The 42,429-nt window shown below is 63.3% G+C and carries 45 protein-coding genes, 1 tRNA gene and 1 pseudogene; 18 read left to right on the top strand and 29 right to left on the bottom strand.

From position 1 onward, the window contains the following. Nucleotides 1–265: 265 nt before the first annotated feature. On the bottom strand, nucleotides 266–607 hold the full coding sequence (cutA, locus tag ACR2J1_RS04370; RefSeq protein WP_434018122.1) for a divalent-cation tolerance protein CutA: 342 nt from the start codon (nucleotides 605–607) through the stop codon (nucleotides 266–268). A gap of 106 nt (nucleotides 608–713) precedes the next feature. Here cutA and ACR2J1_RS04375 point away from each other — a divergent pair, with 106 nt between their 5' ends. Next, on the top strand, nucleotides 714–1,484 hold the full coding sequence (locus ACR2J1_RS04375; protein WP_434018123.1) for an NAD kinase: 771 nt from the start codon (nucleotides 714–716) through the stop codon (nucleotides 1,482–1,484). 11 nt (nucleotides 1,485–1,495) lie between these two features. Here ACR2J1_RS04375 and ACR2J1_RS04380 read toward each other — a convergent pair whose 3' ends face one another. Further along, the gene (locus ACR2J1_RS04380; protein ID WP_434018124.1) at nucleotides 1,496–2,107 is read right to left on the bottom strand and encodes a flavin reductase family protein; all 612 of its coding nucleotides are present in this window, start codon (nucleotides 2,105–2,107) and stop codon (nucleotides 1,496–1,498) included. Between the two features lie 36 nt (nucleotides 2,108–2,143). Further along, entirely contained in the window at nucleotides 2,144–2,716 is a 573-nt protein-coding gene (locus ACR2J1_RS04385; RefSeq protein WP_434018125.1) for a nitroreductase family protein, read from the bottom strand. Nucleotides 2,717–2,911: 195 nt separating this feature from the next. On the opposite strand from ACR2J1_RS04385, the gene ACR2J1_RS04390 reads away from it, so the two are divergent. After that, the gene (locus ACR2J1_RS04390) at nucleotides 2,912–5,035 is read left to right on the top strand and encodes a VWA domain-containing protein (RefSeq protein ID WP_434018126.1); all 2,124 of its coding nucleotides are present in this window, start codon (nucleotides 2,912–2,914) and stop codon (nucleotides 5,033–5,035) included. Here ACR2J1_RS04390 and thrS read toward each other — a convergent pair. From thrS to ACR2J1_RS04405, 3 genes are all read right to left on the bottom strand, one after another. Further along, nucleotides 5,032–6,978, bottom strand: a complete 1,947-nt coding sequence (thrS, locus tag ACR2J1_RS04395) for a threonine--tRNA ligase (RefSeq protein WP_434018127.1) — start codon at nucleotides 6,976–6,978, stop codon at nucleotides 5,032–5,034. The two genes, ACR2J1_RS04390 and thrS, sit on opposite strands and share 4 nt — an antisense overlap. A gap of 77 nt (nucleotides 6,979–7,055) precedes the next feature. After that, a complete protein-coding gene (gene yidD / locus ACR2J1_RS04400) occupies nucleotides 7,056–7,391 on the bottom strand; it encodes a membrane protein insertion efficiency factor YidD (protein WP_434018128.1) in 336 nt (111 codons plus the stop codon). Further along, nucleotides 7,384–7,899 (bottom strand): iron-sulfur cluster assembly scaffold protein, encoded by a 516-nt coding sequence (locus ACR2J1_RS04405; RefSeq protein ID WP_434018129.1) that lies wholly within the window; start codon nucleotides 7,897–7,899, stop codon nucleotides 7,384–7,386. The genes yidD and ACR2J1_RS04405 overlap by 8 nt, the downstream gene beginning before the upstream one ends. Nucleotides 7,900–8,039: 140 nt before the next feature. Between ACR2J1_RS04405 and folE the strand changes: the two genes are divergently transcribed. The 3 genes from folE (at nucleotide 8,040) to ACR2J1_RS04420 (ending at nucleotide 10,243) form a co-directional block, all read left to right on the top strand. Continuing rightward, entirely contained in the window at nucleotides 8,040–8,678 is a 639-nt protein-coding gene (gene folE / locus ACR2J1_RS04410) for a GTP cyclohydrolase I FolE (protein ID WP_434018130.1), read from the top strand. A gap of 36 nt (nucleotides 8,679–8,714) precedes the next feature. Next, nucleotides 8,715–9,155 (top strand): phosphoribosyl-AMP cyclohydrolase, encoded by a 441-nt coding sequence (hisI, locus tag ACR2J1_RS04415; RefSeq protein ID WP_434018131.1) that lies wholly within the window; start codon nucleotides 8,715–8,717, stop codon nucleotides 9,153–9,155. Between the two features lie 167 nt (nucleotides 9,156–9,322). Next, nucleotides 9,323–10,243, top strand: a complete 921-nt coding sequence (locus ACR2J1_RS04420) for a patatin-like phospholipase family protein (protein ID WP_434018132.1) — start codon at nucleotides 9,323–9,325, stop codon at nucleotides 10,241–10,243. Between the two features lie 8 nt (nucleotides 10,244–10,251). On the opposite strand, the gene ACR2J1_RS04425 is transcribed toward ACR2J1_RS04420, so the two are convergent. Both ACR2J1_RS04425 and ACR2J1_RS04430 read right to left on the bottom strand, forming a co-directional pair. Beyond that, a complete protein-coding gene (locus tag ACR2J1_RS04425) occupies nucleotides 10,252–10,683 on the bottom strand; it encodes a CBS domain-containing protein (protein ID WP_434018133.1) in 432 nt (143 codons plus the stop codon). A gap of 91 nt (nucleotides 10,684–10,774) precedes the next feature. Then, nucleotides 10,775–11,479 carry a rhomboid family intramembrane serine protease gene (locus tag ACR2J1_RS04430; protein WP_434018134.1) on the bottom strand — a complete coding sequence of 235 codons (705 nt, stop codon included), beginning with the start codon at nucleotides 11,477–11,479 and terminating at the stop codon, nucleotides 10,775–10,777. Nucleotides 11,480–11,543: 64 nt separating this feature from the next. On the opposite strand from ACR2J1_RS04430, the gene ACR2J1_RS04435 reads away from it, so the two are divergent. From ACR2J1_RS04435 to ACR2J1_RS04445, 3 genes are all read left to right on the top strand, one after another. Then, entirely contained in the window at nucleotides 11,544–11,936 is a 393-nt protein-coding gene (locus ACR2J1_RS04435; protein WP_434018166.1) for a PAS domain-containing protein, read from the top strand. A 2-nt stretch (nucleotides 11,937–11,938) separates the two neighbouring features. Continuing rightward, on the top strand, nucleotides 11,939–12,298 hold the full coding sequence (locus tag ACR2J1_RS04440; protein WP_434018135.1) for a PilZ domain-containing protein: 360 nt from the start codon (nucleotides 11,939–11,941) through the stop codon (nucleotides 12,296–12,298). A 385-nt stretch (nucleotides 12,299–12,683) separates the two neighbouring features. After that, nucleotides 12,684–13,217 (top strand): transglutaminase-like cysteine peptidase, encoded by a 534-nt coding sequence (locus ACR2J1_RS04445; protein WP_434018136.1) that lies wholly within the window; start codon nucleotides 12,684–12,686, stop codon nucleotides 13,215–13,217. A gap of 218 nt (nucleotides 13,218–13,435) precedes the next feature. On the opposite strand, the gene ACR2J1_RS04450 is transcribed toward ACR2J1_RS04445, so the two are convergent. The 4 genes from ACR2J1_RS04450 to ACR2J1_RS04465 all read right to left on the bottom strand — a co-directional run bounded on the left by ACR2J1_RS04450 (nucleotide 13,436) and on the right by ACR2J1_RS04465 (nucleotide 15,670). After that, complete coding sequence (locus ACR2J1_RS04450) at nucleotides 13,436–13,663, bottom strand: DUF6949 family protein (protein ID WP_434018137.1); 228 nt, start codon at nucleotides 13,661–13,663, stop codon at nucleotides 13,436–13,438. A gap of 112 nt (nucleotides 13,664–13,775) precedes the next feature. Beyond that, on the bottom strand, nucleotides 13,776–13,988 hold the full coding sequence (locus ACR2J1_RS04455) for a DUF3126 family protein (protein ID WP_434018138.1): 213 nt from the start codon (nucleotides 13,986–13,988) through the stop codon (nucleotides 13,776–13,778). A 36-nt stretch (nucleotides 13,989–14,024) separates the two neighbouring features. Next, nucleotides 14,025–14,861, bottom strand: coding sequence for a serine O-acetyltransferase (cysE, locus tag ACR2J1_RS04460; protein ID WP_434018139.1), 837 nt, complete (start codon nucleotides 14,859–14,861; stop codon nucleotides 14,025–14,027). A gap of 56 nt (nucleotides 14,862–14,917) precedes the next feature. Then, a complete protein-coding gene (locus tag ACR2J1_RS04465) occupies nucleotides 14,918–15,670 on the bottom strand; it encodes an alpha/beta fold hydrolase (protein WP_434018140.1) in 753 nt (250 codons plus the stop codon). Between the two features lie 68 nt (nucleotides 15,671–15,738). Between ACR2J1_RS04465 and ACR2J1_RS04470 the strand changes: the two genes are divergently transcribed. After that, complete coding sequence (locus tag ACR2J1_RS04470; protein WP_434018141.1) at nucleotides 15,739–16,002, top strand: zinc-finger domain-containing protein; 264 nt, start codon at nucleotides 15,739–15,741, stop codon at nucleotides 16,000–16,002. Nucleotides 16,003–16,010: 8 nt separating this feature from the next. Then, nucleotides 16,011–17,198 carry an FAD-dependent monooxygenase gene (locus ACR2J1_RS04475; RefSeq protein WP_434018142.1) on the top strand — a complete coding sequence of 396 codons (1,188 nt, stop codon included), beginning with the start codon at nucleotides 16,011–16,013 and terminating at the stop codon, nucleotides 17,196–17,198. Between the two features lie 3 nt (nucleotides 17,199–17,201). On the opposite strand, the gene nhaA is transcribed toward ACR2J1_RS04475, so the two are convergent. The 3 genes and pseudogenes from nhaA to ACR2J1_RS04490 form a co-directional block, all read right to left on the bottom strand. Beyond that, nucleotides 17,202–18,377, bottom strand: coding sequence for a Na+/H+ antiporter NhaA (nhaA, locus tag ACR2J1_RS04480; protein ID WP_434018143.1), 1,176 nt, complete (start codon nucleotides 18,375–18,377; stop codon nucleotides 17,202–17,204). Nucleotides 18,378–18,508: 131 nt separating this feature from the next. Continuing rightward, nucleotides 18,509–19,009 (bottom strand): DUF4142 domain-containing protein, encoded by a 501-nt coding sequence (locus ACR2J1_RS04485; protein ID WP_434018144.1) that lies wholly within the window; start codon nucleotides 19,007–19,009, stop codon nucleotides 18,509–18,511. A 154-nt stretch (nucleotides 19,010–19,163) separates the two neighbouring features. Then, nucleotides 19,164–19,608: pseudogene (locus tag ACR2J1_RS04490) on the bottom strand (Dps family protein). A gap of 148 nt (nucleotides 19,609–19,756) precedes the next feature. Between ACR2J1_RS04490 and ACR2J1_RS04495 the strand changes: the two are divergent. Next, entirely contained in the window at nucleotides 19,757–20,095 is a 339-nt protein-coding gene (locus tag ACR2J1_RS04495; protein ID WP_434018145.1) for an antibiotic biosynthesis monooxygenase family protein, read from the top strand. A 101-nt stretch (nucleotides 20,096–20,196) separates the two neighbouring features. On the opposite strand, the gene ACR2J1_RS04500 is transcribed toward ACR2J1_RS04495, so the two are convergent. Then, the gene (locus ACR2J1_RS04500) at nucleotides 20,197–20,736 is read right to left on the bottom strand and encodes a low temperature requirement protein A (RefSeq protein ID WP_434018146.1); all 540 of its coding nucleotides are present in this window, start codon (nucleotides 20,734–20,736) and stop codon (nucleotides 20,197–20,199) included. A gap of 58 nt (nucleotides 20,737–20,794) precedes the next feature. Then, nucleotides 20,795–22,927 carry a molybdopterin-containing oxidoreductase family protein gene (locus ACR2J1_RS04505; protein WP_434018147.1) on the bottom strand — a complete coding sequence of 711 codons (2,133 nt, stop codon included), beginning with the start codon at nucleotides 22,925–22,927 and terminating at the stop codon, nucleotides 20,795–20,797. A gap of 203 nt (nucleotides 22,928–23,130) precedes the next feature. Here ACR2J1_RS04505 and ACR2J1_RS04510 point away from each other — a divergent pair, with 203 nt between their 5' ends. Beyond that, complete coding sequence (locus ACR2J1_RS04510; protein WP_434018148.1) at nucleotides 23,131–23,982, top strand: formate/nitrite transporter family protein; 852 nt, start codon at nucleotides 23,131–23,133, stop codon at nucleotides 23,980–23,982. Between the two features lie 344 nt (nucleotides 23,983–24,326). On the opposite strand, the gene ACR2J1_RS04515 is transcribed toward ACR2J1_RS04510, so the two are convergent. From ACR2J1_RS04515 to aspS, 4 genes are all read right to left on the bottom strand, one after another. Next, nucleotides 24,327–24,415, bottom strand: a tRNA-Leu gene (locus ACR2J1_RS04515). A 68-nt stretch (nucleotides 24,416–24,483) separates the two neighbouring features. Continuing rightward, a complete protein-coding gene (locus ACR2J1_RS04520; RefSeq protein WP_434018149.1) occupies nucleotides 24,484–25,665 on the bottom strand; it encodes a ceramidase domain-containing protein in 1,182 nt (393 codons plus the stop codon). Nucleotides 25,666–25,807: 142 nt separating this feature from the next. After that, nucleotides 25,808–26,263 carry a hypothetical protein gene (locus ACR2J1_RS04525; RefSeq protein ID WP_434018150.1) on the bottom strand — a complete coding sequence of 152 codons (456 nt, stop codon included), beginning with the start codon at nucleotides 26,261–26,263 and terminating at the stop codon, nucleotides 25,808–25,810. A 225-nt stretch (nucleotides 26,264–26,488) separates the two neighbouring features. Beyond that, nucleotides 26,489–28,276: an aspartate--tRNA ligase gene (aspS, locus tag ACR2J1_RS04530; protein WP_434018151.1), complete on the bottom strand. Its 1,788-nt coding sequence runs from the start codon at nucleotides 28,274–28,276 to the stop codon at nucleotides 26,489–26,491. Nucleotides 28,277–28,426: 150 nt separating this feature from the next. Here aspS and ACR2J1_RS04535 point away from each other — a divergent pair, with 150 nt between their 5' ends. Beyond that, nucleotides 28,427–28,741: a hypothetical protein gene (locus ACR2J1_RS04535; protein WP_434018152.1), complete on the top strand. Its 315-nt coding sequence runs from the start codon at nucleotides 28,427–28,429 to the stop codon at nucleotides 28,739–28,741. Between the two features lie 89 nt (nucleotides 28,742–28,830). Continuing rightward, complete coding sequence (gene rnd / locus ACR2J1_RS04540) at nucleotides 28,831–30,000, top strand: ribonuclease D (RefSeq protein ID WP_434018153.1); 1,170 nt, start codon at nucleotides 28,831–28,833, stop codon at nucleotides 29,998–30,000. 3 nt (nucleotides 30,001–30,003) lie between these two features. On the opposite strand, the gene ACR2J1_RS04545 is transcribed toward rnd, so the two are convergent. Beyond that, the gene (locus ACR2J1_RS04545) at nucleotides 30,004–30,339 is read right to left on the bottom strand and encodes a hypothetical protein (RefSeq protein WP_434018154.1); all 336 of its coding nucleotides are present in this window, start codon (nucleotides 30,337–30,339) and stop codon (nucleotides 30,004–30,006) included. Continuing rightward, nucleotides 30,339–31,280, bottom strand: coding sequence for a DnaJ C-terminal domain-containing protein (locus ACR2J1_RS04550; protein WP_434018155.1), 942 nt, complete (start codon nucleotides 31,278–31,280; stop codon nucleotides 30,339–30,341). The genes ACR2J1_RS04545 and ACR2J1_RS04550 overlap by 1 nt, the downstream gene beginning before the upstream one ends. Nucleotides 31,281–31,517: 237 nt before the next feature. Here ACR2J1_RS04550 and ACR2J1_RS04555 point away from each other — a divergent pair, with 237 nt between their 5' ends. Continuing rightward, a complete protein-coding gene (locus ACR2J1_RS04555) occupies nucleotides 31,518–31,889 on the top strand; it encodes a hypothetical protein (RefSeq protein WP_434018156.1) in 372 nt (123 codons plus the stop codon). A gap of 20 nt (nucleotides 31,890–31,909) precedes the next feature. Here the strand turns inward: ACR2J1_RS04555 and ppx are convergent, their stop codons facing one another. The 5 genes from ppx to ACR2J1_RS04580 all read right to left on the bottom strand — a co-directional run bounded on the left by ppx (nucleotide 31,910) and on the right by ACR2J1_RS04580 (nucleotide 38,296). Beyond that, nucleotides 31,910–33,427, bottom strand: a complete 1,518-nt coding sequence (gene ppx, locus ACR2J1_RS04560) for an exopolyphosphatase (protein ID WP_434018157.1) — start codon at nucleotides 33,425–33,427, stop codon at nucleotides 31,910–31,912. A 16-nt stretch (nucleotides 33,428–33,443) separates the two neighbouring features. Beyond that, nucleotides 33,444–35,621 carry an RNA degradosome polyphosphate kinase gene (locus tag ACR2J1_RS04565; protein ID WP_434018158.1) on the bottom strand — a complete coding sequence of 726 codons (2,178 nt, stop codon included), beginning with the start codon at nucleotides 35,619–35,621 and terminating at the stop codon, nucleotides 33,444–33,446. A gap of 114 nt (nucleotides 35,622–35,735) precedes the next feature. Then, a complete protein-coding gene (locus tag ACR2J1_RS04570; RefSeq protein ID WP_434018159.1) occupies nucleotides 35,736–36,419 on the bottom strand; it encodes a hypothetical protein in 684 nt (227 codons plus the stop codon). After that, nucleotides 36,416–37,030, bottom strand: coding sequence for a CDP-alcohol phosphatidyltransferase family protein (locus ACR2J1_RS04575; protein WP_434018160.1), 615 nt, complete (start codon nucleotides 37,028–37,030; stop codon nucleotides 36,416–36,418). The genes ACR2J1_RS04570 and ACR2J1_RS04575 overlap by 4 nt, the downstream gene beginning before the upstream one ends. Nucleotides 37,031–37,126: 96 nt before the next feature. Beyond that, on the bottom strand, nucleotides 37,127–38,296 hold the full coding sequence (locus ACR2J1_RS04580; protein ID WP_434018161.1) for a DUF2066 domain-containing protein: 1,170 nt from the start codon (nucleotides 38,294–38,296) through the stop codon (nucleotides 37,127–37,129). 173 nt (nucleotides 38,297–38,469) lie between these two features. Between ACR2J1_RS04580 and purM the strand changes: the two genes are divergently transcribed. The 3 genes from purM (at nucleotide 38,470) to ACR2J1_RS04595 (ending at nucleotide 41,794) form a co-directional block, all read left to right on the top strand. Then, entirely contained in the window at nucleotides 38,470–39,516 is a 1,047-nt protein-coding gene (gene purM / locus ACR2J1_RS04585) for a phosphoribosylformylglycinamidine cyclo-ligase (RefSeq protein WP_434018162.1), read from the top strand. Further along, on the top strand, nucleotides 39,513–40,166 hold the full coding sequence (purN, locus tag ACR2J1_RS04590) for a phosphoribosylglycinamide formyltransferase (protein ID WP_434018163.1): 654 nt from the start codon (nucleotides 39,513–39,515) through the stop codon (nucleotides 40,164–40,166). Before purM ends, purN begins: the two co-directional genes overlap by 4 nt. A gap of 263 nt (nucleotides 40,167–40,429) precedes the next feature. Then, entirely contained in the window at nucleotides 40,430–41,794 is a 1,365-nt protein-coding gene (locus ACR2J1_RS04595; protein ID WP_434018164.1) for a cytochrome P450, read from the top strand. Here the strand turns inward: ACR2J1_RS04595 and ACR2J1_RS04600 are convergent. Further along, nucleotides 41,791–42,429: NAD(P)/FAD-dependent oxidoreductase (locus ACR2J1_RS04600; RefSeq protein ID WP_434018165.1), on the bottom strand; the 639-nt coding region annotated here is incomplete at its 5' end. The two genes, ACR2J1_RS04595 and ACR2J1_RS04600, sit on opposite strands and share 4 nt — an antisense overlap.

Here is a 42,429-nt window from a genome sequence, read left to right on the forward strand (position 1 = left end):
ACGACGCGCTCGGTCCGCTCCCGCGTCGTTTCGCGAAACAAGGCCGTGCGCCTGTCGCTCGTGCCGCGCGGAGCGGTTTGCGCGCCTGCCCCGGCAGCCACGACCGCCGCGCCGGCGCCGTCCGTCAGGGGCTCATTTGAACGCAAGATCACCTCCAAAATGACAGAAACGGCGCAAGCGCCCTGCCCGGGAGTTCCGGCCGAAGGATGCGATAGAAAGGATTCGCAACGGGTTAACGCAGGCGCGTTAACCCTGGCTTTGACGGCTAGACCGGGGGCTTGGGGCCAGTCTGCGCCGCGATCCAGGCGCAATACCCAGCGCCGCCGCCCTCTGTCGGCAGCACCAGCAGCGCCGGCACTTCGTAAGGATGCAGCCGTTTTGCCTCGGCGAGGACCGCGTCGGTGAGGCTGCGTCTTGTCTTGATGATCATGGCGACCTCGCTCGCCTCCTCGCGCGCGCCCTGCCACTCAAAGATGGAGACCATACCGGGGAAGATGTTGACGCAGGCCGCAAGGCGCCCGGCAACCAGCGCGTCTCCCACGGCTCTCGCGTCCTCGATCGTTGCGAAGGTCGTGTAGATCAGAACCGGCAGATCCTTGTTCCGCATGGATTCACCATGACCTCTCGCTATGACAGCGCTTGCATTGCAGGGCGGTTCTCTCATTTATAGTGCCGCACTCTAAGGGTCGGCTCCAGGCGCATCCAACACCAGCATGTCACGCTTCAGCAAAATCGCCTTCGTCGCGAGCGACACCAAGGAAGCCGAAAGCGCGCGCGCGAAGCTGGTCGAGCGCTATGGCGACGCGCCGCCGGAGAGCGCCGACGCCATCGTGGCGCTGGGGGGCGACGGCCTCATGCTGCAAACCATGCACCGGCATTTGAACAGCGGCATTCCGATCTACGGCATGAATCGCGGCTCGGTGGGCTTTCTCCTGAACGACTATTACGAGGACGGCCTGGTCGACCGGCTCGAGCGCACCGAGATCACCGTCATCCATCCCCTGCACATGACGGCGCGCGGCATCAACGGCGAGGCCCACGAAGCGCTTGCGATCAACGAGGTGTCGCTGTTCCGCCAAAGATATCAGGCCGCGAAGCTCAGGATCGCGGTCGACGGCAAAGTCCGTCTCGATGAGCTCATCTGCGACGGCATCCTCATCTCGACGCCGGCCGGCAGCACGGCCTACAACCTTTCCGCCCACGGCCCGATCCTGCCCATCAATGCGCCGTTGCTGACGCTAACCCCGATCAGCCCGTTCCGGCCGCGGCGCTGGCGCGGCGCACTGCTGCCGAACGACGCGAAAGTCGAGATCGAGGTCCTGGAGCCGGAGAAGCGTCCGGCAAGCGCCGTCGCCGACCATACCGAGTTCCGCGACATCGCGCGCGTCGAGGTCAGGGAGGAAAGCGGCATCGACATCTTCATGATGTTCGATCCCGGCCATACGCTCGCAGAGCGCGTCCTCGCCGAGCAGTTCGGCTACTGAGGCGGGCACGCTCAGCCGCCGCGCGCGCCCGGCCGCGTGAGAGTGAAGACTTCATCGATCACCGCGTAGTCGCCATAGCCGAGACGCGCGAGCGGGCGCAGCTTCGTAACGTCGACCCGTCCCTCGCTGATGACCTCGTCGGCGACATGCACGCCGACGACCTGTCCGAGCACGATCGCGTGCGTGCCGGGCTGCCCCGCTTTGCCGGGAAGCTCGATGGTCTTCCAGTAACGGCACTCGAAAGCGACCGGCGATTCCTTCACCCGCGGCGGCTTGACGATCCGCGAGGCCTCCGGCGTCAATCCCGCGAGCTCCATCTCGTTCACGTCGGGGCCGACGGGGATCGAGGTGCGGTTCATCGCGTCGCGCAGATCGTAGGTCGCAAGCGAACAGACGAACTCGCCGGTCTCCTCGGCATTGCGCTGGCTGTCTTTGCGGCCGCCGGACGAGAACATCACGAAATGCGGATCTTCCGAGACCGCATTGAAGAAGCTGTAGGGCGCAAGATTGACGACGCCGCTTTTGCTCAAAGTTGAGATCCACCCGATCGGGCGCGGCGCGACCAGCGCCTTGAACGGATCGAAGGCGAGACCGTGCGTGTTGGCGACCGCGTCGTAAAACATCGCAGAACCTTTCGTCGCCTTATGCGCGCGACACGGTCACGGCCGCCACGACGTGACGATAGCGCCGAGATCGGGCCTCTCCCGCTCCTCCGGCGTCTCTTTCGCCGTGCCAATATAGACGAATCCCGCCACCCGCTCGCCGTCGCCGAGTCCGAGCGCCGCCCTCATATCGTCGTTATAGGCGTACCATTCGGTGATCCATTGCGCGCCGAAGCCGAGCGCGGTCGCCGCGGTCAGGAGATTCTGGCAGGACGCGCCTACGGACAGAATCTGCTCCCATTCCGGCGCAGCCGGGTTCTCCCGGACCCTGGAGATGACTGCAATGACGACAGGCGCCCGCAGGAAGCGCTTGGCCTCGTTCTCCAGGCGGAACTGGCCCGGATTGGCCTCCGCGCGCTGGCAGCTCTCCGCCAGGATCTTGCCGAATTGCGCCCGCGCCTCGCCCTGAAACAGCACAAATCGCCAGGGAACCAGCTTCTTGTGGTCCGGCACCCGTGCGGCGGCGGTGAGAATAAGGCGGAGCTGCGCCTCGTTCGGACCCGGCTCGCCAAGGCTGTTGGCCGAGACCGAACGGCGGGCAAGGAGATGATCGATGACGGGGTTGGACATGACCGGAGGATTTATGCGGGGGCTGGTTCCCTAACGCGAAATGGCGGGGCGAACAATGCCGCCGTGGAAGCCTAGCGGGGCTGTATCCAAGCCCACCGAACCAAAATTGGCCTCATTGGCGTCAGATTTTGCCTGCGTTGTCCCTATGCGAATGGGGCTATAACTGCTCGCGGCCAGCCTATCGGAGCGAACGCAATGCGGGGGAAACGCTGCGCGATGCTTCTGCTGTTGTCAGCAGCGCTTCTCTGCGCGCTGCCGGCAAGAGCAGAAGACCCCCCTGCGCCAAAAGATGCACCACAGCAGCCTGCGGACACGATGCTCGTCGTCGACGCATCCAAGAGCATGTGGACCAAGATGGGCCGCCTCAGCAAGAACGCCAATCTGCGCATCAAACTCGGCGAATTCATCGGCACTTACGACGACAAGCTCAAGTTCGGTCTCGCGACCTTCGGCGATCGCCAGTACTCGAACTGCGCCGACACGCGGACGGTGGCCAAGCTCGGCGAATTGAGCAAAGCAACGCAGAGAAAAATTCTCGACGGCGTCAAACCGAAAGGCCAGGCGCCGATTGCCGCGGCGCTCAGCGAAGCCGCGAAGGGAATGCCGCCAAGCGGCAGGCTCGACATCGTTCTCATCGCCGATGGCGGCGACACTTGCGATGCCGATGTTTGCTCCATCGCCGCGGGGCTGAAGGAAAAGTCCCCAGGCTTGCGCATTCACGTTCTCGGTTTCGACGCCAAGGCGGAGACCGAGACGAAACCCTTGGCGTGCATTGCATCCGCGACCGGCGGCCAGTTCGTGACGGCAAAAAACGCGGACGGCCTCAAGAAAGGTCTGACCGCGGTCTTCAATGCCGCCGCCACGCCTCCGCCGACGCCGGCCCCGGCGCCGGTTGCCGAAGCGACGCCCGCACCCTCTCCGGATGCAGTGCCGCGAAAGCCAGGGCTTGACGCTTCAGCGCCCGCAGCCGCGGCGCCGGAAGCAGCGACGCCCGCAACCGAACCACCCGCGCCGACACCACCCGCGGCGACACTACCCACGACAGCAGCGGCCGAACCACAAGTGCCGGCAACTCCGCCGCAGCAAGACGCCCCCGCAACCGGGCAGACCGCACCGGAGCCGCAAGCGCCTGCGACGACCACCGGGCAAGACAGAGGAGCGGACGCTCAGGCTCCGCCTCCGCAGCCGGACGCGACCGCAACGCAACCGGCGGGCGCGAGCAGCCCCTCGGGCGAGACCGCGGTGTCAAAGGGCGCCCCTGCTGAGCAGAGCCCGCCCGCGCAACAATCAAGCGAGGCACCGGCCGCGGCGTTGCCCCAAGATGCGCCGGGAAAGATGGCGGCCGTTCCCAAGCCCGCCGAACCTGCACTCCCGGTGCCCGTCACCTTCAAGGCTCTTGCCACCGAGTCGGGGCCGAAGCTTGAAACGGGGCTCACTTGGCGTGTCTTCGCATCCGGCGACGGCCCCAACAGCGCGCACAAACTTCTCAGCACTCACCGCGAAGCGACCCCAACCGCCGCACTTCTGCCCGGCGAATATCTCGTCAATGCCGCTTACGGCCTCTCCAACCTCACCAAGAAAATCAAGGTCGAAAGCGGGCGCTCCATCGTGGAGACCTTCATCCTCAATACCGGGGGCCTCAAGCTCGCTGCGGAGCTCTCCGACGGCGAGCAACTGGCGGAAGGGAGCGTGCGCTTCGACATTCTCTCCGACGAAGAAGATCAGCTGGGCAATCGCCGCAAGATCCTGGGCAATGCCAAGCCGGGTCTGGTGATCAGGCTGAATGCCGGCGCCTATAACATCGTCAGCCAATATGGCGACGCCAACGCGACGGTTCGCGCCGACGTGACGGTCGAGCCCGGCAAGATCACCGAGGCGACGGTCAAGCACGCGGCGGCGACGGTGACGTTCAAGCTGGTGCAAGGCCTCGGCGGCGAAGCGCTTGCCGACACGCAGTGGAACGTGCTGACGCCGACGGGCGATGTCGTGAAGAAGAATGCCGGCGCGCTGCCGTCGCATATCCTTGCCGCAGGCACCTATGCCGTGGTCGCCACGCATAGCGGCCTGACCTACACGCGGAAATTCAGCGTCGAACCCGGCGCATCGAAACAGGTCGAGGTCGTGGTCGAGGACGGCCCCACCTCGCCGGAAGCGCTGAAGGCTATTCTGGAGCCGGCCATGCCGCCCCCGGGGGCTGGCACTTTCGCCGGCGGCGACGCCGATGCGCCGGATGGCGGCGCAGCCTTGGGCTCCGCGCCGGAGCCGAGCGGGCCGCTGATCAATCCGGGCGTCTTGTTCCGGCCGCCGGTCCGGCCCTAGGCGGCCTTCGTGCCGGCGGCGGTCGCTTGCAGATCGGGCGGAACCGCCTCATCCACCAGCATGCGGACGGCGGCTTCGAGAGACATGACTTTCTGGTCCTGGCTTCCCATCCGCCGCACCGACACCGTGCCCTCCTCCGCCTCGCGCTTGCCGACCACGAGCATGACCGGCACCTTGGCCATCGAATGCTCGCGCACCTTGTAGTTGATCTTCTCGTTGCGGAGATCGATGTCGGCCCTGAGCCCTGCCGCGCGCAGGACTTCGAACACCGTCTCTGCGTAGGCGTCGGCATCGGAAACGATGGTCGTGACAACGGCTTGCCTCGGCGCAAGCCAGAGCGGCAGGTGCCCGGCATGATGCTCGATGAGAATCCCGGTGAAGCGCTCGAGCGAGCCGAACATGGCGCGGTGAATCATCACCGGCTCCTTCTTCTCGCCGTCCGGTCCGATATAGAACGCGCCGAGCCGCCCGGGCAGATTGAGATCGACCTGGATCGTGCCGCATTGCCAATCGCGGCCGATCGCGTCGCGCAGCACATATTCGAGCTTGGGACCGTAGAAGGCGCCCTCGCCCGGGTTGAACTCATAGTTTAGGCCCGCAGCCTCGACGGCGCGCTTGAGCGCCGCTTCCGCCTTGTCCCACACCGCATCGCCGCCGACTCTTTTCTCGGGCCGGTCGGAGAATTTGATGCGCACATTCTTAAAACCGAAATCGCGATAGATCGAGAGCATCTGCTGGTTCAGCGTCACGCATTCTTCCGTAATCTGATCCTCGGTGCAGAAGATATGCGCGTCGTCTTGCGTGAAATGGCGCACGCGCAAAAGTCCGTGCAGCGCGCCAGACGGCTCGTAGCGATGCACCTTGCCGAACTCCGCGATGCGCAAGGGAAGGTCGCGATAGCTTTTCAGCCCGTGCTTGAAGATCTGCACATGGCCCGGACAGTTCATCGGTTTGCACGCATAGATGCGCTCGTCCAGGGTCTCGGTGACGTACATATGATCGCCGAACTTCTCCCAATGGCCGGATTGCTCCCACAGCGAGCGCTCCATCATGTCGGGCGAGTTGACCTCGACATAACCCCACGCATCCTGCCGCCGGCGCATATAGGCGATCAGCGCCGTGAACAGCGCCCAGCCTTTCGGATGCCAGAACACCGCGCCCGGCGCCTCTTCCTGGAAATGGAACAGATCCATCTCGCGGCCGAGACGGCGATGGTCGCGCTTCTCCGCCTCTTCAAGCTGGTGCAGATAGGCCTTGAGATCGTCCTCGCTCGCCCACGCCGTGCCGTAGATGCGCTGGAGCATCGGCCGGTTTGAATCGCCGCGCCAATACGCGCCCGCGATCTTGAGCAGCTTGAAGCCTTTGCCGACCTTACCGGTCGAGGTCATGTGCGGACCGCGGCAGAGGTCGAGCCATTCGCCCTGGCTGTAAAGCTTGACGTCGTCGCCTTCGGGGATCGCGTCGATCAACTCGAGCTTGAAGTCCTCACCCTTGTCGCGGAACAGCCTCTTGGCAGCCTCGCGGTCAACGATCTCGCAGCCGAACGGCCGGTCGCGCGCGATGATCTCGCGCATTTTCTCCTCGATCTTCGGCAGCTCGTCCGGTGTGAAGGGCTCGTCGCGCGCGAAGTCGTAATAGAAGCCGTTCTCGATGACGGGCCCGATCGTGACCTGCGTGCCGGGATAGAGCTCCTGCACCGCCTCGGCCATGACATGGGCGGCGTCGTGACGAATGAGCTCCAGCGCCTCGGGGTCCGTGCGTGCGTGGAATTTGATCGCGGCATCAGCCTTGATGGGAGTCGCGAGATCGGCAAGCTTGCCGTCGAGGCTCATCGCCACCGTGCGCTTGGCGAGCGACGGCGAGATCGACTTGGCCACGCCGAGGCCCGTAGTGCCGGGCGGCACCTCGCGCTGCGCGCCATCGGGGAATGTCAGGGAAATCATCGTTTCGCTCCTCCTCTCACTCCTGCGTACCAGCGCAGGTAAGATGGGCTGCTAGATGCTGCCGAATGGAAGCCAAGTCAAGAGCGCGGGGTTAAACGGCGCAAGCGCCAGCGCCCATAGCGCCAAGGCGCGAATTTGTGTCGCTCGCCTGAAAGGTTGGGCACGGGATCGAGACCGTGGCTGCCCCAAGGCTGGCAGCGGCAAAGCCGGGCCAGCGTCAGCCAGCCGCCCTTCCACGCGCCGTTTAAGTCGATGGCTTCCCGCGCGTAGTCCGAGCAGGTCGGCAGATGCCGGCAATGCGCGCCGACAAGCGGCGAGAGCATCCAGCGATAGAGAAGGATCGGGGCGAGCATCATGGCCTTAGCCACTTGCGACGCGAGCGGCTTCGCGGTGGACCGCGCCGCCTTAGACATGCTCTTGGCTAGGAGAGGCATGGCGCGTCTTGGCCTCGATCTGCGCGATGGCCTCCTCGACGGCGTCGAACACGAGCAAGGTCGACGCATGCCGTGCCTTGTAGTCCCGCACCGGTTCGAGCACGGCGAGATCCGCCCATCTCCCCTCAGGCGCAGGCCCGCCCTCTTTCAGCATCTTGCGCATGGCGGCGCCGACCGCGCGAAGCTCCGACGCCGTGGAGCCGACGATCTCCCGCCCCATGACCGCGGCGGAAGACTGGCCGAGCAGGCAGGCCTTCACGTTCTGGCCGTAGTCGGTGACCACGCCGCCGTCCATCGCGAGATCGATGCTGACGGTGCTGCCGCAAAGCTTCGAGCGCGCGGTCGCCGTCGCGTGCGGGACCGGAAGCCGGCTTACACGTGGAATATTGGCGGCCAGCTCCAGAATGCGCTGGCTGTAGATGTCGTCCGGCAGGGTCATCGCTCGTTTTGTCTCCCGCGCCTCGCCTTGCGAGGCGGTCAATCGCATTATATATGCAGCCGGTTTGGGGGATTGGTAGCCCGGGCGTCAGGAAAGCTTCACGCCGCCTGTTGACGTGTCGCCTATACTATCCCCACTTTAAGGACTGAACGGGCCGCCATCTTGCGCGTTTGCCTAAGGAACCGGTCATGGATGCCACGGTAAAGAAGTTGCGGACCACAGCCCCACCCGCCGAAATCGGCCGCGGGCCCGATATTATTCGGCCCTCCCGCCAGGAGGCCGAAGAGGCTGTGCGCACTCTCATCGCCTATGCCGGCGACGACCCGAACCGAGAGGGTTTGCGCGATACGCCGAAGCGCGTGACGAGCGCCTATGACGAGTTCTTCAGCGGCTATGGCGAGTGCCCGATGGAGGTGCTGTCGCGCACCTTCGATGAGGTCGCGGGCTATGACGATATCGTCATGCTGCGCGATATCGAGCTGCACTCCCATTGCGAGCACCATATGATCCCGTTCATCGGCAAGGTGCATATCGCGTATTTCCCCACCGATCGCGTCGTCGGTCTTTCCAAGCTCGCGCGCGTCGTCGAGGTCTTCGCAAGGCGTTTGCAGACGCAGGAGACGATGACCGCGCAGATCGCCGAGACGATCGATACCGCGCTGAAGCCGAAAGGCGTGGCCGTGATGATCGAGGCCGTGCATCAATGCATGTCGATCCGCGGCGTGAAGAAGCCCGACGTCGCCACCATCACCACCCAGTTCACCGGCATCTTCAAGGAAGATCCGGCGCAGCAGGCACGCTTCATGGCGCTGGCGGCGAGCCGCTAGGCAAAAGGAGCGTCCGCGACAAAGGACGCGATCGCCGTGACCAAGGAAGCAACCTTCCCTCCCCCGGCCGACAAGGCCGGACTCGAAGACGGGACGATCTTCACGCCCAATTTCGACGCACATGGATTGCTGCCCGTCGTCGCCACCTCTGCTGAGACCGGCGAGGTGCTGATGCTCGCTTACATGAACGCGGAAGCGCTCGCCCGCACCATCGAGACCGGCGAGGCGCATTACTGGTCGCGGTCCCGCGGCGAACTCTGGCGCAAGGGCGAGACGAGCGGCAACGCGCAACGCGTAGTCGAGCTGCGCACCGACTGCGACCAGGACGCCATCTGGATGAAGGTTGAGATGGAAGGCGACGGCACGGCCTGCCATACGGGGCATACAAGCTGCTTCTACCGCGAGGTGCCGGTAGGATCTGCCGCGGGCGGGCTCCCCCTCACCGTCGTCGCGGGCGACAAAACCCAAGGTTCCTAAGCGGTCCGGTGTCACGCTACTGCCGCAAAGGGAACCTTAAAGAGTCTCAGGATACAATTCTGGCGGCTGGAAATGTCGCATTCGGAAACCGGCCACAGCCCTGTGGTAGCCCGAGTGCGGCGCCAATGTCAGACCTCCTCTGGCATGGGGACGCAACCGGGTAGAACATGGCGAGACCGACGATCGGTATTGCGCTGGGTGGCGGCGCAGCACGCGGCTGGGCCCATATCGGCGTCCTTAAGGCCCTGATCGAGGCGGGCCTGGAGCCGGATATTGTCGCCGGCACGTCCATCGGCGCTGTTGCCGGGGCCTGCTACGTCACCGACAAGCTCGCCACACTCGAAGACTTCGCCTGCGGCCTGACGCGCCGCCGCGTCTTCGGGTTTCTCGATTTCAATTTCGCCGGCTCCGGCCTCATCACCGGTCAGCGTTTGAGCTCGCGTCTGGAAAATCACCTCCAGGATTTTCACATCGAGCGCCTCGAGCGGCGCTTCGTCGCCGTCGCCACCGAGCTCGGCACCGGCCACGAGGTCTGGCTGAACAAGGGTAGCCTCGTCAACGCGCTGCGGGCCTCGTTTGCGCTGCCCGGAATCTTCCGTCCCGTCCAGATCAACGGGCGATGGCTCATCGACGGCGCCCTCGTCAATCCGATCCCGGTATCGGTATGCCGTGCGCTCGGCGCCCGCATCGTCATCGCCGTCAATCTCGGCGGCGATCTCTTCGGCAAGGGCAGCGTCATTCACGACCAGGAAGCCTTCGCCGAAATTCCGCAGCCGCCAGAGGACTCCGAGCTCGTCGGCAGCAACGGCCGCGCCGCCGTGCACCTCTTGCACCGGCAGATTTTCGGCAGGGGCAATGGGGCGCCCGGTATGTCGTCGGTGATGATGGACGCCATCAACATCACGCAGGACCGCATCGCACGCTCGCGCCTGGCCGGCGACCCGCCCGACATCACCATCACGCCGAAGACAGGCGGCATCGGCCTGTTCGACTTCCATCGCGCAGCCGAGGCAATCGAACTCGGCGCCGCCGCGACCGCGCGGCACATCGACGATCTGAAATTCGCGATCGAAGCTCTCGCGGCGTAATTAGCCGCTTAACCGGTGGCGATATATTCCCGCATCGCCGCGGATTCCATCTCTGCTTCCGCGATCCGCATCCGTACCACGTCGCCGATCGAGACGAGGCCGACAAGCTGACCCCTCTCGACGACCGGCATGTGGCGAAAACGGTGCGCTGTCATCTCGCCCATGAGCCTGTCGATGGTATCGGCTTCGCGGCAGGTGACGACGGTCTTCGTCATCGCGGTTTCGGCTTGATCCTTGAGCGCCTTGACCCCGGCACTCGCGATCTCGCGCACGATGTCACGCTCCGAGATAATGCCGGCAACCTTGCCGTCCTCGGCCGAGATGACGATGCAGCCAATACGATGGGTACGGAGCATCTTCGCGATTTCGAGCAATGTGGTATCGGGCGAGGCGGTCAGCACCTCCCGGCCCTTAAGCCTAAGGATGGCAGCGACATTCATACTCGTTTCCTCCAGCTCCAGGAACTTCGCCCCGTTATGCGACATTCTGTCTCGGACCGGAAACGCTGGCAAGCGATTGCGTGAAAACGGGCTAGCGAGGACTGAGAGGCTGTTGGGTCAGGACGCCCTGCTTGTCGAAGAAGCCAAAGAAGAACAGGCCAAACAGGAAGCCGCCAATATGGGCCTCCCAGGCGATGCCACCCTCGGCGCCCGCGATCGCCACGGAACTCAACCCGAAATAGGCGTTGAGCCCGATCCAAAGGGCCAAAAACATTAGGATGCGCCGATCGCTTAAGGTCTCAGGCAAGCTCTTGAGGGGCGCGTGCGCGAAGTCGGGCTCGCCCTGGCTGATCTCTCCCCGCGGCCTAAAGATGAATCTGAGCGCGCCGGCCATCTGCCCTGAAATCGCGGCGGATGCTCCGACCACCGGCGCCATCTCGCCAAAATGAAAGAGGAGATGCGTGAGCGCGCCAGCGATCCCGCAGAGAACGGAAAAGTAGAGAAAGCCCAAATTGCCAATGCGCCGCGCCACGGCGCTGCCAAAGGCCAACATCCAGAGCGTGTTCACCAACAGATGCACCCAGCTCGCATGCACAACCATGTAGGTCACGAAGGACGTAACGGCGGTGAGATAGCCGCCGGGAAGCTCAAGAGCGGCACCGCTATAGCGCGCCGGGATGAAGGCCAGGGCCAGAAGGAGCGTGAGGTCCAACTCGTCCGGCAGCGAGGTCCTGACCAAATGCACGGCGATCATCAGCGCCGCCGCGAGGAGGACGCTCCGCGGCACGTTGAACATGGGTTCGCTTGGACCGGTCATCGCTCGAACGGGACGTCGTCCTTCTCACCTGTCGGCAGACTTAATGCGCGAATGCAACGCGGCGATTGCGTGGCACCGGCCGCCGGCACGCTCCCTGCTTTATTTGCTCCATCAACAGCGCGGGCGAAGCCCACTGTCCCAAAGCGAGATTTTTACCTTGCCTTGGCCGAACATTGGGCGCCCCCGCAACCAAGGTGTAGCGTCGGAGCCGGGTGGGCAATGCAGCAGTCAACGAGTAAAGCAGCTTTACGCGTATTGGGATCGCGTGCGCAATGGGCGCCCCGCACCCCGCCGCTTCGAGATCGAGCCGGCCAAGATCGCGCCCCTGCTCCCTGAAACTTTTATCGCCCAGTGCTCGAGCTTATCGGGCTACCGCTTTCGCCTGGTGGGCACCCGGATCTGCGAGCATTTCGGGCGTGCGGCACGGACTTTTTGAGCTTGTGGGAGCCTGAGGACCGCGACGCGCTCGGCTCAGTTCTCAAGACGGTCGCCAATCTTCTCACCTGGCTCATCAACTACGACAAATTGGGAATGACCGAAGAACGGCGCCACGAGCGCGTTTTGCCCAGGGTCAGCGCGTCGAAGCTCATCCTGTCCAATGGCGAGGTGCATCCCTGCCGCGTGATCGACGTGTCGCTAAGCGGCGCCTCGGTGGCCAGCGTCGCAAAACCCCCGCTGGAGACGGTTTTCATCCTCGGCCGCATGCGCGGCCGCATCGTGCGCCACCACGAGCACGGCGTGGCCATCCAATTTTCCGAGCTGCAAGACCCCGACAGCATCGCCCGCTCCTTCAGTTAGGGCCGATTGGGCGCGCCGCCGCCCAAGCGATCTTCATCCTCTCCGCCTTCACGACTGCCGCCAGCCCTCATTTGCACTGAAGAAGCGTATTTGTACGCGCTTTGTTCTCATATTTCTCTAAAATTTTAGGCAATCGCGTAATGTTCGCTTTTGAGTAATTCTCACTAAAAATACCTTACCATTACTGCTCTAAAGTCCAGACCTGCTTTATCTGCTTCTCAAAATATCTCTGGCATAGTGCTCCTCAACAAAAAGGGGGGGTGCAATGAAACAGTTCCTAGTTGGCTCCGCGTTCTTGATGTTCATCTCTTCGATGCCAGCAGACGCGACCAATGATCATACGATTAGCTTGCGGCCGAGTATCGAACCTCAGAAAGTCTTGTTCATGCAAGCTTTCGGCGACACCTTGCCGCCGATCGGCTACGTCGCATTCTGCCGCGATCATAGCGACGAGTGCCGTCCGGCCCGCCGCTTCTCCGACCGTGTCCAGTTCAGCGCCGCCAAGTTCGGCGAGCTGCAGACCGTCAACGACTACGTCAACGCGTCCGTGAACCCGGTCACCGACCTGGACCTTTATGGCAAGGTCGAGGTTTGGACCTATCCCGCAGCCGGCAAAGGCGATTGTGAGGACTATGTGCTGCTCAAGCGCCGCATGCTGATCGAACGCGGTTGGCCGGCGAGCACGCTCCTTATCACGGTGGTGCGCGACGAGAATAACGAGGGCCACGCGGTCCTGACCGTGCGCACCGACTCCGGCGACTATGTGCTCGATAACAAGCGCAAGGACGTCTCCTCCTGGAGCGACACGCCCTACACCTTCGTGAAGCGGCAATCCGACCGCAATCCGCTGGTCTGGATCTCTCTGCTGCCGCCCGAGCTTACCCCGCAGCCGTCTATTTCAGCTTCGAACAGCCGCTAGCAGGAGTTTCGTCCAGGTCTTTTTCGACTGGAGATTGCTTTTTAAGGGCCCGGTGTCATCCCCCACCCCCCGACCCAACCGGGCCTTTCCTAGAGCCGGTCTCGCAAGAGGCCGGCTCCTTTTTTTGCAGCTGGCGGCTAGAGGCTGAGGATCACGCCGAGAAAGAAGGCGCCGGAGAAGAGGCTCCAGCCCGCGGCGATCACGGCCGAAAGGCCGAATCAGATGGGGGATTGGGTTAGCAACCTGGCCATCTGCCATGCATTGCGCATCACGATGATGGGGCCGGCAAAGAGGCGCAGCGCGACCCCTGCCCACGATGCGAGACCGGGGCTTAGCGTAAGCGTAAAGCCGAGCGGCTTGCCAGACACGAGCTGGGTCAAGCTCGTCAGGATCCCAGCCGTCACAAAGCCGACAGCCATCATATAGAGATATGCGAAGGATCCCACCGCGCGCCGCCACTCGCGTTTGTGCCTCGCTTGAAGTTTAGCTGGGCGCGCGGCGGCTTCACGGGGATTCTTAAGCGTTAGTTAACGCCCGTGCCAGAGCAGCACGTCGGGTCTATTCCTTGAGGTCGTAATCCAGGATCGCCATCTGGAATTGATAGGCAAGCTCGCCCTCATCGTCGTCGCGGAACATGACGCCGATGAACTCCTCGCCGACATACACCTCCGCGCTATCTTCCTTTTTCGGGCGCTGGCGCACCTGGATCTCGGGCAGGCGAAAGACCCTTTGCAGATACCGTTCGAGCTTCACGATCTCGTCGCGTGTCACGCGCCATCTCCTAGAATGTTTGCAGAAAAGCGAAAGCTAAGGGCCGGCCTTCTCATCCTCGTCGACGAAAAACTGGTCCATGCTGAGCGCGGGTTCCTCGCAGCCGGCGAACCCGATCTCGCGCGCCGGCACGCCCGCAACGGTGCGCCGCGACGGCACGTCGTTCAGGACCACGCTGCCCGCGGCGACGCGCGCGCAATTCCCGATAGTGATGTTGCCAAGGATCTTGGCGCCGGCGCCGATCATGACACCACATCCGATCTTGGGGTGACGATCGCCACGCTCGTTGCCGGTGCCGCCAAGAGTGACGCCGTGCAGGATCGAGCAATTGTCCCCGATCACCGCGGTCTCGCCCATGACGATACCGGTGGCGTGGTCGAACATGATGCCCCGCCCGATCTGGGTTGCGGGATGGATATCGACCTGAAGGAAGCGCGAGCAGAGACTTTGCAGATAGAGGGCGAAGTCCTTGCGCCCCTGCTGCCACAGCGCATGCGCGATCCGGTGGATCTCGAGCGCGTGAAAGCCCTTGAAGTAGAGCAGCGGCTCAATCAGGCGGCTGCACGCGGGATCGCGCTTGGCGACCGCCATGATGTCGGCGCGGAACGCATCGCCGAGCGCGGCCTCCGCCTCCAGCACCTCATGAAACATCTTGTGCAGCAACCCGGCATCGAGTGCCGCGTGCTGAAGCCGCCGCGCCAGGCGATGGCAGACGGCATCCTCGAGGCGATCGTGGCTCAGCACCGTCGCATAGACGAACCCGCCAAGCGCGGGCTCCGCGGCGCTGATCTCCTCGGCCTCGCGCCGCACCTGACTCCAAATCGGGTCGTAACTCGTGATCTGCGGCTTATGCGCAGATTGGGACTTTTGCATCGATACCTCGCTTCTCGCCAATGAGCGAGACGGCTTTTCGGTTCCCTAGCACGTGACTAAGGCACCTGGGTTAAAAACTTAAGCACACCTTGCTTGAAGTGTGAGTCCCCGACCGCCTTCATATGGTCGCGACCCACGATTTCAAGCGTTTGGGCCCCTGGAATGAGCGCTGCGAGCTGGGCTGCCGAGCCGCCGATCACGTCCTCCATCCCTACCGCAACGAGACAGGGGACGGCGATGGTTTGCAGCTGCTCCTTCGTGACCCTTTCGCGCGGGCCGCGCATGCAGGCCGCCATCGCCTTGAGGTCGCTCTTGGTGGATTCGGCGAAGAGCCGGAAGCTGCGCGCCGTGTCGTTGGTCACGTCCCCGATGCGCGGGGCCTCGAGCGCGTGCGCGAGCGGTCCGCTGCCTACCATGCCGCGCACCATATTGATGCCGAGCCCACCAAAGATGACGCTGCGCACCCGCTCGGGGTGATTGAAGACGAGAAAGGCGGCGATGCGGGCCCCCATCGAGTAGCCCATCACGTCGGCACGCGCGATGCCGAGATGATCGAGCAGGCGGCGCGCATCCTGGGCCATCGAGGGTGCGCCGTAGCACTCCGGGTCGTAGAGCTTCTCGCTTCTGCCGTGGCCGCGATTGTCATAAGCGATGACGCGGCAGCCGGCATCCCTCAGCGTCCTCACCCAGCCGGGGTCGACCCAGTTGGCCGCGACATTGGACGCAAAGCCATGGATGAGGAGGATGGGATCCCCGCTCCCCTCGTCGCTATAGGCGATCCTGACGCCATCGGAATCAAAGTCCGGCATTCCGCTCTACCGCTTGCCTGCTGCGCTGACTATGCTGCCCCTCGATTGGATAGGCATCGGGATAGACAATGGCTCAAACGCTCGTACCGCATTTGGTGAACGACCTCGGCGCCGAACAGATCAGGATCGGCGTCAAGGAGTTCCAGTGCATGGGGGCGACCCCGCCCCACGATCACCCGCATGTTTATCTCGACATGGGCGACGAGACGCAATTGGTCTGCCCCTATTGCTCCACCCTCTATGTCCATGATCCGGCGCTGGCGCAAAGCGAAAGCGAACCGCCCGGCGCGGTCTTCGCCGCAACCGCGCCTCCCGGGGCGCCGGAAGCCTAGACCTCGCGATGTCCGCCCAGGAACGCGGCGTTATCATCGCAGGGGGCGGCATCGGCGGACTTGCGACTTCCATCGCCCTTGGCGCGCACGACATCGCATCGACCGTTCTCGAACGCTCGCGCTTCGCCGACGAGACCGGCGCCGGCATTCAGCTCGGCCCCAACGCCACGCGTGCTCTGCGGGGGCTCGGGGTGCTGGACGAAGTTGCGGCGAACGCGGTCAGGCCGGACGCGATATGGCTCTACGATGCGCGTTCTGGACTGCGGCTGAATGTGCTGCCGCTCGGCCGCGCCATCGAGCAGCGTCACGGTGCACCCTATTTGACGCTGCATCGCGCCGATCTCCATGCGGCGCTGCTCGAAGCGGCCGAAAACCATGCGGGCGTCACGCTCAAACCGGGTTGTGCCGTCATCGAGATCGCTACCGCCACACGCGAGATTATCGCTCATACAAGCGACGGGGACGAGATGCGCGGCTCGTGCCTGATCGGCGCCGACGGCCTATGGTCGACCGTGCGCAAATTCGTCGCCCCGCAAGCGGATTTGCAGTTTGCCGGGGCGACGGCATGGCGCGCGCTCATGCCCACGCGCGAACTTCCCGCGCCCTTCGATGCGCCGGTGGTCGGCGTGTGGATGGGCAGCGGCGCGCATATGGTTCATTACCCCGTGCGCGGCGGGGACCAGCTCAACGTCATCGTCATCATCGAGCATGGCAACGAAGCCGAAGGATGGAACCAGACACTCGAAACGGGCGGCTTGCTATCGCACCTGACCGGCTGGGCCGAGCCTCTGAAACGGCTGCTGGAGCTGGCGGCGAGCTGGCGCGGCTGGTCGCTTCATCGCCTCGCCCCATTGCCGCGCTGGAGCAGCGGTCCGGTCGCGTTGCTCGGCGACGCCGCGCATCCTGTGCTCCCTTTTCTGGCGCAGGGTGCAGCCCTCGCGATCGAGGATGCCGTCACGCTGGCTGCGAGCTTGGCCGACTGCGGTGGCGCAACCGAGCGCGCCTTCCGAAGATATGAGGGATTGCGCAAAGACCGCGTTACCCGCTTGCAGCACACCTCGCTCACATTCGGGCGCAACTATCACGCCAAGGGGCCGTTGCGGGCAGCGCGCAACATCGTGCTGCGAGCAAGGCGCGGCGACAAGCTCCTTGCAACCCTCGATTGGCTCTACCGCGACGAGGCCCCTTCGGCGTAGCGTCTATCTGGCAACCGCTGCGCGCCGCGGCGATCGTGGCATCAGCAGCACGAACGTCCCCGCCACGGCCGACAGCAACGAGCCAATCAAGACGCCGAGCTTGATGAGGTGATCGCGTTCGGCGTCGGGAAAGGCGAGCAGGCCGATGAAAAGGCTCATGGTGAAGCCGATACCGCACAACAGCGAGACGCCGTAGATCTCCCGCCAATTCCCGCCCGCGGGCAATTGCGCGATGCCCAAGCGGGAGGCTAGAAAGACCGACCCCATGATCCCGATCTGCTTGCCGAGGAACAAGCCGCCGACAACGCCGAGCGGTAGCGGCGACAACAGCATGGCAAGGCCAATGCCTTCCAACGGCACGCCCGCATTGGCGAAGCCGAAGACGGGCACGACAAGAAAGGCCACCCACGGCACGAGAGCGTGCTCGAGCGTATGCAAGGGTGAGGCCTCTCCGGAACGCTTCGCGTCGATCGGGATGGCCATCGCCAGCACCACGCCCGCGAGCGTCGCGTGAACGCCCGAGAACAACATGCAAGCCCAAAGGACGACGCCCAAGGGAAGGTAGATCCAAAGCCGCGTGACACTTGACGCGTTCAGCGCAAACAGCAAGGCAGCCGTCGCACCCGCGCCCCCAAGCGCCATCCAGGAGAGGTCCGAAGCGTAGAAGATCGCGATGATGAGGATGGCGCCGAGATCGTCCATGATGGCGAGCGAGGTGAGGAACACCTTCAGCGAATTCGGAATGCGGGAACCGAAAAGGGAAAGCACGCCGAGCGCAAAGGCGATGTCGGTCGCGGTCGGGATGGCCCAGCCGCGCCAGTTCGAGGGCTCCTCCCAATTCGCCGCCAAGAAGATCAGGGCCGGCACAACCATGCCGCCGAGCGCCGCGATCATCGGCAACGCACGCCGCGGCCACGTATTGAGCTCGCCGCCGACCATCTCGCGCTTGATCTCGAGCCCCACGAGCAGGAAGAACAGCGCCATCAGCCCGTCATTGATCCAATGCAGGACGCTTAGCCCGCCGACCTTCATCTCCAGCGCGCTCAGATACTGCTCTGCGAACGCGCTGTTCGCGGTCAGCATGCCGAGAGCCGCCGCCCCCATCAGGACAAGACCGCCTGAGGCCTCCCATTGGAAAAAGCGCTTGAAGGTGGAGCGGGCGCGATGAATCAAAGCCATGCTCTGAAGTCTCCCCTGCGATGCGGCCCGTTCCTATACAGCCCTCAGGGGTCGCTTGCCAATGTGAGGAAACAAAAGTGCCGCCACCCCAAAGGATGACGGCACGAAAGACTCCACAATGCGAACGGGAACTATGAGGTCCTCTTGTCCATCTTCTCTGCCATTTCGAGATGGCCCTTGATCACCGGCAGCGTCTTGGCGGCAAACTGCTTCACCGCGCCATTGTCGCCGTCTTCGGAATAATCCTCCAACAGGTCGACGGCCTTCGCGTGCGCGCCTTTCTGCTGATCGATATAAGTCTTGTCGAAATCTTCCGCCTTCGCCGCGTTCAGATCGTCGATCATTTTCTGATGCTTGGCGTCGAGCTGCGCCGGAAGTTTTACGTTGATCTTTTCGGCTTCGACGATCGACTTGAGCTCCGCAGTGGTCTGCGAATGCGCCTCCGTCATCTGCTGACCGAACTGCTTAACAGCGTCCGACTGACCCTTTTGAGCGGCAATCTTGCCGGCCTCGATCTCATACATGTCGCTCGTCGCTGCCTTCTGCACGAAGTCCGGCGTGCTTGGGGCGCCACAGGCGGAAACGGCAACGGTCGCGAATACGGCCAACGCGGCCACTAGGTGGGTTCTCATTATTTTGCTCCGAAATAACGGGCGGGTCCGGCCCCGGGGGCCGGGCACTAACGAAGCAGAAACCCCGGAAACAGGCGCAAAGTTCCAGCCGCAGAAGGTTTTTTCGGGAGGCTTAGTGGTCGGATCGCCGCGGCGGCTCCGCTTCGAACAAGAACTAAACGCGCCGCTCGGCCTCATCGATCCAAACCTCGATCAGGCTTGCAGTCGCGACGTCCTTCTCGTCGTAGCACAGATCGTGCGTCTCCCGCATGCTCGCGATCAACGCCTGATTATCTGAACGTAGCTCCGCGAGCATATCGAGCGGATCGACATAGTCGGCGTCATTGTCGGGAATGCGCTGTAGCCGCGCGATCTGGCCGATCGAATGCAGTTGTCGTGCCGCCGACCTTGCGGACCCGCTCGGCGATGTCGTAGGTAATGGCGAAGATCTGGTCGGCTTGCTCGTCCAGCAGCAGGTGATTCTTGGTCTTGAGGTATAGCGCTAACACGTCGGCGAGCAGCGTGTTATGCGCGCCCGTGATATCGCGCGTGGCGTTGGAGCCGAGATCGGTCGGCGTTTGCAACGGCGCCTTGCGACGCTCCTTCACATCCTTGGTCATGGGGCCTCCTAGCAGGAATGACAGCGGCAGAGCGGTCAGTATATGACAGCGGCAGAGCGGTCAGTATATAGCGAGCGTTGACCTGCGCAGTTATCCGTTTGCTATCCTCATCGTCGCATCGCGGAATGCCATCAAAGAAGGAGTCGTCATGTTCATTGCGATGAACCGGTTCAAGGTAAACATGGGATCGGAGCATGACTTCGAGCAAGTCTGGCTCACGCGAAAGACGCATCTGGAGGACGTGCCTGGATTCATGGTCTTTCACTTGCTGAAAGGACCGGAACGCGACGATCATGTGCTCTATGCGTCGCACACGCTCTGGCGTTCCGAGGCCGACTTCAAGGCCTGGACGCAATCGGAAGCCTTCCGCGCGGCGCATGGCGGCACAGGCTCGACCAAGCCTCTCTATCTCGGCCATCCCGAGTTCGAGGGCTTCAACGTGCTGCAAGAGGTAACGGCCGGCGGCGCGAGCGCGGCCGCGGAATAGGCAGGAAGTGCTTCGAGAGCCCTCTGCCCCTGACTGGCCGGCCATCCGCGCCGCACGGCAAGTTACAATCTTCAGCGAGGGTCGCGAAGCCCCCTCGGACATCAACTGGAGCGCGCGGGCGCGCGACCCCGGTGCCTGAACCTGACCTCCAACACCGCCACGACGATCAGCACGGTCGTGGCGGCAAAGCCGAGCGCGAGCGGATTTGCGATGGGCGAGAGCACAGCCGCCACGGCGAGAAGCGCGAGCCCGACAACATGCGAGAGCGGCCAACGTCCTGTAGTCGTCTGTTTAAACAAGAGATTGCCGGCGAGATAAATGGCCGGTCCGCCGAGAACGGAAAGGGCCACGCTCGGCTCCACCCGCCCCGTCGGATGGGCAAGCAGAAACTCGTCGCCGACCGCCGTGAGGACGATGCCGGTCACGATCAGCAGGTGCAGATAGGTGTAGGCCCTGCGTGCCACACGCCCCGGATCGTCGGAGTGCGGAATATGCCGGCTGCCGCGCTCGGCGCCGACGTTGAAATAAATCCACCCGCGTGACGGCGAAAACGAAAACGAGGTCGAAGAAGAGCTCGACGAAGCCGACCCGCGTCTCTTCGCCATCCTCGCGCACACGCAGGAGCGAGCCGTTCGAGTCATTGCCGCCCAGCGCCAAATCCTCCCGGCTCGTTTGCGCCGTTAACCGGAGTTCAGTGGATTAGTTGACGCGCACGACCTCGACGAGATTATCGGAGAAGGTTGGCGCGCGCCCGAGCCCGCAGAACTCCGCCGATGAGATCGAGTTCACCGACCCGTCGGAGCGGTTGAGGCTGCGCCAATAGCCCAGCGTCGCGACCACGACGCCGTCGCCGACATCCTCGGTGACGCGCGCAAGGCCTTCGAAATCGCCACGATCGTTGAAGACGCGCACGGGATCTCCCTCGCGTATGCTCCGCGCCGCCGCGTCCTTCGGACTGATGAGAACGAATTGCTCACCCTGCCCTTTGATCTTGTGCGGCTCGTTCGCATAGCACGAGTTCAAAAAGCCGTGGCTCTTCGGCGAGATGATGTTGAGCGGATAGCGCTCGGCGAGAGCGGGGTTGCTGGCTTGGCTCTCGCGAGGTGCCACATAGCCCGGCAGCGGATCGACAGCCTCACCCGACTGCATCGCCTCGTACATCATGCGGAATGGCGGCGCGACGAAGTTCTTGGCGTCCTTCACCAGGAACTCGACCTTGCCCGACGGCGTCGGGAAATTGCCGTTGGCGTGCGGTAGCCGCGTGTCGGGCGTACCGACCGCGAGGTGGAAATAGCCATGCTCGCGGAAATATTGCATGTCCACGCCGCCCATTTGCGGCGCAGTCCACTGCACGTAATGCTCGGCGAGTTCCATATCGCTCATCTTGAACTGCGCATCGTCATAGCCCATCGCGGCGGAGAGCAGACGGAAGATCTCGGCATTCGACTTCGCCTCGCCGCGAGGCTCGATCGCCTTCTCGTTAATGGTTAGATAGAAATGCCCCCAGGAGAACATCATGTCGTCGTGCTCGCCCGCCATGGTCGCGGGCAGAATGATGTCGGCGTAAGCCGCCGTATCGGTGACGAAATGCTCCGCCGTCACGAAGAACAGATCCTCCCGCGACAGGCCTTCGACGATGGTGTTGGTCTCGGGTGCCTGACTCACGGGATTGGTGTTGTAAACGTAGAGCCCCATGATTGGCGGATCGAGCTGCATGGCGCCGGTCAGCGCGCGGCCAAGCTGGAGATTGTTGACCACGCGCGTCCCCTCGCGAATGAAGTCCGGACGCGACACGCGCTGCCAGTCGATTGGGAATTCCCAGAGCGGCATCTGCAACAATCCGCCGCCGACATGGCGCCATGAGCCGGCCAGCGCCGGGATGGCGCAGACCGCGCGGATGGTCTGGCCGCCGCCGGCGTGACGCTCGAGCGCGACGCCCATGCGGATGACGGAAGGCTGGATGGTGGCGAATTCGCGGGCGAAGCGCTCCACATCGGCCGCCGGAACGCCCGTCACGTCCTCGACATAGTCAGGCGTGAACTCCGTCGCCCGCGCAGCAAGCGCGGGATAGCCGACCGTGTGCTGGTCGACCCAGCCCTGGTCGACATGGCCGCCACGGATGAGCGCCGCGATGAAGCCCATGGCGAGCGCGCCGTCGGTCCCGGGCTTCGGCGCGATGTGCCAATCGGCCTGCTTCGCGGTTCGCGAGCGATAGCTGTCGATCACGATGATTTTGGCGCCCTTCTTTTGCGCCTCGAGCACGAAGGGCCAGTGATGCAAATTGGTGGAGATCGAGTTGCAGGCCCAGATCACGATATATTTGGAATGGGTGAAGCTCTCAGGGTCCACGCCGCCGGTCGGACCCACGGTCAGGAGCCATGCGGTCGAGGAGCCCGAGGCGCAGAATGTCTTCTCGTTCACCGTCGTGCCGAGCTTGTTGAAGAAGGCGTCGCCCGCGGTCAGCCCCTGCACCAGGCCTTCATTGCCGAGATAGGAGTAAGGCATGATCGCCTGCGACCCGTGCTTGGCGATGATGTCCTTCCAGCGCGTCACGATCTCGGCGATGGCCTCGTCCCAGGAGATGCGCGCAAACTGGCGCGAGCCCTTCGGGCCTGTTCGGCGCAAGGGATACAGCACGCGGTCGGGATTGTAGTGGTGGTCGTGATAGTCCTTGAGCTTCACGCACAGCGTGCCCCTTGTCATTGGGTGCTCCTTGTTGCCCCGCACCTCGACGAGCTTGCCGTCCTCCACCTCGTAAATCATCGCGCAGGTATCGGGGCAGTCGTGCGGACAGCCGCCAAAGAACGTCTTGCGTGAAGGTAAATCATTCATGGTTGCGCCCTCTCCCATCTCACCCGCCTCGTGTCGCGGCGGCTTTGCGATAGCCTACGGGCGCGTGCGCGGATTGTCACCCGCAAGAAGGGCGTGCAGAGGCTGGTAAACAGCCGCCGGGCACCTCAATACTCAGTCTCCGGCAAGCCTGCTAAGCTGCCACCTCGATTCGCCAACGCCAACCTCCCTCCAATTGCTGCCAAATGAACAAGAAAACCCCATCCAACGACATGCCGGCGCCCAAGGAAGGGCTGTCGCGGGAGGAGGAACGCACAGTTACCAAGCGGCGGAGGCTTAGGTCCGCCGTCGTCTATGAGATCATTCGCGCTGAGGGCGAAGGCGAACTCAGGCGCAGGTTTGGCGCGCTGTGGTGGTCGGGACTCGCCGCCGGCATCTCCATCGGCTTTTCCGTCCTCGCCCAGGCATTCCTCGCAACCTATCTCGTCGACATCCCCGGGACGTCGATCATCCAGTCGCTCGGCTATTCCGTCGGCTTCCTCATCGTCATTCTGTCCCGCCAGCAGCTCTTCACTGAGAACACTTTGACGGCGGTGCTGCCCGTCATGGTGCGCAAGGAATGGCGCTGGCTGTGGGTGCTGCTGCGACTTTGGGGTATCGTACTAGCGGCCAATCTCGTCGGCTGCTTTCTGTTCGCGGCCTTCCTCGCCTTTTCCGGCGCGCTGACGGCGGACGTTGCAACCGCCGTTCGCACCGTCAGCGAGCATCTCTTAGCCAATACGCCAACCGAGATGTTCGTGAAGGGCGTCTTCGCGGGCTGGCTGATCGCCGCGCTGGTCTGGATGCTGCCGTCGGCGGAAGGCACGGAGATTTTCGTGATCACGCTGATCACCTATCTCATTGCCCTTGGCGGCTTCACCCACGTGGTCGCAGGCTCGGTCGAAGCCTTCTATCTGTGGCTCACGGGGGTGGAGACGCTCTTCCGCGTCGTCTTCGTGTTCTTCGTTCCGACCCTCTTGGGCAACCTGGCAGGCGGAACAGTCCTCTTCGCGGTCTTGAGCTACGCTCAGGTGCGCGAGGAAATCGATGAGCGCTGATGTCGGGGAAAGATCAAGCTTAGGTCGCGGCGCTGACCGGCTGTCCCTGGCGCTTGGCAACGGCGCGTTAAGCCATCATTGCTTTAAAGCGCCATGACATCGCTCAACTCGCCCCACCGTGACCCCGAGGCGGAAGTCGCACGACTAAAGCGACGCTTTCGCTCGGTATCGCGTCGCATTGAATGGCGTATCACTTGGCGAGAAATACTGTGGGGGCTGACGGTTTGTGCTGTTGTCGTTCTCGCGGCTGTCGCCGGCACGGCAGTTTTGGGATGCTTCTATAATTAGTTGGGTAAGGACGGGGGACCGTCGCGAAACAACGACCCTCTCAAGGCTGTAACGCTTGGTGCGGACGGAGGGAGTCGAACCCTCACGGGGGTTGCCCCCCTCAGGATTTTAAGTCCTGTGTGTCTACCAGTTCCACCACGTCCGCGATGCGGGGGGACCCGCGTCACCGGAGGGATGCGCCGGAACGCTCCGAAGTGCAAGAGCGCGGGAGGCCTAGCGCTTAGGTTCTGGCTTTGAGGGTTGTTCCTCTTCGGACGGCTCTTCGTCGCCGGCCTCCCCCTCCGTCAATGGCTGGCCGGGCGTTGCGTCCTCGCCCGGAAAGACCGTCTCATCCGCAAGATTTGCGTCCGCCTCGTCCTCCGCTCTCAAGCTATCCTCCGCGGACGTCGCCGCGCTTGCCGCCGCGAGCCTTTCCGACAACGGACCAAGCTCGCGCTGCCGCCGCTGGAATGCCATTTCGCCCTCGCTGACGGCCTTCGCCATGGCCTCTTTCTTGGCTGCCTTGGCGGCGCGGGCGCGGTCTTCGGCGACCTTGTCCTTCGTCACGACGGGCTGGACGGCCACCGGCCACGGCTGAGGATCGTCGCGCGAAGGCTCGGCGCGCGTCGGCCCCTCCTCCACCACAACCGGCTCGATCACGACAGGGTCGGCGGCAGTCAGGATGACCGGCTCGGGCTCCGGCGCATCGTCTCGGCGCACCTTCAGGCTCGCAAGCAGAAGGAGGAACAGCGTGAGGGCGTTGAGAAGATGCCAAGCGAAATGCGTGCCGACCTTCCTCCCGGCAATCACGACGGCGTCGCAGAGCACGAAATCAAGCGATCGCAATGCGATCGACACGGCGAAAATCGCGCCCGCCCAGAGTAGGTAGAGCGCCGCCGAATGCCGCCTCTCGCGCAGGAGCACACCGACCATGAAGAGGGCGAGCATCGCGGGCACGTAACCGAGGCTGCCGTTCAGGCACACATTTGCGTTCGTGACACCGGCGCCGGGAAAGCCGACACCGCCGTTCCAGCATCTGAACTGCATGGTGATGAAGACGATGGCGGTGAACCCAATGATCGTCAGCACCGTCCAGCCCGGCGGCACGCGCAAGAACCGGTTCACCGCAAAGCCAAGATAGACCAGCATGAAAATGCCGATGGGGACGACGTCGGCAAGCCCGCTGAGCCGGTCCGCGAACACGTGGAAGGCCGCACTGCCCAGACCGATCAGGAAGACGAGCGCGATTAGAAGAAAATGGTCTGCGCTTTGCGCGTCCTTCGGCCTGCGCAGCAACAGGAGGAGCGCGACCAAAGCCGCCAGCAGAAAGGCCACATTGGTCGCCGCGTTCAGCGGCTCTGCAAACAGAGCTTCGCTTGTCGCGCGCTCGCAATACCGAAAGACATGCTCGCTCAACGCCGTGACTCCCATCCCGTGGACGTGCGACCTAGGCCATACCGCGCACGCATGATGCCCGCGAAACGTGGCGTGAATCGCACCGGAGGGAAAATCTCAGGGTAGTATCGGGAGCACTCGAAACAGTTCGGGGCCTGAGCAGCTATTCAGGCGTAGCGCCCTCCTCGTCGGGCGCCTCCTGCTCCTCAAGCGGCAAGCCCTCCTCGCCGTCAGGCGCCATCTCGACGTCCGGTTCCACGGTAATGCCGAAGCTCTGGCGGCAGGCGTCCTCGTAATCCTCGTTGGCCATCATGAGATCTTCGAGCGTCGGGAAACTTTCCACATCCTCGTCTCGGATGTCGTCCTTATGCATCTTGCTGAGCATGTCGACATCGGCCTGGGTGGCCTTGTTCTCTTTGAGCTTCCCGCTCACGCACTCGCAAAAGGCCAGCGGTGTGGCCTTCGCCTGGCCATGGAACTCCTCGATGAGATCGGGATCCTGCGTGCATGCCGTCATGAAGCCGTCGAGCTTTACCGACATATCGGCCGCTTGCGCGCCCGCCGTACCGAGCGACAGCGCCGCAGCCGTGATGAGAGCGAGTCTGAACGAGGTCTGCATGGTTTTTTCTTCCTCCCCCAAAAAGCTACCAACCGTGTTTAACGCATTTCGGCAACGGCAAGAAATGACTCGCACTTGGGCAACACTGGGGGTGCGGCCGGCCTTGCCACCAAACGGACGAAATATTATCGCAAAACAGGGCGTTGTCGCGTCAGCTTAAGAAAGCGTCGACAAGGGGCCCGAGCCGGAATAAGGGGCTCGCCAAACGGCCGCCCGCCTAGGGCCTCAGCCCTTTAGCTTGGGCAGCGCCAGCTTGATATGCAGCTCTTTCAGCTGGTTTTCGAAGACCGGCGCTGGCGCCCCCATGAGCAGATCCTCCGCCCGCTGATTCATCGGGAACATCACCACCTCGCGCAAATTCTCGACGCCCGCGAGAAGCATCACGATGCGGTCGATGCCGGGCGCGATGCCGCCATGGGGCGGCGCACCATATTGCAGCGCCCGCAGCATGCCGCCGAACTGGGCCTCGAGCTCATTCTTGCTATAGCCGGCGATCGAGAACGCCTTCTCCATGATCTCCGGCTTGTGATTGCGGATGGCGCCGGACGAAAGCTCGACGCCGTTGCAGACCACGTCATATTGATAGGCGAGGATGTCGAGCGGGTCCTTGGTCTCCAACGCCTGGAGCTCGCCTTGCGGCATCGAGAACGGATTATGCGAGAAGTCGATCCGCCCCTGCTCCTCGTTCCACTCATACATGGGGAAGTCGACGATCCAGCACAGCGCAAATTGATTCTTGTCGATAAGATTGAGCTCGGTTCCGACCTTGGTGCGCGCACGTCCGGCGAAGTCGGCGAATTCCTGCGGGAGTCCGGCGACGAAGAAAACGCCGTCGCCGCCCTGGAGGCCGAGCTGATCGCGGATGGCCTGCGTCCGCACCGGCCCGAGATTATTCGCGATCGGGCCCTTGCCTGGCGGCTCGCCATCGCCGCCAAAGATGATGTAGCCGAGCCCCGGCTGCCCCTCGCTCTGCGCCCAGGAATTCATGCGGTCGCAAAAGGCGCGTGAGCCGCCGGTCGGCGCGGGGATCGCCCAGATGCGGGTATTCACATCCATCTCGATCATGCCCGCGAAGATCTTGAAACCTGAACCGCGGAAATGCTCGGTCGCGTCCTGCATCTCAATCGGATTGCGCAGATCCGGCTTGTCGGTGCCGTATTTCCGCATCGCCTCCGCGTAGGGGATGCGCGGAAACTTCTGCGTCACCGACTTGCCGTCGCCGAACTCCTCGAAGACGCCACGCAAAATCGGCTCAATCGCGTTGAACACGTCATCCTGCGTGACGAAGCTCATCTCCAGATCGAGCTGATAGAACTCGCCGGGCGAGCGGTCGGCCCGGGCGTCCTCGTCACGGAAACAGGGCGCGATCTGAAAGTAGCGGTCGAAGCTCGCGATCATGATCAGCTGCTTGAACTGCTGCGGTGCCTGCGGCAGGGCGTAGAACTTGCCCGGATGTACTCGCGACGGGACGAGGTAGTCGCGCGCGCCTTCCGGCGACGAGGCGGTGAGAATGGGCGTCTGAAACTCAAAGAACCCCGCCTCGCGCATGCGGCGGCGCAGCGACCAGATGATCGCCTGCCGCTTCATGATGTTCTTATGCAGCGTGTCGCGGCGAAGATCGAGGAAGCGATATTTGAGCCGCGTGTCTTCGGGGTAGTCGGGCTCGCCGAATACCGGCAGCGGCAGCTCGCGCGCCTCCGACAGCACCTCGATGCCGGAAACCGCGACCTCGACATCCCCCGTCGGCAGGTTGGGGTTGATGGTTTCCCCGACCCGCGCCACGACCTCGCCGTCGACGCGGATCACCGATTCCGGCTTGAGTTTCTCGGCAGCGGCGAAAGCCGTCGAGTTCGGGTCGATCACGCATTGGGTAAGGCCGTAATGATCGCGCAAATCGATGAAAAGGAGGCCGCCGTGGTCGCGCACGCGGTGCACCCAGCCCGACAGGCGGACCGTCTTGCCGACGTCGGATTTGCGAAGCTCGCCGCAATTATGGGTGCGATAGGCGTGCATGTTTCAGGTGATTTCGGCTTGGGAAGCAAGGCTTCTCGGTGGCCGGGTTAAGCGCATGGGAGCCCGGTTTTGTCAAGGCGACCGTCTGTCTGAAGGCTAACCGCGGAACGATCAAAGCAAGCATGGGTTTAATTCCCAAGGAGAAACGCCATGAACCGGATTGTCCGCGTCTCGCTTGTTGCTCTCAGCCTCTGTCTTGCCAGCTCCATGGCCTACGCTGTCGAGCAGGTCGCGCCGCAGGGCGAAGACCCGCCCGGCGCGGACCAGGGCCACGTGCCCCCCGGCAGCGCGCCTAACCCGAGCCTGACCGACACGCTCAAGCCCAATGCAGGGGTGATCACGCCACCGGAAACGGGCGACAGGGAGATCCACATCGACGTGCCAAACCCCGAGGCTGGCACCGATGAAGAAGTGATCAAGCCGAAGGACCTGCCATCGGCCATGCCGGAGACGGCGCCCAAATAACCGAGCGGTGGCACCGAGAGTGGTAACGCACGGCCGCGCGCATTGGCGCTCTTGGCCGAGGCCGCGGCCATGGTCTATACCCCGCTTCCATGGATCTTATCACGCGGGATGAAGAGCTCGCTGCGGTATGCGCCCGGCTGAGCGAGGCCCCCTTTATCGCCATTGATACGGAGTTTATGCGCGAGCAGACCTTCTGGCCGAAGCTCTGCCTGATTCAGCTCGCCGCCGACGGCATCGAAGCCCTGATCGATAGTCAGGCGCCGGGTCTCGATCTCCAGCCCTTCTTCGATCTGATGGTCAACGAGAAGGTCCTCAAGGTCTTCCACTCGGGCAGGCAGGACATCGAGATCGTGCATCACTTGGCCCGCGTCATTCCGCGTCCGATCTTCGATACGCAGGTGGCCGCCATGGTGTGCGGCTTCGGCGAGGCTGTCAGCTATTCAATGCTGGTGAAGCGCCTGCTCGGCCGCAACCTCGACAAGACCTCGCGCTTCACCGACTGGAGCCGGCGCCCGCTGTCGGAACGCCAGTTGACCTACGCGCTCGGCGATGTTCTGTTCTTGCGCGACCTGTACCCGAAGCTTAAGGCGCAGCTCGACCAGTCCGGCCGCGAGAGCTGGCTCGACGAGGAAATGGCGGTCCTCACAGATCCCGCCACCTATCAGCTGCATCCCGAGCAAGCCTGGAAGCGCCTCAAGATGCGCATCAAGACGCCGAAGGCGCTCGCCGTGCTCATGGAGCTTGCCGCCTGGCGCGAGCGCGAGGCGCAATCCCAAGATGTACCGCGCGCCCGCGTGTTGAAGGACGAGGCGCTTTACGACATCGCCAATCAGGCGCCGCGCACCGCCGATGATTTAGGCTCGCTGCGGACTCTGCATAACGGCTTTGCCCGCTCGCAACGCGGCCGCGCCGTGCTCGAAGCGGTATCGCGCGGTCTGGAGCGCGATCCGAAATCCATTCCCCCGATCGAGCGCGGCGAGCCGATGCCGCCGGAGGCGGCCGCCGTTGTCGATCTCCTGCGCGTTTTGTTGAAGGCAACCGCCGGCCGCCACGGCGTTGCGCCGAAACTGATCGCAACCAGCGACGAGCTGGAGCAGATCGCCCGCGACGACGATGCCGACGCGGCGGTTCTGCGCGGCTGGCGCGGAAAGCTGTTCGGCGAGGATGCGCTCGCGCTGAAACGCGGCGAGCTTGCCCTTGCCATCAAGGATGGCGAGGTCGCCGTGCTGCCGGCCGATAGACCGGGCGATCAGAGTTAGCGGCTAGAGGTCGATCTTGCTGCGCGTCGCGATGCGCACGCGGACCGTGCTACGCACATCCTCCGGAAGCTCGTCCAACGCCTTCAGCAAACCCATGAGCTGCGACCGCAGGCCGTGGATCTGATCGATGAGATTGAGCAGCACCGGCACATCCTCCTCGTCGAAGCCGAGCTCGTCCTCGAGATTGCAGATCAGTGCGGCGCGGGCGAGATCGGCCTCTGAGAAACCTTGCGCGCTCTTGTCGTCGACGGGCCGGATCCAGCCCTGCTGGACCCACACCCGCAGCCGCGTCACGGTGAGATGCTCGACCCGCGCCAACAGGTCCTGTTCGCTCAGCATCACGCCTGCTCCTTGAGCTTGCGCCGCGGATCGTAGCGATGCTTGTCGCGCCACGTCTCCGCAAAGTCTTTCAACTCCTCATCGACGCGCTCGGGCATCATGACGGAGAGCCTGACGAGCTGATCGCCGCTTTTACCCTTCGCCTTCACCCCGCGGCCCTTCAGCCGCAGCGTCTGACCCGTGTTGGAGCCCGGGGGCACGGTGGCGAACACCCGACCGCTGATCGTCGGCACCTCGACCTTGCCGCCGAGAACGGCCTCGTCGAATGTGATCGGAAGCTCGATGAGGATATCGTCGCCGTCGCGCGTGAACACGGGATGCGGTCGGACGCTGATCTCGACAAGCGCGTCGCCCGCCTCGCCGCCACCCATGCCCGGCAAGCCCTTGCCCTTGAGCCGCAGCACCTGGCCCTCGGTGGCGCCCGCCGGAAGGCTGACGTCGAGCGTGCCGCCGTCGGGGAGCGTGATGCGTTTCTTGGCGCCCTGCACCGCTTCGAGGAAATCGATCTCCAGGCGGTATTGCGCGTCGGAACCTCGCATCGAATAGCGTTGACCGCCCCCGCCCCCGCCCCCGCCACGGGCGCGGCCCCCTCGCCCAAACAGATCGCCAAAGAGATCGCTGAACTCGCCCATGTCCTCGAAGCCCGCGCTGGAACGGTAGCGCGCGCCGTCCTCGCCGCCGGCATATTCGCGGTAATAGCGCTGCTGCGGCTTCTCCTGGCCCGTGGCGTCGATCTCGCCGCGATCGTAGCGTCCGCGCTTGTCGGCATCGTTCAGGATCGAATAGGCCGCGGAGATTTCCTTGAATTTTTCTTCCGCCGTCTTGTCACCCGGATTGAGGTCCGGATGCAGCTTCTTGGCGAGCTTGCGATAAGCCTTTGTGATGTCCGCGGCGCTCGCCGTGCGGGCGACACCAAGGGTGGAGTAGAGATCCTCTGCCATCGCCTATTCTTGCGCTGAAAAGCCTTGCAGTTGGGTTGCGGTGCGGGGGGACGCTAGCGGCGTTCCCGGCCGGGCACAATGATTAGCAACACGCGGGGTCGTATCCAAGAAGGCATCCCGCGGCTGATCAACGTGCTGTGATCCTGAAGGAAATGGCCTCGCCAATCCTTTACGCGAGCCGCGTCACTGACCATATTCAGATCCAAAGCAAATTTCGCCAGGGAACGAAACAAAACGATGAAATATCTGACCCGCATCGCGACAGGACCATTCGCGCTTGCTGCCACCATGCTGCTCGCCGCCTCTCCGCTCCTCGCGCTTGAGCCGCATATGCGCGACCGGCCCAATGCAAACGATGTCGGCATCTGGAAATCTTACGCGGCTCACGGCTTGAAGGGCGAGTTGAACAATTACGATCCGATCGGGCTCATCGCCGGCGCCCTCATCCACGCCGATTGCTCGATCAACTGGGTCGATCCGGACAACGGTAAGATCTATTGTTTCGCCAGCGGCACGTCGCTTAACTATTTCCAGGATTGGCCCAAGACTTATAGCCGCCGCGCAGGCGAGGCCCTGGAGAAAATGAAAAAAGAGCATCCCGACTCATAAGCGGCGTCTCGACGGCGGACTCAGCCGGCGGCCAACTGATAGGCCGAGCCAACTTGAACCACGCCCTCGCGGTCGAGCAGTCCAGCTAGTTCCTTGAAGCGACGCTCCACACGCTCGCCCTCGAGCTTCGCGTAGGGTTCAGGCAGCGTCCAGATCAGGCGGTTGCCCTCATGCGTCACCGGCGTGTTGGGGAGAACACCGGGCAGCGCGCCTGAGACCATGTAAGCGGCCCTGAGCGCTGCGCCGACGATGCGGGCGCGTTTCACCGTCTCCTTGTCGACAAGCTCCATCAGCTTTTGGCTGAACTCGTCCTTGATGACGCCCGCGTTGCGATAATAGACGGTGAGCGCGAGAAACGCCCGGCCCGGGTGATCGACACCGACAAAGTTGCCGTGGGCGACGAGATTGAGGCTCTGCGCGCCGCGATAGTCGGGATGCGCGGCCCAGCTGATATCCGACACGAGACAGGCGGCATGCCGCAGCCGCTTCTGCTCCGGCGTCTCCTTAGGTCCTGAGCCGCGGAACAGCGCATCGGTCCAGAAACAAAGTTCGAAGGCATTGTCGAGAGAGCGGGAGCGCCGGCGCGCGAGGTCCGAGCACGCCGCGATCAGCGGATCCTTGCTGCGCTCCTCCTCGCCCAGCATGCTGTAAAGCAGGCCTTCGCGAATTCCGAGCACCGAGACGACCACCGCCCGCGGCTTCACCAGCCGCAGCAGACGTTCGAGCACGAGGGCGCCGTAAGGAACGGTCTCGCGGCGCGCGCTGGAAATGTCGCGGATGCCGGCGAGCGAGCTTTGCGATTGCTGATCGAGCAATGCCGCGAATTTGAGCGCTTCGGCGGCTTCGATGCGATAATTGTGCATGACGCTCAAGGGATAGTTGGTCTGGGTCATGTGCAGGCGCGCAAGCGCGCGCCAGGTCCCGCCGATCGTATAGAAGTCGCGGCCCTCGCCTTTGGAGAGCCAATCTATCTTAGCGAGCTCCGCCTCGACGATCTCGCGCGCCTTCTTCAGATTACCGCCGGACGCATCCATCAGCCGCAAACCGCCCAGGGGCAGCGTTGCCGCTTGCGCGATCGCACCGTCGCGCACGTCGATCAGCTCCAGGCTGCCGCCGCCAAGATCGCCCCCCAGTCCATCGGCGCGGTAGATGCCGGAGACAACGCCAAGAGCGGCGAGCTCGGCTTCCTCGGTACCGGTGAGCACCCTGATGGGCTGCTGCAAAACGCGCTCGGCCTGCTCGATGAACTCCGCGCCGTTCTCGGCCTCGCGCGCGGCTGCCGTCGCGATCACCTCGATGCGCAGGACTTCCATCTGCTCGGCCAGCGCGCGAAAGCGACGCAGCTCCCGCAGCGCACGGCGCATGCCGTCCGCGGAAAGCCTGCCCGTCGTAGCGATCGTACGGCCGAGCCCGCACAGCACCTTCTCGTTGAAGAGCGGCGTCGGGGCACGGGTCGCGCCCTCATAGACCACGAGCCGAACCGAGTTCGATCCGATGTCGATGACAGCGACCGGCTTGAGGTCGGTTCTACGCGTCATGGTCCCGCGTCGTTGCTTAGTTCGACTCGACGATACGCGTGAAGCTCGGCGGCATGTTCTCGGTGAGCGACGTGCCGCGTCCAGACAGGCTCGGATTAGTCATAAAATAATCCTGGGCACTGAACGCTTCTTTGTCGCCCGGGCGCAGCCGTTCCGAGCTTCCATCCGGCCGCACGCGCCAGCTCTGCAGATTATCCTTTAAATTCGCAACCATGATCTGATCGAGAATCTGCTCATGCACCGTCGCATTCGTGATCGGCGCCATCGCCTCGACGCGGCGATCCAGATTGCGCGGCATCATATCGGCCGAGCTGATATAGACAACCCCCTTGCGATGCGGCAGGCCGTGCCCCGCGCCAAAGCAATAGATGCGCGAATGTTCCAGGAAGCGGCCGACAATGCTCTTCACATGGATGTTCTCGGAGAGATGCGGCACGCCCGGGCGCAGGCAGCAGATACCGCGCACGACGAGGTCGATCTCGACGCCCGCCTGACTTGCCTCGTAGAGCGCGTCGATGATTTCCATGTCGACCAGCGCGTTCATCTTCATCCAGATCGCGGCCGAGCGCCCCGCCTTGGCGTGATACATTTCCTCACGGATGTGATCGAGAATGCGCGCCCTGATCCCGTGCGGCGACACCGCCATCACTTCCAGCTCCGCCGGCTCGGCGTAACCGGTGACGAAGTTGAAAACGCGCGAGACATCGTGGCCGATGGTGCGGTCGGCGGTGAAATAGGACAGATCGGTATAGATCTTGGCGGTGACCGGATGATAGTTGCCGGTCCCTACGTGACAATAGGTGACGAGGTCACCCCGCTCGCGGCGCACGATCAGGCTCAGTTTCGCATGGGTCTTGAGCTCGAGGAATCCGTACACGACCTGCACGCCAGCACTTTCCAGATCGCGCGCCCATTTGATGTTCGCCTCCTCGTCGAAGCGCGCCTTGAGCTCCACCACGGCGGTCACGGACTTGCCCGCCTCGACGGCCTCTTTCAGCGCCTCGATGATCGGCGAGGTCTTGCTCGTGCGGTAGAGCGTCCACTTGATCGCCACGACATCGGGATCGGCCGTCGCCTGCTTCAGGAATTGCAGCACGACGTCGAAGGATTCGTAGGGGTGGTGAACGAGGATGTCCTTGGCGCGGATCGCGGCGAAGCAATCGCCCTGATGCTCACGGATGCGTTCGGGGAAGCGGCTGACATAAGGCTGGAACTTCAGGTCCGCCCGGTCCGACACGATCAGCTGACTGACGTCGGGCAGTCCGATCAGGCCTTTTTGCACGAAGCTCTCGCGGTCAGTGACCTTCAGCTCCTGCATCACGAAGCGCTGGAGCCGCGGCGGCATGCTCGATTCGATCTCGAGCCGGATGACCGAGCCGCGGCGCCTGCGCTTGAGGGCCGATTCGAACAGGCGCACGAGATCTTCGGCCTCTTCCTGAACTTCGAGGTCGCTGTCGCGCAGCACGCGGAAGGCGCCCTGGCTCCTGACCCGGTAACCGGGAAAGAGCCGCGACACGAAAATGCCGACCACCGTTTCCAGTCTGATGAAACGAATATCGCTTCGATCGTCGCCGTCATGCGGCAGACGGATGAAGCGCGTAAGCTGCGGCGGGATCGGCATCAGAGCGTGCATCGTGCGCAATGAGCCCTCGCGCACGAGTTCAAGCCCAAGGGTGAAGCCGAAATTGGGGATGAACGGGAAAGGATGCGCGGGATCGACCGCGATCGGCGTCAGCACCGGGAAGATGTGGCCGAGAAAATACTCCTCGAGCCATGTGCGCTCTCTGTCGGTCAGCGCATCGGCATCGAGCAGATGGATGCCGGCCTCACCCAGCAAATTCTTCAGCGTCACCCAGCATTCCTGCTGCTCGGCCGTGAGTTCCGCCACCGAGCGGTTAATGCGGTCGAGCTGCTCGGTGGGTGTCAGTCCGTCCTGGCTCGGGGTCTCGATGCCGGCGACCACCTGGCCGCGCAGACCCGCCACGCGCACCATGTAGAATTCATCGAGGTTCGAGGCCGAGATAGAGAGGAAACGCAGCCGCTCCAGGAGCGGATGGCGCTCGTTCTCGGCCTCTTCCAGGACCCGGCGGTTAAACTGAAGCCAGGACAGCTCGCGGTTGAAAAACCGGCTTGCTCCGAAGGCGGCGACCTCCGGGCTCGGACCTGAGCTCTCAATCTTTTCTTGTAAGCTCAATGAAAACCTCGGGACTCTGGAATATGAGCATGCGTCGGAGCCGCTCGCGACCTGCAAATCTACCCTGCAAACTGTATCACTACCGTTACGCTTCGCGCCAATGGGCCAGCCGATTTAATCCCGCCCCGGGACCCCGACAGCTCCAAGCGCCTCGGCGACCACCTGCCGGGTGATCTTGCGCCCAGTAGCGAGCGCGTGGCGGTCCACGGCATCGACCGCGACGGATGCAGCCTCGAGCGAGCGTTCGATGTGCAGCGCGAGAAAATCGAGCACCTTCGGATCGATCGGAAGCTGACGATCGGAGAAATGCTTTAGCATCACCGTCTTCAGCAGCGCGTCATCGGCAACCCCGATGTCGACCGCGGGCAGCGCATTCAAGCGGGACAAGAGATCTGGGAGCGCGCAGCCCCAGCGGCTCGACGCCGCGCGCGCGGTGATGAGCACGAACAGCCGCTTCTCGCGCGCCAGGTTGATGAGATGGAACAGCGCCTTCTCGTCATAGGCGGCACGGTCGGCATCCTCGACCACCAGCGCGCTGCCCTCGGCTAAGGCGTCGATCGCGCCGATGTCGAGGCTTTCGCTCTCGACCGAACGCGCGCCCGACAGGGCCTGCCAGACGCGGGCAAGATGCGTCTTGCCGCTTGATGCAGGTCCGATCAGCAGCTGCACCGGATCGCTCCAGTCCGGCCAGGAATCGATCAGCCGGACGGCCGCGAGATTGCAATCGCTGACAAGGAAGTCTTCCGCGCCGTGCGCGGCGCGATGCGGCAGATCCAGCGTGAGCTGCTCAAGTGTCACGAAGCCCTGACCCGCGAGCGCTGCGATGCTCTGAGCTTGACCGGTTTCGCGGCCGGCTGCGACGCGGATGGCACGGCCTCGGCGCCGGCCATATGCCACAGCCAACCCCAGAAATACGCCGCCGCGGAAAGAATGGTCAGGGTGCCCGTCACCCAGACCAAGAGCCACACAATCTCCCCCAGTCCGAGCCCGAGGCCAAGCTCCGCAAGCACGAGGCCGGCGAGAATGATCTGCGAGAAGGTGTTGACCTTGCTGATGAGGAGCGGCTGCATGGCGATCGGCCGCGACATCATCCAAGACAGCAACACGGCGCCGACGATGAGGATGTCGCGGCTGACCACCGCGATCACGAGCCACAGCGGCAAATGTCCCGCGAAGCCCAAGGTGACATAGATGCTGACCAGCAGCGCCTTGTCCGCGATCGGATCGAGATAGGCGCCGAGCTCGGTGTGCCAGTTGAAGCGCTTGGCGAGGAACCCGTCGAGCGCGTCGGAGACGCCAGCAAGCAGGAAGATTAGGAAAGCAGCCAGCATCTCGTGGCTGATAATCAGCCACACCAACAGCGGCACGAGCACGATGCGCCCGAGCGTGAGGCTGTTGGGGACATTCACGCGCGCTCCTCCGCCTGATCGCCCGGCGTTGGACCGCCAGCTTGGGTTTGTCTGTTTAAATAGCAGATTCCAGGGGTCACGGGTGAAGTCTCGACCTTAGCGCGAACGCAACACGAACGTGCCGTCGCGATCGTCCATGAAAAACCCGCTGCCGCCAAGCTCCCTTTGCAGGCGGCCAAGCGAGCCGGCGTAGTCGAAGGTAATCGAGGCCGTCCGCGCCGAGAGCGAATTGACCTCCAATGCCTCGAGCCCCGGAACATTCATGAGCCTCGCGCGGATGTCTTGCCAATCCTTCAGCCCTGAAAATTCCACCAGCGCCACAACGTTGCGCGGCACCTCTCCGGGCGCTGCAGGGCTTGCTTGCGGGGCGGGCCCCTCTTCCTGACGGACCTCCGTCGGTGCGGCCACGTCCGATTGCATCACCTTCCATCGGTTCTCAAGGACGCCAAAGGCGATCTCCGCCGCCTCGCGCGCAACGGCTTTGGGGCTCTGCCCTTGCATTGTCTGCGCGCGGCTGAAATTGAGTTCGCCGACGCTGTCGGTGCCCACCAGCCGCGTCACGAACTTGCCGTCGGCGACCTGACCCGCGGCGATCACGAACGGCCCATCCCCGTACTGGCTTTGCAGCGAAGCGAGAGCGCTCTTGTCGCCGGCCAGGACGGCGTTCGCGTTTTGCACGGTGAAATCCGGACGCGGGTTGACGATGGTCGCAGGCGTCATGCTGTGGGACAGATCGAGATCCGCCCAGGCCTCGCGCCAGCCTTCCGCGCCGCTACTCGTAACGCTGTCCTTTCCGATGACGATCGGCAGCAGGCTGATGGAGGGCGCCCGCGCCTCGCTGAAGCCGACGCCATAGCTTTGCAACAGTTGCGTCACGCCCTGGCTGCTGAAGCTGACATCGAGCGAGGCGATGTAGCGCGTGGTGGAATATTGCTCGCTGCGAATGGAGACGCCCGTCACCAGCGCCGACACGTTATCCTTCGCGAGCACAGGCAACTGCGCGTAGGCGCTCAATGGCACGAGGCGCTTCAGCACCACGCGCAGCGCGCGCTCTTCCGCTTCGGCCATGCCCTTCTCTTTTGCGGCGACCGCATCCTTGGCCGTCGTGTCGATCGAGACCTTTGCGACGTCGAACAGGCTCTCCGCGGCGTGCGCGCTCCCCGCGAGGGACGGAACGGCAAGGACCGCAAATACGAGGAGGGTGAAACCGCGTCCCCACTCCCGCGCCTGGGACGCGGCCAACGACGCAATACGAGCAAACCTCATGCTTCCGCGTCCAAATCAAATACCTCTCGTCTGAAGAAGATCACCGTAACAGGCTGAATATGGCGCCTGCACGACCGGCCTTCAGCCTTGACGGGGGCGATTGTTATGCCAAAACGCCTGTACTTCCAGCCTGAGGGCGAGCATTGCCCGCAAAATCCAAAGAACAAGCCGCAGTGACCTATCGCGACGCCGGCGTCGATATCGATGCTGGCAGCGCCCTGGTCGATGCGATCCGCCCGCTCTCCAAGAAGACCCTGCGCAGCGGCGTTCTGGGCGGCATAGGCGGTTTTGGCGGCCTGTTCGACCTCAAGGCCTGCGGCTTTATCGACCCCATCCTGGTCGCTGCGACCGACGGCGTCGGCACCAAGCTTAAGCTCGCCATCGAGACCGGCGAGCACAGGGGCATCGGCATCGACCTCGTCGCCATGAACGTGAACGATATCGTGGTGCAAGGTGCAGAGCCGCTGTTCTTCCTCGACTACTTTGCGTGCGGCAAGCTCGACATTACCGTCGCCGCGACGGTGATCGGCAGCATTGCCGAAGGCTGCAAAGAAGCGGGCTGCGCACTGATTGGCGGCGAGACCGCCGAGATGCCCGGCCTCTATGGCGAAGGCGAGTATGATCTCGCAGGCTTTGCCGTCGGCGGTGCGGAGCGGTCCCAACTCCTGCCCCGAAAAGACATCGCCGAAGGCGACGTGATCCTCGCTTTGCCCTCGTCCGGTGTCCACGCCAACGGTTTCTCCTTGGTGCGCCGCGTCGTGACGCAGTCCGGCCTGCGCTGGGACGACCCCGCGCCCTTCGCGCCCGGCCAGCCCCTCGGCGAGGCTTTGCTCACCCCGACGCGCATCTATGTCCGCCAGATCCTTGAAACGATTCGTGTAACTGGGGCCGTCAAAGCGCTCGCCCACATCACCGGCGGCGGTCTGACCGATAACATTCCGCGCGTGCTCCCGGCCGAGCTTGCCGCAGAGATCGATCTTGGCGCGTTCGCGCTGCCGCCGGTCTTCGCCTGGCTGCAAGAGGAAGCAAACCTCGATCCAAAAGAGATGTTGCGAACGTTCAACTGCGGCATCGGCATGATCGTCGTCGTCACGTCCGGAGACGCGAAGCGCGTGCGGCAACATCTCGGCGAGGAAGCGCTCCTCATCGGGGCGATGGTCTCCCGCGGGAGAGGCGACGCCATTCGCTACAGAGGCGAGCTGGCTTGGAGCGCGTCGTGACGAAGAAGCGGGTCGGCGTCCTCATTTCCGGCCGCGGCTCCAATCTTCAAGCATTGATCGACGCCTGCGGCGCCCCCGACTTCCCGGCGAAGATCGTCCTCGTCGTGTCCAATGTGCCCGAGGCCCAAGGTTTGGTCCGCGCCGAACTCGCCGGTATCCCCACGGCCGCCATCAATCACAAGGATTATCCTTCGCGTGAAGCCTTCGCTGCGGCGCTCGATCAAGCCTTGCACTCCGAGGAGGTCGAGCTCCTCTGCAATGCCGGGTTCTTGCGGCTGCACACCGAGGGCTTTGTCACGAACTGGCTCAACCGCCATCTCAACATTCACCCCTCGCTGCTGCCCGCCTTTAAGGGCCTCGACACTCATAGAAGGGTTTTGGAGGCCGGGGTTACGATCACCGGTTGCTCCGTGCATTTCGTTCGTTGCGAAATGGATTCCGGCCCAATCGTGGCCCAGGCGGCGGTTGCCGTTCAGCCAGGCGATTCGGAAGAATCCTTAAGCGCCCGCGTGCTACAGGCCGAACATCATCTCTACCCGCATGCCCTTAAGCTGGTTGCCGGGGGAATCCTCCGTGTGCAGGGCGAATCTGTGGTTGGAAGGACACATCCCCAGGCCCAACCCCCGCTTTTCTCGCCGCCGCTGGACTGACCCTTTGATTGAAAACTGTTAACGCCCGCAAGCTCAGCCACTGGACGAGACGGCATGTCGCACCACAAGATACAGGCGTGCCGAATATGGACAATGCAGCTGGCCAGGTGCTACAGACTGGCTTAATTCGAAACGATCTTCCGCCCGGGTGCCGCGCATCGGACCCTGCCAGCGCGGAATCCGCTCCCACGGCTTGGCGGACGGCCGCGGGGTCACCACCCGACGGTGCTGCCACAGACCCGGGACCCAGAGGGAAGGCGTAGATGGCCGACATGACTGTCGCCTATTCTCCATCACACGGACTAGGCGAAGAACAAAGCGTTTGGTTCAAGCTCACGCCGCTCCTGAACCAGGAGAACCCCATGCAGGTTCTCATGGCGTTGAGCGACAAGTATGGTGGTGTGATCCCCATCAATCTCAGGAACCAGCGCATCGTCCTGTTGAGCGAGCCTGCCCATGCGCAGCGCGTGCTGGTGGACAACGCCGACAACTACACAAAATATTTCGACGGTCTCCGCCCGATCTTCGGCCGAAGCATGATCACCATAGATGGCGCGCTGTGGCAGAAGATTCGCTCGCCGCAGCAGGCTGCCTTTCATCCCAACATGTTCGAGGAGTACTTCCCCTATCTCATGTCCGCCATCGATTCCAAGATGGCGCGCTGGGGCAAGTTCGCTTCAACCGGCGAGACGATCGAGATGGTCGAAGAGACCTGGACGCTCGCCGCCGAGATGGTGTGCAAGGCGCTGTTCGATCGGGAAATGCCGTTCAACCCGCATTTCATCTTCAAGCAGGTCAAGACCTACACGAACGTCATGAACCACAAGTCGATCCGCCTAAAGAACGTGCGCGGCGAGCTGATCGAGATGACGGGCGAAGACGCCTCCAAGGCGATGGAAGTGTGGGGCTCAATTCCCGATATGGTCATTGGCGCCAACGTCATTGACCATCGCGAGCGTACCTTGCTCAAGATGCTCGAGAATGCCGAGGCCGATCCGAACTTCCCGGAATTCGATCGCCAGCAGGTGATCGATGAGATGAAGCAATATCTCTGGGCGGGCACCGAGACCACGGCGCTCACGCTCGCCTGGTCGCTCTATCTCTTGTCGCAGCATCCTGAAGCGATGGAGCGCATCAGAGCAGAGGCGCGTAGCGTCTGCGGCGATCGCAACCCCGAATGGCAGGAGGTGCAGCAGCTCTCCTACACCCGCATGGTGATTCAGGAGACCATGCGTCTGTTCCCGCCGATTTGGGCGCTGATCCGCATCGCCGCTGACGACGACGAGATCGAAGGCCGCAAGATCAAGGCCGGCGACAAGGTGGTGATCCTCACTTACATCGCCCATCACAGCCCCAAATATTGGGATGATCCGGAGAAGTTCGATCCCGAGCGCTTCGCTCCGGAACGCGCCAAGAAGCGCGTTAAGTACAGCTATCTGCCCTTTGCCGCGGGCAAACGCTCCTGCATCGGCGGCGCGCTGTCGCAGATTGAGAACACGTTGGCGTTGGTGCAATTGCTGCGCCGCTTCACCCCGGAATATGTCGGGCCGGTGCCGGCGAAAATCCACGCCACCGTCACGCTCTCGCCCAAGGGCGGGCTGCCGTTCCGCATCCGCGCGCTCAGCTAACTCCCGGCCGCAACCCTTACGCCCACGCGTTCGGCGCCCAGCACGCTATGGATCTGCGCGACCACGGCAGCGCCCTCGCCGACCGCCGCCGCCACGCGCTTTGTCGAACCCGCACGCACATCGCCAATGGCGAAAACCCCGGGGTGGCTCGTTTCAAGCGGCAATGCGGGACGCCCTTCGGCATTTGTCGCGCCGCACGTTCCGCCCGTGACGACGAAACCCTTCGCATCCACATCCACGCAATGTTCGAGCCAGGACGCATTTGGGTTGGCACCGATAAATAAAAACAGATGACGCAAGGGCATCGTGCAGGTCTCGCCGCTTGCGCGATTGCGGAATGTCGCCGAGGTCAGCCCCCGGGCCTCGTCGCCCGCGAGCGAAACGATCTCAGTGCCGGTATGGATCTCGACATTGGGAAACGCCGCGATCCGGTCGATGAGATATTTCGACATCGACGCTTCCAAGCCGGGCCCCCGCACCACGAGATGCAAACGCTTCACCTTGGGCGCAAGGTAGACGACAGCCTGGCCTGCGGAGTTGCCGCCGCCCACGAGCGCGATCTCCTGGCCTTCGCAGAGCTTGGCTTCGACCGGGGAGGCCCAATATGAAACCCCGCCCCCCTCCAAAGCCAAAAG

Source organism: Methyloceanibacter sp. (genome assembly GCF_050999895.1).
Lineage (GTDB): Bacteria > Pseudomonadota > Alphaproteobacteria > Rhizobiales > Methyloligellaceae > Methyloceanibacter.

What these genes read in the sequence shown, in the direction of transcription:
- cutA (WP_434018122.1), bottom strand. Translation starts at nt 607, where the DNA reads ATGCGGAACAAGGATCTGCCGGTTCTGATCTACACGACCTTCGCAACG.
- ACR2J1_RS04375 (WP_434018123.1), top strand. Translation starts at nt 714, where the DNA reads ATGTCACGCTTCAGCAAAATCGCCTTCGTCGCGAGCGACACCAAGGAA.
- ACR2J1_RS04380 (WP_434018124.1), bottom strand. Translation starts at nt 2,107, where the DNA reads ATGTTTTACGACGCGGTCGCCAACACGCACGGTCTCGCCTTCGATCCG.
- ACR2J1_RS04385 (WP_434018125.1), bottom strand. Translation starts at nt 2,716, where the DNA reads ATGTCCAACCCCGTCATCGATCATCTCCTTGCCCGCCGTTCGGTCTCG.
- ACR2J1_RS04390 (WP_434018126.1), top strand. Translation starts at nt 2,912, where the DNA reads ATGCGGGGGAAACGCTGCGCGATGCTTCTGCTGTTGTCAGCAGCGCTT.
- thrS (WP_434018127.1), bottom strand. Translation starts at nt 6,978, where the DNA reads ATGATTTCCCTGACATTCCCCGATGGCGCGCAGCGCGAGGTGCCGCCC.
- yidD (WP_434018128.1), bottom strand. Translation starts at nt 7,391, where the DNA reads ATGTCTAAGGCGGCGCGGTCCACCGCGAAGCCGCTCGCGTCGCAAGTG.
- ACR2J1_RS04405 (WP_434018129.1), bottom strand. Translation starts at nt 7,899, where the DNA reads ATGCGATTGACCGCCTCGCAAGGCGAGGCGCGGGAGACAAAACGAGCG.
- folE (WP_434018130.1), top strand. Translation starts at nt 8,040, where the DNA reads ATGGATGCCACGGTAAAGAAGTTGCGGACCACAGCCCCACCCGCCGAA.
- ACR2J1_RS04420 (WP_434018132.1), top strand. Translation starts at nt 9,323, where the DNA reads ATGGCGAGACCGACGATCGGTATTGCGCTGGGTGGCGGCGCAGCACGC.
- ACR2J1_RS04425 (WP_434018133.1), bottom strand. Translation starts at nt 10,683, where the DNA reads ATGAATGTCGCTGCCATCCTTAGGCTTAAGGGCCGGGAGGTGCTGACC.
- ACR2J1_RS04430 (WP_434018134.1), bottom strand. Translation starts at nt 11,479, where the DNA reads ATGTTCAACGTGCCGCGGAGCGTCCTCCTCGCGGCGGCGCTGATGATC.
- ACR2J1_RS04435 (WP_434018166.1), top strand. Translation starts at nt 11,544, where the DNA reads ATGCGCGAATGCAACGCGGCGATTGCGTGGCACCGGCCGCCGGCACGC.
- ACR2J1_RS04445 (WP_434018136.1), top strand. Translation starts at nt 12,684, where the DNA reads ATGCAAGCTTTCGGCGACACCTTGCCGCCGATCGGCTACGTCGCATTC.
- cysE (WP_434018139.1), bottom strand. Translation starts at nt 14,861, where the DNA reads ATGCAAAAGTCCCAATCTGCGCATAAGCCGCAGATCACGAGTTACGAC.
- ACR2J1_RS04465 (WP_434018140.1), bottom strand. Translation starts at nt 15,670, where the DNA reads ATGCCGGACTTTGATTCCGATGGCGTCAGGATCGCCTATAGCGACGAG.
- ACR2J1_RS04470 (WP_434018141.1), top strand. Translation starts at nt 15,739, where the DNA reads ATGGCTCAAACGCTCGTACCGCATTTGGTGAACGACCTCGGCGCCGAA.
- ACR2J1_RS04475 (WP_434018142.1), top strand. Translation starts at nt 16,011, where the DNA reads ATGTCCGCCCAGGAACGCGGCGTTATCATCGCAGGGGGCGGCATCGGC.
- nhaA (WP_434018143.1), bottom strand. Translation starts at nt 18,377, where the DNA reads ATGGCTTTGATTCATCGCGCCCGCTCCACCTTCAAGCGCTTTTTCCAA.
- ACR2J1_RS04485 (WP_434018144.1), bottom strand. Translation starts at nt 19,009, where the DNA reads ATGAGAACCCACCTAGTGGCCGCGTTGGCCGTATTCGCGACCGTTGCC.
- ACR2J1_RS04495 (WP_434018145.1), top strand. Translation starts at nt 19,757, where the DNA reads ATGTTCATTGCGATGAACCGGTTCAAGGTAAACATGGGATCGGAGCAT.
- ACR2J1_RS04500 (WP_434018146.1), bottom strand. Translation starts at nt 20,736, where the DNA reads ATGACTCGAACGGCTCGCTCCTGCGTGTGCGCGAGGATGGCGAAGAGA.
- ACR2J1_RS04505 (WP_434018147.1), bottom strand. Translation starts at nt 22,927, where the DNA reads ATGAATGATTTACCTTCACGCAAGACGTTCTTTGGCGGCTGTCCGCAC.
- ACR2J1_RS04510 (WP_434018148.1), top strand. Translation starts at nt 23,131, where the DNA reads ATGAACAAGAAAACCCCATCCAACGACATGCCGGCGCCCAAGGAAGGG.
- ACR2J1_RS04525 (WP_434018150.1), bottom strand. Translation starts at nt 26,263, where the DNA reads ATGCAGACCTCGTTCAGACTCGCTCTCATCACGGCTGCGGCGCTGTCG.
- aspS (WP_434018151.1), bottom strand. Translation starts at nt 28,276, where the DNA reads ATGCACGCCTATCGCACCCATAATTGCGGCGAGCTTCGCAAATCCGAC.
- ACR2J1_RS04535 (WP_434018152.1), top strand. Translation starts at nt 28,427, where the DNA reads ATGAACCGGATTGTCCGCGTCTCGCTTGTTGCTCTCAGCCTCTGTCTT.
- rnd (WP_434018153.1), top strand. Translation starts at nt 28,831, where the DNA reads ATGGATCTTATCACGCGGGATGAAGAGCTCGCTGCGGTATGCGCCCGG.
- ACR2J1_RS04545 (WP_434018154.1), bottom strand. Translation starts at nt 30,339, where the DNA reads ATGCTGAGCGAACAGGACCTGTTGGCGCGGGTCGAGCATCTCACCGTG.
- ACR2J1_RS04550 (WP_434018155.1), bottom strand. Translation starts at nt 31,280, where the DNA reads ATGGCAGAGGATCTCTACTCCACCCTTGGTGTCGCCCGCACGGCGAGC.
- ACR2J1_RS04555 (WP_434018156.1), top strand. Translation starts at nt 31,518, where the DNA reads ATGAAATATCTGACCCGCATCGCGACAGGACCATTCGCGCTTGCTGCC.
- ppx (WP_434018157.1), bottom strand. Translation starts at nt 33,427, where the DNA reads ATGACGCGTAGAACCGACCTCAAGCCGGTCGCTGTCATCGACATCGGA.
- ACR2J1_RS04580 (WP_434018161.1), bottom strand. Translation starts at nt 38,296, where the DNA reads ATGAGGTTTGCTCGTATTGCGTCGTTGGCCGCGTCCCAGGCGCGGGAG.
- ACR2J1_RS04595 (WP_434018164.1), top strand. Translation starts at nt 40,430, where the DNA reads ATGGCCGACATGACTGTCGCCTATTCTCCATCACACGGACTAGGCGAA.